The sequence below is a fragment of the Coprococcus sp. ART55/1 genome, from assembly GCF_000210595.1.
Taxonomy (GTDB): Bacteria; Bacillota; Clostridia; order Lachnospirales; family Lachnospiraceae; genus Coprococcus; species Coprococcus aceti.
Window position 1 is genome coordinate 608,136 of sequence record NC_021018.1, and the last position, 40,729, is coordinate 648,864.

At 44.9% G+C, this 40,729-nt stretch carries 33 protein-coding genes, 1 tRNA gene and 2 pseudogenes; 1 reads left to right on the forward strand and 35 read right to left on the reverse strand.

What is annotated here, in order from left to right; translation table 11 throughout:
• The 6 genes and pseudogenes from CCU_RS02995 to CCU_RS03020 all read right to left on the reverse strand — a co-directional run.
• A pseudogene (locus tag CCU_RS02995) lies at window positions 1-288 on the reverse strand (hypothetical protein); the annotation flags it as partial.
• Window positions 285-998, reverse strand: a complete 714-nt coding sequence (locus CCU_RS03000; protein WP_243440840.1) for a TetR/AcrR family transcriptional regulator — start codon at window positions 996-998, stop codon at window positions 285-287. The pseudogene CCU_RS02995 and the gene CCU_RS03000, both read right to left, overlap by 4 nt.
• A gap of 124 nt (window positions 999-1,122) precedes the next feature.
• Window positions 1,123-1,296, reverse strand: coding sequence for a TnpV protein (locus CCU_RS03005; RefSeq protein WP_330369936.1), 174 nt, complete (start codon window positions 1,294-1,296; stop codon window positions 1,123-1,125).
• Between the two features lie 440 nt (window positions 1,297-1,736).
• A complete protein-coding gene (gene metA, locus CCU_RS03010) occupies window positions 1,737-2,645 on the reverse strand; it encodes a homoserine O-acetyltransferase MetA (RefSeq protein ID WP_015533508.1) in 909 nt (302 codons plus the stop codon).
• A gap of 35 nt (window positions 2,646-2,680) precedes the next feature.
• Window positions 2,681-4,717 carry an NAD-dependent DNA ligase LigA gene (gene ligA, locus CCU_RS03015; protein ID WP_015533509.1) on the reverse strand — a complete coding sequence of 679 codons (2,037 nt, stop codon included), beginning with the start codon at window positions 4,715-4,717 and terminating at the stop codon, window positions 2,681-2,683.
• Window positions 4,718-4,751: 34 nt separating this feature from the next.
• Entirely contained in the window at window positions 4,752-5,456 is a 705-nt protein-coding gene (locus CCU_RS03020; RefSeq protein ID WP_015533510.1) for a pseudouridine synthase, read from the reverse strand.
• A gap of 314 nt (window positions 5,457-5,770) precedes the next feature.
• Between CCU_RS03020 and CCU_RS03025 the strand changes: the two genes are divergently transcribed.
• Entirely contained in the window at window positions 5,771-6,235 is a 465-nt protein-coding gene (locus CCU_RS03025) for an Lrp/AsnC family transcriptional regulator (protein WP_015533511.1), read from the forward strand.
• Window positions 6,236-6,284: 49 nt separating this feature from the next.
• Here CCU_RS03025 and CCU_RS03030 read toward each other — a convergent pair whose 3' ends face one another.
• The 29 genes and pseudogenes from CCU_RS03030 to CCU_RS03170 form a co-directional block, all read right to left on the reverse strand.
• On the reverse strand, window positions 6,285-7,337 hold the full coding sequence (locus CCU_RS03030) for a hypothetical protein (RefSeq protein WP_015533512.1): 1,053 nt from the start codon (window positions 7,335-7,337) through the stop codon (window positions 6,285-6,287).
• A gap of 47 nt (window positions 7,338-7,384) precedes the next feature.
• Window positions 7,385-7,456, reverse strand: a tRNA-Arg gene (locus tag CCU_RS03035).
• 101 nt (window positions 7,457-7,557) lie between these two features.
• On the reverse strand, window positions 7,558-9,015 hold the full coding sequence (locus CCU_RS03040; protein ID WP_015533513.1) for an NCS2 family permease: 1,458 nt from the start codon (window positions 9,013-9,015) through the stop codon (window positions 7,558-7,560).
• 198 nt (window positions 9,016-9,213) lie between these two features.
• Window positions 9,214-11,865, reverse strand: a complete 2,652-nt coding sequence (locus CCU_RS14325) for a glycosyl hydrolase 53 family protein (protein WP_305803635.1) — start codon at window positions 11,863-11,865, stop codon at window positions 9,214-9,216.
• 392 nt (window positions 11,866-12,257) lie between these two features.
• Window positions 12,258-12,440 (reverse strand): hypothetical protein, encoded by a 183-nt coding sequence (locus tag CCU_RS03050; RefSeq protein WP_015533514.1) that lies wholly within the window; start codon window positions 12,438-12,440, stop codon window positions 12,258-12,260.
• A 400-nt stretch (window positions 12,441-12,840) separates the two neighbouring features.
• Window positions 12,841-13,407, reverse strand: coding sequence for a sensor histidine kinase (locus tag CCU_RS03055; protein ID WP_015533515.1), 567 nt, complete (start codon window positions 13,405-13,407; stop codon window positions 12,841-12,843).
• Between the two features lie 32 nt (window positions 13,408-13,439).
• Window positions 13,440-14,099 (reverse strand): hypothetical protein, encoded by a 660-nt coding sequence (locus CCU_RS03060; protein WP_015533516.1) that lies wholly within the window; start codon window positions 14,097-14,099, stop codon window positions 13,440-13,442.
• A complete protein-coding gene (locus CCU_RS03065) occupies window positions 14,096-14,782 on the reverse strand; it encodes a response regulator transcription factor (RefSeq protein WP_015533517.1) in 687 nt (228 codons plus the stop codon). Before CCU_RS03065 ends, CCU_RS03060 begins: the two co-directional genes overlap by 4 nt.
• A 402-nt stretch (window positions 14,783-15,184) precedes the next feature.
• Window positions 15,185-16,210, reverse strand: coding sequence for a translation elongation factor Ts (tsf, locus tag CCU_RS03070; protein ID WP_015533519.1), 1,026 nt, complete (start codon window positions 16,208-16,210; stop codon window positions 15,185-15,187).
• Window positions 16,211-16,447: 237 nt separating this feature from the next.
• Window positions 16,448-17,182: a 30S ribosomal protein S2 gene (gene rpsB, locus CCU_RS03075; RefSeq protein WP_015533520.1), complete on the reverse strand. Its 735-nt coding sequence runs from the start codon at window positions 17,180-17,182 to the stop codon at window positions 16,448-16,450.
• Window positions 17,183-17,390: 208 nt separating this feature from the next.
• A complete protein-coding gene (locus CCU_RS03080) occupies window positions 17,391-18,206 on the reverse strand; it encodes a hypothetical protein (protein WP_015533521.1) in 816 nt (271 codons plus the stop codon).
• A 30-nt stretch (window positions 18,207-18,236) separates the two neighbouring features.
• A complete protein-coding gene (locus tag CCU_RS03085) occupies window positions 18,237-18,983 on the reverse strand; it encodes a hypothetical protein (RefSeq protein ID WP_015533522.1) in 747 nt (248 codons plus the stop codon).
• Between the two features lie 19 nt (window positions 18,984-19,002).
• A complete protein-coding gene (locus tag CCU_RS03090; RefSeq protein ID WP_015533523.1) occupies window positions 19,003-20,211 on the reverse strand; it encodes a hypothetical protein in 1,209 nt (402 codons plus the stop codon).
• 38 nt (window positions 20,212-20,249) lie between these two features.
• Window positions 20,250-21,013 (reverse strand): annotated as a pseudogene (gene codY / locus CCU_RS03095) (GTP-sensing pleiotropic transcriptional regulator CodY).
• A 321-nt stretch (window positions 21,014-21,334) separates the two neighbouring features.
• Window positions 21,335-23,419 (reverse strand): type I DNA topoisomerase, encoded by a 2,085-nt coding sequence (gene topA / locus CCU_RS03100; RefSeq protein ID WP_117549412.1) that lies wholly within the window; start codon window positions 23,417-23,419, stop codon window positions 21,335-21,337.
• A gap of 77 nt (window positions 23,420-23,496) precedes the next feature.
• Window positions 23,497-24,576: a DNA-processing protein DprA gene (gene dprA, locus CCU_RS03105; protein WP_015533526.1), complete on the reverse strand. Its 1,080-nt coding sequence runs from the start codon at window positions 24,574-24,576 to the stop codon at window positions 23,497-23,499.
• A 1-nt stretch (window position 24,577) separates the two neighbouring features.
• Window positions 24,578-25,423: a YifB family Mg chelatase-like AAA ATPase gene (locus tag CCU_RS14000; RefSeq protein ID WP_015533527.1), complete on the reverse strand. Its 846-nt coding sequence runs from the start codon at window positions 25,421-25,423 to the stop codon at window positions 24,578-24,580.
• The gene (locus CCU_RS14005; RefSeq protein WP_015533528.1) at window positions 25,377-26,111 is read right to left on the reverse strand and encodes a magnesium chelatase domain-containing protein; all 735 of its coding nucleotides are present in this window, start codon (window positions 26,109-26,111) and stop codon (window positions 25,377-25,379) included. Before CCU_RS14005 ends, CCU_RS14000 begins: the two co-directional genes overlap by 47 nt.
• An 88-nt stretch (window positions 26,112-26,199) precedes the next feature.
• On the reverse strand, window positions 26,200-27,123 hold the full coding sequence (locus CCU_RS03115) for an ABC transporter permease (protein WP_208895941.1): 924 nt from the start codon (window positions 27,121-27,123) through the stop codon (window positions 26,200-26,202).
• On the reverse strand, window positions 27,101-28,066 hold the full coding sequence (locus CCU_RS03120; RefSeq protein WP_015533529.1) for an ABC transporter ATP-binding protein: 966 nt from the start codon (window positions 28,064-28,066) through the stop codon (window positions 27,101-27,103). Before CCU_RS03120 ends, CCU_RS03115 begins: the two co-directional genes overlap by 23 nt.
• Complete coding sequence (locus tag CCU_RS03125) at window positions 28,066-30,375, reverse strand: hypothetical protein (RefSeq protein ID WP_015533530.1); 2,310 nt, start codon at window positions 30,373-30,375, stop codon at window positions 28,066-28,068. The genes CCU_RS03120 and CCU_RS03125 overlap by 1 nt, the downstream gene beginning before the upstream one ends.
• A gap of 180 nt (window positions 30,376-30,555) precedes the next feature.
• Window positions 30,556-31,515, reverse strand: a complete 960-nt coding sequence (locus CCU_RS03130) for a TIGR03943 family putative permease subunit (RefSeq protein WP_015533531.1) — start codon at window positions 31,513-31,515, stop codon at window positions 30,556-30,558.
• A gap of 31 nt (window positions 31,516-31,546) precedes the next feature.
• Window positions 31,547-32,701: a CobW family GTP-binding protein gene (locus CCU_RS03135; RefSeq protein WP_015533532.1), complete on the reverse strand. Its 1,155-nt coding sequence runs from the start codon at window positions 32,699-32,701 to the stop codon at window positions 31,547-31,549.
• A 139-nt stretch (window positions 32,702-32,840) separates the two neighbouring features.
• Window positions 32,841-33,749, reverse strand: coding sequence for a mechanosensitive ion channel family protein (locus tag CCU_RS03140; RefSeq protein WP_015533533.1), 909 nt, complete (start codon window positions 33,747-33,749; stop codon window positions 32,841-32,843).
• Window positions 33,750-33,764: 15 nt separating this feature from the next.
• Complete coding sequence (locus CCU_RS03145; protein WP_015533534.1) at window positions 33,765-35,648, reverse strand: GlgB N-terminal domain-containing protein; 1,884 nt, start codon at window positions 35,646-35,648, stop codon at window positions 33,765-33,767.
• A 19-nt stretch (window positions 35,649-35,667) separates the two neighbouring features.
• On the reverse strand, window positions 35,668-36,903 hold the full coding sequence (locus CCU_RS03150; RefSeq protein ID WP_015533535.1) for a DUF1015 domain-containing protein: 1,236 nt from the start codon (window positions 36,901-36,903) through the stop codon (window positions 35,668-35,670).
• Window positions 36,904-36,944: 41 nt separating this feature from the next.
• Window positions 36,945-37,511, reverse strand: coding sequence for an AAA family ATPase (locus CCU_RS03155; RefSeq protein WP_015533536.1), 567 nt, complete (start codon window positions 37,509-37,511; stop codon window positions 36,945-36,947).
• A 192-nt stretch (window positions 37,512-37,703) separates the two neighbouring features.
• Window positions 37,704-38,660: an Ig-like domain-containing protein gene (locus CCU_RS03160; RefSeq protein ID WP_442852322.1), complete on the reverse strand. Its 957-nt coding sequence runs from the start codon at window positions 38,658-38,660 to the stop codon at window positions 37,704-37,706.
• On the reverse strand, window positions 38,654-40,729 hold a 2,076-nt coding region (locus CCU_RS03170), incomplete at its 5' end, for an Ig-like domain-containing protein (RefSeq protein ID WP_208895943.1). The genes CCU_RS03160 and CCU_RS03170, both read right to left, overlap by 7 nt.

Genomic DNA, 40,729 nt, shown 5'->3' on the forward strand with positions numbered 1-40,729 from the left:
CCCAAGCGGTTCGGAAGATCCGCCGCAAAGCGTGCATGTCCTTCCGCTTGTGCAAGTCGCCGTTCCGCTCCATATGTGTGACTCCCAGTAATCCCATGTATTATCACACACCGTGCATGTAAGATCGCATCGATGCCATTTATCATTTGCGTATTGACGAGTCACCCTTACCGTTTGTCTCTGGCCGCATTTAGTACATAACGCAATATCCGCCGCATATGCCGTCATAGGCATAACAGCCAGCATCAGGCACAGTATGAGCACAACGCTCAAAATTTTCTTATTCATATAGTCTCCTCTCCTTTGCTGTCCTTTGACAGCTTAAAGTCATATTTCATTTCCAACATGGCGAACAGCTTATACATTACCTCGGTGGCGATTGCCTTGATATCCAGTGATTGAATAAAGGCAAGCACCTTTGCCTGCTCTGCCTCCGGTACCCGATACACCCGCATAGCCGCCGTCAAAAAGCGGCTGAGCTTGCGTTCCAACGGAAAATGAATATCACATTTTCTCGCCATATAGCTGCGCATCAGTCCCGCCGTGCCGATTTCCATCTCGTAAAAGTCGCTCTCGGTATCATCGGGAAATTTTTCACCAAAAATCTGTTTCAGCTCTGCTGTGGTATGCAGGTAAATATATTCCGATGTTTCGGGCAGGGAGTAGGCTTCGATGTAGATTTCCCGCAGGTTCTCGTTCAACTCGGTCAGTGTCAGTTGAATCGCCGTTTCCACCGCATAAGCGTAAACCGGCGGCAGCTTGCTGTCTGCAATGCTTCTTGCCACGCCGAACTGTCCGCCGAACATCGTTTCGGTCAATTCCAGCAAAATTCTGTCCTTGGTAGGATACAAATTCAAATAGCTTCCTCTTGCAACACCTGCTTCATCCACAATCTGACTGACAGAGGTGTTTTTATACCCCTGCTCCAAAAAGAGACGGACGCACACGGTCAGTATTTTCCTCTTTGTTTCACTGCTGTCTCTCCGCAAATATATCACCTCTATTTGAGCATCCTAGTACGCATACTAATAATATCATAACAAGTGCAAAAAGGCAAGTGGAATTTGAAACTTTACCTCCGTAAATTGTGACATTTCCGCAAACGCTGGCTTCTTCCATTACTCACGGAACTTTATGACTTATTGAATACTGCCTGAAAAGGAAAAGCCGCCATCTGTTGTTCATCCTCTGCACCCACAGCATTTGATTTTCCGCTTTGAGGGCTTCCGTTACGCCCTCTTTTTCGGAAAGCTGCTTTACCAGCCGAGAAAATATTGCTTCTCCGGCTTTCTGCACGGATTGCTTGCGGTGATAATAGAAGTTCTTTTCCAATTGTGCAAAGCACTTGACATTTCATTAAGGGATTTTTTTGATGATGATAATAAGGTTCCAATCAATGATCCACTGTCAACCAGAATATATAGACTCAACTCTGTACAAAGAGAGGCATTACTCGCCTTTCTAAATACTATAGATTAAGAAATTACAACGAAAAACACAGCACCATATAGATAACTCCCACTCATCTACATAGTGCTGTGTTTTAATTTTATATTTAATATCTTCTGCCTAGCGCCGTTTAAAAAAACACCATCTGCATTTTGAAAAAACACCAATTAATCGCCACAAAGTCATTAAATTATGGAAAATCACATCATTTTACATACATTTATGATTTTATTGCTATGTAACGCATTTGGCTTAAAACCTCAGTTTTTATGCGGTCTCAGCGGCTTCTAGTCCCACTTATAAGGTGTGAGCTGATAAACGTAATAATTGAGCCAATTCGCATACAAAGTATTCGCGTGGCATCTCCACTTCTTCACTGGTTTCTTTTCCGGGTCGTTGTCTGGATAATAGTTCACCGGAATCTGTGGATTCAGGCCCTTGCCAAGGTCTCTGTGGTACTCCTGGTCAAGGGTCAGCACGTCGTACTCAGGGTGTCCTGTGACAAATATGTTCTTGCCGCCGTCACCGATTATGAGGTACGGGCCAGCCACATCTGACTCGGCTACGATCTCAAGGTGATCATTGTTTACAATGTCCTCCTTGGACACACCGGTATATCTTGAATGTGGCACGTAAAATACATCGTCGAAACCGCGGACTAGCGGTGTTCTCTTGTGGAAGGTGTGATGTTCGTATATGCCTGACAGTTTCTGCGGAAGGTCGAACTTCTGCACACCGTATCTGTAGTAGAGTCCCGCCTGGGCGCCCCAGCAAATGTGCATGGTCGATGTGACATTTGTCTCGGACCAATCCATGATCTCGCGGAGTTCATCCCAGTAGTCAACATTCTCAAATTCCATCTTTTCAACAGGTGCTCCGGTTATGATGAAACCGTCCCATTTGCGGTTCTTTACGCTGTCAAAATCCTCGTAGAATCTGTCAAGGTGTCCCTTTGTCACGTTCTTGGACTCGTAGGACATGGTTCTAAGAAGCGTGATGTTCACCTGAAGTGGGGTGTTTGACAGGCTTCGCATGAGCTGCAGCTCTGTATCCTCCTTCAGCGGCATGAGGTTGAGTATCAGGATGTCAAGGGGTCTTATGTCCTGGCTGTGCGCCCTTCCTGTTCCCATGACAAATATGTTCTCGTCCTCCAATGTTTTCTTAACCGGCAGATCATCATCTATTCTTATCGGCATCTCTATTCATTCCTTTCCATTTACTACAGTTACTCCTACTGTCCAATCAATTCTAAGAAATCCTCCTCAGATATGATAGGCACATCAAGGCTTTTTGCCTTCTTGTTCTTGGATGATGTAGAATTCACATCGTTATTTATAAGATATGAGGTCTTGGCAGATACAGAACCTGTAACCTGACCTCCTCTGCTCTCTATCAGTTCCTTGAGCTGATTTCTGTTGTCAAAATGGGTGAGCGAACCGGTTATGACGAACACCTTGCCCGCCAGATCCTGCTCCGTATCAGAAACCTCATCCACAAACGTAAGCTCAGCCATCAACCTATCTATGATAGCACAATTCTTCTCATTTTCAAAGTATCTGACTATATCCTCTGCTATAACCTGACCGATTCCGTCTATCTCAACGTATGCTGACACATCTGCCTTCTTCATGGCATCCATATCATTTGCAAAATGCTTTGCCATGAGCTTGGCTGTCGCCTCTCCGACATTTGCAATGCCGAGACCATTGACAAGACGCCACATGTTCGTCTGTCTGGATGCGTCCACCGCAGCCACAAGCTTGTTGTACGACTTCTCGCCAAATCCCTCAAGTTCAACTATATGTTCTCTGTGAGCCGCAAGCTTATACAGATCAGGAAGCTCCTCGAGGATCTTCTCATCTATGAACTTCTCTATGGTCGCCTCTGAGAGTCCGTCTATATTCAACGCATTTCTGGACACATAGTGTGAAAATGACTTGAGTTTCTTCGCAGGGCAGAACTGGTTTGTGCAGTACAGAGTCTCAACTCCTGACGCTGCACCGCCTTCCTCCCTCACTATCTCAGTCTCTCCTCCGCATGCAGGACACGCAGCCGGTATGACCACGTTACCGCTCATGGTTAGATTCCTTGCAATCTGCGGAATGATCATATTCGCCTTGTATACTGCAATCTCATCACCTTCGCCAAGCGCCAATGACTTAAGTATGCTGACGTTGTGTATGCTGGCACGGCTGACTGTTGTTCCCTCGAGCTCCACCGGGTCAAATACAGCAACCGGGTTGATGAGTCCAGTTCTTGATGGACTCCACTCCACATAGCGGAGGTGGGTGATTGCCTCCTCATCCGCCCATTTGAACGCCATGGCATTTCGCGGGAACTTGGCTGTGGTTCCCAGGCTCCTTCCGTATGCCAAATCATCCAGCATGAGTACCAGACCATCCGATGGGAAGTCATTCTCCGTTATCTTCTCTGAAAATTCCCTCACCTTATCAGGAAGTGCCGCCGAGTCTGTCAGGTAGTGTTCTACCACGGTAAATCCCTGCTGCTCCAACCAGTCAAGCTGATATTTGAATGAATTGTGGAAGTCCACATCCTCACCGTCCACTAAATTAAAAGCGAAGAAATGTACATTTCTCTCTTTTGTTATCTTGTTATCGAGCTGTCTCACTGAGCCGCTGCACAGATTTCGCGGGTTCTTGTACTTAGATTCCGCATCCGTTATCTTCTCATTTATCGCATTGAAATCCGAGTATTTGATGACCGCCTCGCCTCTGATCGTCAGCTTGCCCTTGTACGGGATGTGATGAGGTACATTTGCAAATACCTTCGCATTGTTCGTGATGACCTCGCCTATCTCACCATTTCCACGGGTAACCGCTTTTATCATCTCTCCGTTCTCATATGTGAGAACAACTGTGAGTCCGTCCATCTTCCAGGATATTACGCCCTTCTGACCGCCAAGCCATGACGCAAGAGCACCTACATCCTTTGTCTTATCAAGTGAGAGCATTGGATGCTCGTGAGCCTCCTTTGGCAGCTCACTTACAACCTCATATCCTACCTTGACCGTCGGGCTGTTGCTCATGACCATCCCGGTCTCTTTCTCCAGAGCATTCAGTTCATCGTACAGAGCATCATACTCCAGATTGCTCATGATCTCTGTATCTTCCATATAATATTTCTTTGCAGCATCGTTGAGCTGCTTTACAAGTTCTTTAATTCTGGCTATCTTGCCATTATCGTTATTGCCACTGATGTCATTATTTTCTTTAATATTTTCACTGGTATTTCTACTAATATCTTCCATACACACCCCACAAAAATCCTATATACACTCTCTACTACATCCCCACTATCCGTCTCAGCTCTGCCTCTTCCTCGCGGCTGAGCTCCCTTAACTCTCCAGGTCTCATATTGCCAAGCTTCACGTTGCAGACCCTGACTCTCTTCAGGTTCACTACCCTGTAGCCCAATGCATCACACATTCGTCTGATCTGCCTGTTGAGACCCTGTGTCAGCACTATCATGAATGATCTGTCATCTATCTTTCGCACCTTACATTTCTTTGTCACTGTATCAAGTATAGGCACTCCATCCGACATCTTCCTGATGAAGTCCTCTGTTATCTCACGGTTCACCCGCACTCTGTATTCCTTCTCGTGGTTGTTCACCGACTTCTGGATGGCATTTGACAGGTCACCATCATTTGTCAGAAGAAGCAGACCCTGGGAGTCCTTGTCCAGCCTTCCCACGTACTGAAGTCTGATCGGATAATCTATGTGATCAAATATATTGTCTGGATCAGCCTTACTCGCTGTACAGGTAAGTCCTATCGGCTTATTATATGCCAGGATCACTGTCCTATCCTTCTGCTGAACCTTCCTGCCCATGAATGTCACCACATCCCCGGGCATGACCTTCTGACCCATGACTGCAGTCTCTCCGTTGATCGTAACCTTTCCATTCTCTATATGTGTATCCGCAGCGCGCCTTGAGCACACGCCCGCCTCACTGAGATATTTGTTAAGTCTTATTCCATCCGCCATAATCTTTCCTCTGTTATTATTTTCCTATATTGTTAATACATATCTCACATTCTAATTTCTGGTCAGCATACACCATGTATCAGCCAGACCAAGGCCAGTAAATTCTAACCAATATGCAGAACCATCATACCATTTATTTTTCATTTTGTGAACCATTCATCACACCATGTATAACCCACAGCAAAGATTCAGTTAAATTAATTTTGTAAAAGTCCTTGATTTTTTTTATCAATTAATGTATATTTAAACAAACGCAAAGGTGTGTTTCTTCGGAAACGCACCTTTTTTTATTTTAGGAAAAGGAAGTGCATATTATGGATAACATCGACAGAAAAATCATTCATCTTTTACAGGGCAACGCCAGAACGCCACTCAAGTATCTGGCCAGCAAAGTCTTCCTTTCTTCGCCGGCAGTTTCAGCAAGAATAGAGAGGCTTGAAAAAGCAGGAATACTGACCGGGTATCACGCAAGCATCAACCATGAGGCTCTCGGATATCACATCACAGCATTTATACACATGGCTCTTGATCCAAAACAGAAGCCAACCTTCTATCCATTTGTTGAAGCATGTCCAAATGTACTGGAATGCAACTGTGTGACCGGCGCGCACTCCATGCTCATGAAAGTCTGCTTTCCTAATACCATGGATCTCGACTCATTTATCGGACAGCTCCAGAGATTTGGCAGCACAGAGACACAGATAGTATTCTCCACACCGGTTCCTACCAGAGGGGTTTTGATCGACACAGATACTATAGACTCTTCAGAGGCTATGTAAATCTCATACAGTGATAATATAAAACGCAGGCATAAAGCCTGCGTTTTCTTTAATTATACATATTCTGGAACTTTCTAAATGTCTCATCCGTTCTAAGCAGATAATCATTGTTTTCTTTTACATGTTCATATATCGCCTGTATATCACCAGATGAGTTGATGGTGTTGATATACGAGCTCTCCTTGTCAGACAAAGCCGAATTGTTGATCTTGTAGCTTCCATCTGACTGTTTCGTCACATATAACGACCTTATATCGAGCGGTTCCGAGTTGACATCCTTTATCATCAGATTGGATAATTCGTACACGATATACGAATCTGCGGTATATCCGTTGGCTATATAACAGGTGGTCTTGTTGTACGCCGTTATATACTCCGCTGCTATCTCAATGCTCTTCATGTCGTCAAATTCCGACGGATCTGTGACCAGTCTCTGAAGTGTCGTCTGATCTGCCTTTGTTCTCGCCAAAAGATAATTGTTCACTAGCTGATTTATCTCATCGATCGTACACAGCCTGTAATTTGCTCCGTCTGGTATCTCCAGTCTCACCGTGTTATCTCTTCCGGTTATGTTCTCTGTGAACAGCTTATCGTTTATAAAAAATACATACACATAGACTCCGACAAGTATCAGAAATACCGCCCACAGCAAGGCAAGAACACCACCAGAGATCCCACCATGTCTGGATCTTCTTCGGCCTTTCCGCGTCTTTGCCTTCTCTTCGGCAAAATAATCGTCATCGCCATACAGCTCTTCATCATCGAACATATCTCCGGTATCCGGTGCATCATCCATATCCTCAGGATCTTCTATGACATAATCCTCATACGGCCTTTTCTGTCTCGCCGGGGTCTCCTCAACCTCTGAAGCTCCGCCGAGCTCTGAGTTATCAGCCAGCTCCGAATCTTCACTGTCATCTAAGTCATCATCTAATCCCGAGTCTCCACTGTCATCCGATTCATCGTCTGACTCCGGATCTTCACCGTCATCTAAGTCATCATCTGTCTCTGAATCTCCACCGATCTCTGATTTCCCATCCAACTCCGGCTCTTCATTTTCTATATTCTGTTCTTCCGCTTCCAAATTCTTTTTCTTCTTCATCACTGCATATCATCCTTTTACGAAATAAATATCAGAGTATAAAAAAGCGTACCAGGGCGGAGTCGAACCGCCCGTCATGGCTCCGGAGGCCATTGCCGTATCCGATTGGCTACTGGTACACAGTTGGTATGATACTACAAAAAACTCACTTTGGCAAATAAAAAAACGTCCCCGCACTTATATGCGGGAACGCTTTGAATTCTCTTGTGTCACTAAATAATTACATAGTTACCGAAACGAATTTTACTATAAATAAGAGTGCAATAATCGTCACTACGATATCCTGCTTCTTATACTTGCCTGTGAACAGTGTGATAAGAACATATGTGATAGCGCCAAGACCGATACCATTTGAAATAGAGTATGTCAGTGGCATCATAAGGAATGTCACGAATGCAGGAACTGCTGAGCGCATATCCTCCATATCAACCTTTGCAAAGTTCTTAGCCATAAGTACACCTACGAAGATAAGTGCTGGTGCTGTTGCACATGATGGAATGATGTTGGCAACAGGGCTGAGGAACAGACATACTGCAAAGCAGATTGCTGTAACCAAACTTGTAAGACCTGTTCTACCACCTGCAGCGATACCTGAAGCTGACTCTACAAATGTTGTACATGTTGATGTACCGAGAATAGCTCCTGATACAGTACCTATAGAGTCACATATCATACACTCGTCAAGCTTCATTGGGTCACCCTTCTCGTCAAGCATATTAGCCTGGGAAGCTGCACCATAGAGAGTTCCGATGGTATCAAACATATCTACCAGACAGAAGCTGACAACAAGCATGATTGCTGAGAACACACCGCCGATATACTCAGCAGAGAATGCATCCTTCCATGCCTGTCCCTGGAACACTCCGAGGAATCCGACTGAACCGAAATCCTTGAATGACTGTCCGATCGATGAGAAATCAAAGTTAGGTGCCTGAAGCATCATAACATAATATAATACTGTAGATGCAAGGATACCTATGATAATGTTACCCTTTACATTAAGCTTTGCAAGGATCGCAATTATTATAAATCCTACAAATGCTACTATAGGAGGTGCGATCTGTGCAATAGCCTCCTTTGTGCTACCAGCGCTTGTGATCACACCGTGGAAATCAAAGAACTGAACAAATGTATATGGGTTGTCCTGGATAAGTGTTGCATTCTTCAGTCCGATAAGAGCTATGAACAGACCAATACCTGCCGGAATTGACTTCTTAAGGCACTCAGGCATTGCAACTGCAATGTACTTTCTGAGTCCTGTCACTGAAAGGATCAGGAATACGAGACCTGATATCAATACTATTACCAGACCTGCCTGATAACCTCTGATAACACTCACACCTGCAAATGCTGCACCAGCTACGAAGATAGTACAGAAGAATGAGTTAAGTCCCATTCCGCAGGCCTGTGCAAATGGCATGTCCGCGAGGAACGCCATGAGAAGTGTTCCCACTATTGCAACAAGAATAGATGCGATGAATACAGCATTCCATACTGTACCAAGCTCACCAGCCATGTCTGGAACTGCCCCTGCCAGCCAGCCATTGCTGCCTTCTCCTGCAACCTGATTTGGATTGACCAGAACGATGTATGCCATGGCGAAGAATGTTGTAAGTCCTGCCATGATCTCGGTCTTGATTGTAGACCCACGCTCTGAGATTTTGAAGAATTTGTCCATGATTACTCTCCTTTTCTCGTTTTAGTATAATATAAACAAATACTTATCCATTCTATATCACTTAATGATACTTTTTCAACTACTTTTAAATAATTTCTTAATGTTCCTTACAAAAATTAAATAACATATAAACAAATAATAAAATAGTCCGGCCGGGTATTCCCCAATCGGACTATCGTATATATGTATTACTCTGTACTATTTTACTTTTTTGACAACAAGACCTCTCACTACTTTATATCTTGAACCTGATATCTTAACTATACCGGTAACTTCTGTGGCGATCTTGCCCTTCTTCACATAGTAGTTCTTGTGATTCTTAGGACTCTTTACTATTCCCGTCTTGCCTGACTGGAATACACCCTTGTAGATATAGCATTTAGCACCTGTTGTGGTACTCTTGAAGAAGCCTGTATAACCTGACTGGATTATACCTTTCTTTACATAGTAATACTTCTTATTCTTGGTGCTTCTGACAAGGGCTGTCTTGCTCTCTGCAAATTTGCCCTTTATTATGAGACACTGCTGTCCCTTTGAATTTCTGTAGAAACCTGTGTAAGCTGTATAAATCTTGCCATTCTTTACAAGATATGTTTTTCCCGTCTTAGGGCTCTTTACAAGTCCCTTGTATCCTGTCTTTACCACGCCATTTACAACATAGTAGTTGACTCCGGCACTCTTGACAAATCCTGTGTAATTCTCCTGAACCACGCCCTTCTTATAGAAGTAGGTCTTTCCATTCTCCTTCACAAGACCATTCTTGCTTGTATCAATAGATGGAGTTGGGTCTGGTGTCGGATCTGGATCCGGTGTTGGATCTGGATCCGGTGTTGGTATTGGATCTGGTGTTGGATCCGGGTCCGGTGTCGGATCTGGGTCTGGTGTTGGATCTGGGTCCGGTGTTGGATCCGGATCCGGTGTCGGTGTGATATCCGCATCCTTGTAGAGATATGCGTCATCCCATGTTCCCCATGCCTTACCTGATGCGGTTGCTCTCATTCCGACAACAACCTCTGTTGTCTCTTCCACTGTAAATCTGATCTCAGGATGCTGCCATATCTTCCATCCCTGTGGAACTGCTGAAGCTGATGCAAGCTCTGTGTCTCCTGCCTTCGCATATACCTCGTATACATCATTGTCTCCATTTGCACCGCCCTGGATATATGCGCTGAACACATACTCGCCCGACTCAAGTGTGATGGTCTGATACATGTCATATGTGAAATCTGAAGCATTGTAGTAATGTGCACAGTATGCTCCGTTTCTGTAGTCTTCCTTTGTCTTTATTGCAAGTCCCTTGCTGGTATCTGCGATCGTCCAGCCCTCATTTTCTGACTCAAATCCAGGATTTACAAGGATGTTCTCCTTTAATATTGTTACATTGCACTGAACCTCGACAGTCTCATCATTTACTGTCACAGTTCCCTTTACAGTACATGTTCCTGCACCGTAGTTCTTTACCTTCTCAAGTGCTCCATCCTCCCAAGTGATGTCTGCGCTCTCTGAATTGCCATCATTGTAAGCTACTGTTGCTGCAGTCGGCAGAGCTACATTTGCAATATCTGTTATCTCGATCTCAACATCATCAACTGTTATTGAGACTACCTCTCTCTTTGTCTTTGTTCCTGTGTGAACATAGGCAAATGTCTTGAGCGACTCAAGTGGGTGTCCTGTGAAGTCAAACAGTGCCTGGTTGTCAACCGCTGAACCGCCGTACCACTTGCCGGCGTCTGCTGCGTCGTACTCTCCTGCGTATGATGAAGCCCAGCCTGAACCGTACTTCTCCCATGCCTCCTTGTTGGCTGCAAGGACGTCTGCTGCATTCTCTGCAGATGAATCATACACATTTACAGGAAGCCATGCAGGCTCCCAGTAGAATACACCGATTCCTGAAGAACCTGTATTCTTTACTGCTTTTATAACGGAGCTTATCTCATTGGCCTGTCCCTGAACTGATAAATCATAAGTTGTAGAATCATCTTTACCTTTTCTGACAGTATTTTCATGTCCATCACCATCATCCAGTGTATATGCCCATGATGTCTCTGCCACCATGACAAGCTTGCCATATGTGTCTGCCACATTCTTGAGAACCGATGTGAGATTGTCTGTTGAGCCATGCCATACAGGATAGTATGATGATGCAAATACATCGTAGTCTACGTTGTATGTATTAAGTCTCTTTGCAAAATTTGCGTAATTGCCACTTCTCTCAGGATTGGTGAAATGGATGGCAACAAGGATATTCTTGTCGATGGCTCTCACTGCCTCACTTCCGGCGCTGAAGATCTTTGCCATGTTTTCCCAGTTCTTTGAAGTCTCACCACATATTCCGTTGGTCGTCTCGTTACCGATCTGAACCATGCCGACATCAACGCCAGCATCGAGCAGAGTCTTAAGGCTCTCTGATGTGTATGACTTAACTGCAGCTACCTTCTCGTCAAGAGTGAAGTCAGCCCAAGCCTTAGGCACCTGCTGTTTGCCAGGATCAGCCCAGAAATCCGAATAATGGAAATCCACAAGAAGCTTTATTCCGGCTGCTGTTGCATACTGTCCGATCTTCTTGGCTGTCTCCAAATCATTGTTACCGCCGCCGTAACCGTTTTTGTCTGCATCATATGGATCATTCCATACACGGACACGCACATAATTTATTCCACATGAAGCAAGGAACTTGAAGTATCCGATATCATCCAGCTCGTTGCCATCGAAATCATAATACTTAACTCCACTGTTCTTCAGTGACACATAGGATGATACGTCTACGCCCTCGATAAATGACTGCTTCTCTCCGTTCAGATCTGTGTATGTGAGATCACGCACGCGGTCCACATATATTCCAGCCTCCACAGGCTCAACTACATCTTCCTCGTCTGTAAGCTTGCAGAGCTTTACATTGTCTATCTTGCCCCAATATCCCTTGGCAAGACTGCCCTTGAATGAAATGCTGACATCAGTTGTATCCTCAAGAACGAACTCTTCTGTCTCATTTGTCGCCCATGCATCCCATCCGGTCGTGGCTCCAACAGCCTGTGACTTATCAGCGACAGATACTGTGAGCCCTGTATCCTGGGCATCGCCCTCGACATCATACTCTAGCTTGTATGTTCCTGCAGGAACAGCCTCTACAGTCTGTGTGATGCTGACATCAGCCGCATCTGAAGCCCAGATATTCAGATAATATGTGGAGTTTACATTACTTCCACCATTTTTTACAACAAGCTCAGCTCCCGATTCACTCTCTATAGTCCAGTTACTGCTGTCACCTGTTCAAAATCGCCATTTGCAACCTTGAGTGTGTCCACCCAGCTCTCCGCAGCCTTCGCTGTTATCAGTGAAGCTCCAGATCCAAAGATCTGCCCTACCATAAGCGCTCCTGCAAGAACTGCACAGCCAATCTGCTTTACAATTCTCTTTCTTCTCATATATGCCCTCCTAATAAGTATTATTACGCAGACGCATCCCAATGCGCTCCGCGCGGCGTCTGCATTATCACAAGGATTCCTCCTTGCAATAATAATGTTGATCAACAGTTGCGCAACCGTTTGTCCTCATACTGATATATTAACATATTTGAGTTCTGGTTACCATGTCGCTTGTAGACAATGTTTTTAAGAATTATTTGTGTATTTTGTATATGTCAAAGCGCAACTTAAGCGCAATTTGTGTGCAATTTTGTGCGCAACAGAATGATATTATGTTATGTATTTTCAAATATGCACAATAAATCCCAACGCTTACACAAAGAAAACGCCCTGTCCATGATATGTTATGTAAACTTCATATCATGAACAGAGCGTTTTAACGTATACACACTGTATTATTCTATAATGTAACCTGGAATGTGATGTATCCATCCCCGTCACATCTTGCTGTTATCCTGCCCTTGTGAGACTCAACTATCGATTTGGCGAGAGAAAGTCCTATTCCCGAACCTCCGGTCTCCGAATTTCTTGAGCTGTCAGGTCTATAGAATCTCTCAAACAATATATCCTGAGAGCCCTCTTCCATGCCATCTGTGAGGTTTTTGAGAACAAACTTCACCTTTCTGCCATCACGCTTCAAGGATATACTTATATCCGCTGATTCAACAGCATACTTCATAGCGTTATCCACCAGTATGCTTATGAGCTGCCTGATGGAATTCTCATCTCCGACATACTTTATTCCATCTTCGATATCCGCGCTGATCTTCTTGCCTCGAACCTCCGACAGAGACGAGAAATGATCTATCACCTCATACGCCACATCAGACAGATCAAACTTTGCCTTCTCCTTCGGTTCAGGATTCTCATCCAGTCTGGAGAGAGCCACCATCTGATTTGTGAGCGCTGTCAGTCTCTTGACCTGATCCCTGGTGTTCTTCGTCCATTCACTCTCACCGTTCACCATCTCTATGACCTCGGTATTTGCATCTATGATGGTTAGGGTGTCTTGATCTCATGGCTTGCATCGGTGATAAACCGCTTCTGCTTGGCATAACTCTCAGCCACCGGCTTGAATATCTTCTTTGACCAGAACAGCACCAGCATGAACACCGCAAGGAATCCCAGAAGTGACACTCCTACACTGTATACCAACGTATTTCTGAACGACTCCAGCTCCTGACGGCAGTCGACAAATATTATCCTGGTTCCATCCTCACAGTCCGCTACCCTGTATCTGTATATATCCGTAAATCCACTGTCTGAACCGTCCCCAAGTATCTTCAAAGCATACGACTCGGCTTCCGATTCATCAACAGCAGCTATATTGTCAAGGCTGTAGGACTCAACAGCCCCATCACTTACGACCACGGAGAAATATCTTGTCTGAAATGGTGTCTCCGGTGAGAACTTATCATTGCTCTTGCCATCAGGCTTATCAGGTGGCTGGGAATCCGCATTGGTCTTAACCTTCTCTTTCAGAAAATCCCTGCGGTCAAACTGTCCATTATTATCCACCAGTTCACTTAAGGTATCATCCGCCCTTGAAACCATGCGGGCATAATTTGCTATGTTGAGAATGCTCATTATGACAAACAGCACTCCAAATGTGGATACCATTGCCGCAAATATAAATCTTTTTCTCAGATTCTTTATCATGTTCTATCCTCTTCCTTATACTCAAGTATGTATCCCTGATTTCTTACTGCCTTAATGGACACCCCTGAGCCTATCTGACTGAGCTTCTTCCTGAGATACGAGATATTGACCCACACAACACTGATCTCCGTATCCGTGTCATAGCCCCATATCTTCTCCATCATAAGCTCTGCTGATATTATCGCATTCTGATTTGCCATCAGCAGTTCCATGATCTGATATTCCTTGTTCTGCAGCTTTACGCTTCCACCAGATGAACTGAGCTCATAATTCAGGCTGTTTAACGTGCAGTCGCCATACTTCATCTCCGTGCTGACCGCCTCACTCTTTCTTCTGGTTATCGCGCGTATCCTTGCCAGGAGTTCCTTTGTCTCAAATGGCTTTGCAAGATAATCGTCCGCCCCCAGATCAAGGCCGTTGATCTTGTCATCAGTCTCAGCCTTGGCCGTGAGCATAATGACCGGAACATCGCAGCCCTCAGCCCTGATCTTTGACAGCACGGTAAAGCCATCCATCTTTGGCATCATGACATCAAGTATGACTCCGTCATACACTCCTGCCATAATGTAATCATAGGCATCCTGTCCGTTATACACAGCGTCCACTGAGTAATTGTTGTGCTTCAATATAACCTGAAGCGCGCTTGAAAGCGCTTTCTCATCCTCCGCAAGAAGCAATCTCATAATCTTATCTCCGTCTCATATTATTATGGTCTCCACCAGATATGACGCAAACCATCTATAATTCGTATTTTACCCCTCAAGCTTAAATAAAGCTTAAACCTTCATGACATCAACAATTGTCTGGACAAGTCTGTCTGTATCTATAGGCTTGGCAAGATGGGCATTCATACCCGCTTCCCTGCCTCCACACCGTCAAGCATAAGGTCGACCAAAAGCCCGGATGCCGATTCTATGTGTCCCTGCTCGTTACTCAGCTCGTTTGCGATCATCTGAACCGCAATTACATAGATTATATTTTATACAGTGCTGGATATCAACAGAAACAGACAATAAAAAAGCCCCACGGCCAGCTCAAAAGCCAACCGCAAGGCAATTATTCATATATTCAGATACGGGATATGATTAAACGTTCATCTGCTTAGCAACCTCGGCTGCGAAGTCCTCGTTCTTCTTCTCCATTCCCTCTCCAACCTCGAAACGAACGAAGCTGGCGATCTTGAGATCCTTGTTAACTGACTCAAGGTACTTGGCAACTGTCTGCTTGCCATCCTCAGCCTTAACGTATACCTGATCAAGAAGGCTGATCTCCTTAACCTGCTTTGAGATACGTCCCTCAACAAGGCCATTGAAGATCTTATCTGCAACGATAACATCCTTATCAGCGATAGCAAGCTCTGCAAGCTGTGCCTTTGCCTCCTTTGAAAGGAAGTTGAATAAGAAGTTCATGTTGCTCTTCTTCTCTTCGTAGATAGCTACATCCTCTGCGCTCCATACGCCGTCAACAGCCTTTGCGATAAGCTTGTTAAGGATTGGCTTTGGAAGTGTATCAGGTGCATTAAGTGCACTGTCAACTGTGATCTCCTTAAGCTTAGCCATAGCGTCTGCTGAGATATCAGCTCTGCTGATGTACTGTGGGTTCATAGCTGCGATCTGCATAGCTACGTTCTTGAGTGCTTCCTTAGCAGCGTCATCGCTTGCGCCGTTACCGGCTACGATAACACCGATTCTTCCATTGCCGTGTAAGTAGTCAACTACTACATCGCCTGAAAGCTTCTGGAATCTACGGAATGATAACTTCTCTCCGATTGTTGCTGTCTTGTCAACAAGGGCTTCCTTAAGACCATTCTCTCCGAGAAGTGCCTCAACATCCTCGCCATCCTTGCCACCAACAAGTGATGAAGCAAGTGCCTGATCAGCGATCTGCTGAACAAATGTCTGGAATATCTCGTTCTTAGCAACGAAGTCTGTCTCTGAGTTAACCTCTACAACAACACCTGTTGTACCATTAACTGCTGCACGGCAGATACCCTCTGCTGCGATTCTGCTTGCCTTCTTCTCAGCCTTAACTGCACCGCTCTTACGAAGTACATCTACTGCTGCTTCCATATTACCATCAGTCTCTGCAAGTGCCTTCTTGCAATCCATCATACCGGCACCTGTGAGCTCTCCTTAACTCTTTAACCTGAGCTGCTGTGATTGCCATCTTATTTTACCTCCAAATTTGAATATTGACATATCATAATAATGGTTATGTCGTTTTATTAAAGCTTTTTCAGCCTGTATATGTCTCTTTAAAAGTCACGGGATAATACTTTTTATATTACCCCGTTACCTTTTATAATCATTTATTAATTATAATCAATGATGATCAATATCAACTACAGATTACTCCTCTGCAGCCTCCTCAGCCTCTGCCTCATCTACTGAATCAGCATCAACACCCTGCTGAGCCTCGATAACAGCGTCTGCCATCTTTGAAACGATAAGCTTTACAGCTCTGATAGCGTCGTCGTTACCAGGGATTACATAATCAAGCTCCTCTGGATCACAGTTTGTATCAGCGATACCAACAAGCTTAATTCCAAGTGACTGAGCCTCCTGGATACATATTCTCTCCTTCTTAGGATCAACAACGAAGATCATGTCTGGGATTCTCTTCATGTTCTTGATACCGCCAAGATTCTTCTCGAGCTTCTCCATCTCCTTCTTGATCTGGATAACTTCCTTCTTAGGAAGAACGTCAAATGTACCGTCCTGCTCCATCTCCTCGTACTTCTTAAGAGTAGCGATTCTTGTCTGGATTGTCTTGAAGTTTGTAAGCATACCTCCAAGCCATCTCTCATTTACATAGTACATACCGCAACGCTCTGCCTCGCTCTTGATTGAGTCCTGAGCCTGCTTCTTTGTACCAACGAAAAGGATTGTTCCACCGTTTGCAACACAATCACCGATTGCATTGTAAGCATCGTCAACCATTCCTACTGACTTCTGAAGATCGATGATGTAGATACCATTACGCTCTGTGTAGATGTATGGCTTCATCTTAGGGTTCCATCTTCTTGTCTGGTGTCCGAAATGTACACCTGCCTCTAATAACTGCTTCATTGAAATAACGCTCATTTTTTCTACCTCCATGGTTAAAATCTTCTGCCGGCATCAACTCTTTGGACCACCCGAGCACAGGCACCACGCCAACTATCAACCAGCATGTATATTTGTTATGCGCACTCACGCAATCGACATTGTAACACAAAAAAAAAGTGCATTCAAGCACTTTTTTCTGAAAATATATGTTTTATAAGAAGTATTCTGTCTGCCGGTCCGTGTTCTATTTTGCTCTTGTCCTGATGCTGTTTATTATATATGAAACACTGGCTACAACAAACAGAAGATAACCGACCGCAAGCTCACCCCAGAATGAACTCATAGTATCTGCAGCATCCAGCACATCATACATACTCTTATAACAGTCAAAGAAGCTCACATCATATCCATAATCACTAAATTCCTGATATAATTCCATGCTGACACTCAGTCTCTCTGAAATGTATATCATTCCTATACACAACACTACGCAGATTATTATGCCCTTCAGGTCAAGTTTCTTTCCAAACTTGTTGTACCCCATCATGGCACATATGACCATAACCGCTCCTGATATGCCTGCGATATAACCAAGCTTATACACAACAAGCCAGAGCACAACTCCGACCAGTGATCCAAGAAACGCTCCTACCAGTCCTGCCAGAACATTTGATCCGGAACTCTTTGCTTTTTTCCCCTGTGGATTCATAGTCTCCTGATCGTAGCCCTGGCCATATGGCTGACTCTGTCCATACATCTGGTTCTGTCCATACATCTGGTTCTGTCCATACATCTGGTTCTGGCCATACTGATGATTCTGACCGTACTGCTGTCCCGGATAATAGTTGTCCGTCTGTGAGGCAGCTCCACTATCCGGTTCAGCCGGATTGTTATACCGGTACATAGGACTGGTCTCACTGTGAGTTATTCCAAATTCATTCGGTACATACTGCAAGGCTGCCGGATTTGGCGCAAACGGATCCATACTACTACTACCACTACCCGCACTGAAACGCTGTCCCGGATATCCCATCTCCTCATTATTCATATTGTCTCCCATAATTGATTACTCCTCCCTTTTCTCGTATCTTTACTGATTACCTAATAGTATCCATACTATTCCGCCATTTGTCTCATTGCCGGTGAATGTATATGTTCCAGGCACAAGACTGCCTGAATATCCTGACCTGAGCAGCCAGTCATAATACTCATCCGCATCCCTTATCCCTATCTGTGCCAGGAGCTGACATATCTCGTATGCAGATGTTCCAGATCCAAATGTGATCTCTCCGCCGCCATTGTCATACTTGATGGCACTCGCTTTCACAGCCTCTGTCGCCGCCTCGGTAGTCTTATTTGTGCTGCTTCCTGAACCGGTCTGCGAATTCTTATCCTCTGTATAGCCGTTGTCCTTGGCAGATGGAACTCTCTCTGTCTTATCAGAAAGACCTCCGTTGTTATCTGTTGTGCCGGTTCCATTTGACTTGTCGGAGCTTCCGGTCGTACCACTGTTGCTTCCGCTGCCGCTCTCTGCATCGCTCTTGCCATTTTCTGACTTGCCTGTCTCTGTTGTAGTCTTATCAGCATTGGCATTCTTTTCCGTGGTTACTTTCTGTGTCGTTGTCTTTTCTGTCGTCTTATCCTCGGTCTTCTTCTCTGTTGTTGTCTCTGTGGAAGAATCCTCTGTGCTCTTATCCTGCTGCTGACTTACGACCGCCGTCTTGCCCTGACCTGAATCAGTTTTTCCGGCATTTCCAAAATTAAACGCAACAGTCATGGTAAGTGCTCCTATCACCAGCCCTGTACCAAGGCCTCTGAAATAACTTTTTTTATACATAGCTTACCTCCCGGACTGATTACTGTTTGTCAGCCTCATTGATCTTGTCTATCATAACCTTAGCCTCTCCAACTCCTATTCCAAGTTTGTTTGCGATCTCCATGATGCTGAGTCCCTTCTTGTGCAGATCTGCAACCTGTGACTCTACATCTGTGCCTTCATCCCATATATCAACAACCTTGTTCTGAGCGGCTTTCTTCTTTTTTCTCTTCTTTGAACGATTGTTTCTAGATCTGGCAGCATTGTTATTCTCAGCGATCGCTGCGGCTGCCTTCTCAGGATTTTCAGCCTCTACCACTGTAAATGCACTGTCTGTTACCGGTGCATCCTCCACACTGACTGCTTTCTCGGCAGCCTCTGCATCTGCAGCAGCCTCAGTGCTGCTCTCTGACTCGGTATTCTCTTTCTGCGCTTCACCCTCGGATGTCTCCGACTTATCATTGTCAGCGATACCGTCTGTCTTTACGTCATCTTCTGCTTCAGCATCAGCTTTAGTCTCAGCTCCATCTGCTGTCTCTGTCTTATCTGCTGCCTGAGAATCATTTTCTGACTGAGCTTTCTCTACATCCGGCTCAGTCTTCTCTGATCCGTTATCTGCCTCCGCAGGCTCTGACTCGGAAGTATCTACAGTCTCAGGCTCATCGTATGTCACAGGCTCTTTCTCGCTGGTATCATCCGGATCATATGCCTCGTATGCATCCTTAAGGCTCTGGTTGATGTAATCTATCATCTGCTTCTTGGCCTTCTCTGACAACTGTTTCTCACAAGCCTCAAGCTCTGTCTGCATCTTCTTCTTTGCAGCCTCTATACCCTCCTCGTATGCCTTGACTGCATCATCTATCTTCTTCTGGGTATCAGCCTGGGCTGTCTCATTTGCCTTGACTGTGCCGGCTCTGAACTCATCCAGCTCCTTCCTTGTGCTGTCCATGAGCTCACTCATTTCCTTCTTTGAACTCTCTCTCATCTCAGCAAGCTCTTTTTTCGATGACTCCCTGACCTCATCAAGGCCCTTTTTCATGTCTGATTTCACAGCTTCGCCCTGTTTCTTCAGCTCATTCTTCTTCTTCTCTACAAGGCTGTCACAATACTCATCAAGCTTCTTCTCCAGATTCTCCCTGCTCTCATCCATCACAGAATTCTCTGTATTCTCTTTTGGACCGTCAGTAAGGAAAAAGCTTACTATCACTATCGCTACACCTACTATCAATGTCACTATTGCCGGTATCATATACGTCTCTCCTTTTCGATGTATTTATAATTCTGTTCTCAGGCATTCTTCAGTTCATCAAACACCACATCATTCAGCACTTTTATGTACGTGCCCTTCATTCCCGATGATCTCGCCTCGATAACACCTGCGCTCTCAAACTTTCTGAGTGCGTTCACTATAACCGATCTTGTTATGCCTACCCTGTCTGCGACCTTGCTTGCAACCAGTATTCCCTCTTCGCCGTCAAGCTCGGAAAAAATGTGTTTGATCGCCTGCAGCTCTGAAAACGACAGAGTGTTGATCGCTGATCTCACTATGGCCAGCTTGCGGTTCTCCTCAGCATTCTCCTCATTGAGCGCCCGCATCATCTCAAGTCCCACAACGGTGGTTCCATATTCGCCAAGAATAATGTCATCTATATCGTACTCAGTCTGAAGTCTGTACAGAAACAGAGTTCCAAGTCTCTCTCCTGCTATATCAATAGGAAGGAGCAGACCATGATACTTGTCTATATCCTTTCCATCAAATCCAAGTGTCGTCAGATTAACATTCTCCTTAGTGGACAGGACGAGAAGAAGACGCTCGTTGAGCATGTTGTCTATGAGACTTCCTACCTTACCCTCAATGAGCTCATGGATCTCCGGAATATCCTCTCTGTTCTTGAGTCCGAGTATCTTGCCCTTCTTGCTATTACCATCACGTTTGAAGCAAGAATGTCGCTGAGCACATCACAAATGTCATTAAAAACAACCTTATGTGAATTGTTATTGTGCAATAACTTGTTGATTTTTCGTGTTTTATCTAACAATTGTACACTCATAAGTTATCCTCCATTTTTTTATGTAACAAAAAGTATCTTTTGCTCGAAATATTATGACTATTTGTGATTCTACCACAACAAGATTAACATAACAACCATATTTTATGTAAAGTTGTCCTAAAAACAAAGATTTAAGAAAGTGTTGATTTTACTGGATTTTTCAGCCACAACATATAGTGGTCAGTCTTTTTTTCGACACAATTTTAATAATTATGACAACCATACACTTCTTTTAATTTTTCTACAATTCAACAAAAAAACAGACAAATTCACTAATTGTCTCCAATTAGGAATCTGTCTGTCACATATCTTATATCTTAATTATTTATCAGCAGTCTCCGCCGCCTTGTTGTTGCAGGTATAACCACACTCCTGATCTGAGCATACCAGCTTATTGCCCTTTACTATCATGTACTTTCCACATTCAGGACATTTCTCATTGCTTGGCATTGCCCATGACATGAAATCACACTCAGGTGCATTGATACATCCATAGTATCTTCTACCCTTTCTCGTCGTCTTGATGACCACGTCTCCGCCACACTTAGGACAGGTAACACCTATCTTCTCGTAGAACGGCTTTGTAAATCTGCACTCAGGGAATCCAGGACACGCCAGGAATTTGCCGTGAGGACCATACTTGATGACCATGTTTCGTCCGCACACGTCACACACTTCCTCGGACACCTCATCCTCTATCTTGATGGACTCAAGTTCTGCCTCCGCCTTCTTCACCGCCTCGTCGAGATCCGGATAGAAATTGCGGACAACCACTTTCCAGTCCACGGTTCCCTCTCCTATCTTATCGAGAAGAGACTCCATGTTAGCCGTGAAATTCACATCTATGATAACCGGGAACGCCTGCTCCATGCTCTGGTTAACCGCATCACCTATGGCTGTCACATATAACTTCTTCTGTTCCTTCGTTATATATCTTCTCGCAAGTATGGTCGATATGGTTGGAGCATAGGTACTTGGTCTTCCAATTCCAAGCTCCTCCAATGTCTTGACAAGCAATGCCTCTGTATATCTTGCAGGCGGCTGTGTAAAATGCTGTTTCTCCTCAAAGCCGTCAAGCTCCAGCACATCGCCCTCAGCAAGATTGTTGATTCCCGCAACTGTCTCTCCTCTGTCATTGTCCAGATTGTATACAGCAAGGAATCCGTCAAATGCTATCTTTGATGCGGATGTCTGGAATGTCGCATCGCCGCAGCTTACCTTTACACTCTTGACAGAATATACCGCCCCCGCCATCTGGCTTGCAAGGAAACGATTATATATGAGCTGATACAGTCTGAACTGATCCCTTGAGAGCTGTTCCTTTACCATGACCGGTGACAGAGTCACATCTGTAGGTCTGATAGCCTCATGAGCATCCTGTATCTTCTTGTCTGTCTTGGCGCGTCCATTTGAATCGCCAATATATATCTCACCGAAATTGTCCGTTATATATTTGTCAGCAGCAGCAACTGCTTCCTCTGATATTCTAGTGGAATCTGTTCTCAGGTATGTTATGAGACCTATCGTTCCACGGCCCTTGATATCAACTCCCTCATAGAGCTGCTGTGCGATCCTCATCGTCTTGGATGTCGCAAAATTGAGCTTCGATGAAGCCTCCTGCTGCAGCGTACTTGTTGTAAATGGCAGCGGTGCCTTCTTGTTTCTCTCACTCTCTTTTATGGACTTTACAACGTACTCTCCATCTTGAAGACCGCTGAGTATCTCATCGAGTGCCGCTCTGCCTGATATCTCTTCCTTATTCTTACCATCTCCGGTAAACTTGAACGTGATAGGCTTCTTGAGCTTGCCGCCGGTCAGATTCGCGTCCAGTGTCCAGTATTCCTGCGGGATAAAATCATTTATCTCCTTCTCCCTGTCACACACGAGCTTGAGCGCAACAGACTGTACACGTCCGGCAGAAAGACCTCTCTTGATCTTTGCCCAGAGAACCGGGCTGATCTTGTAACCAACAAGTCTGTCGAGCACTCGTCTCGCCTGCTGGGCATCCACAAGGTTCATGTCTATGTCCCTTGCCTGCTTTATAGAATTCTTTACCGCATTCTTTGTAATCTCATTGAACGTAATTCTCTTGTAATCCTTATTCTCCAGCTTAAGTGCTTTCATCAAATGATAGGATATAGCCTCTCCCTCACGGTCCGGGTCAGTTGCGAGATAGATCTTGTCGGCCTTCTTAACCGCTTTTCTCAGAGCGGCAAGAATATCACCTTTACCCCTTATAGTGATATATTTGGGCTCGAAATCATTATCAACGTCTATTCCCATCTGACTCTTTGGCAGATCTCTCACATGGCCATTCGAAGCAATCACCTCATAGTTTGATCCAAGAAACTTTTTTATTGTCTTAGCTTTAGCTGGAGACTCAACAATAACAAGATTTTTTGCCATAGCTATCTGTCCTTTCTGTAGGTTTCCTGTAATTCTTATCATCCCAGAGCATCTTCCGGCAGTGTTCATTTTCATGGTCAGGCTCTGACATAATAATTTCTTACCAACTGTTTTATCAATCTTTTCTGTTCTAATTCATACAATATCTGAGTCACCTCAGACACTGAAATCCCAGTCTCGAAGCATATATCATCTATATGCCTTGATTCCAAACGTACACAACTATACACTTTTTTCTCTGCAGGCGCAAGTAAATTTTTGTTAAACGCCTTTGATTCAGCTCGGTTTATGCCCATTTCATCAAGTATATCCTCCACCTGTGTGACACACACCGCCCCCATTCTGATAAGTCCGTTACAGCCTCTGCTGCCCGAATCCGTGATCCTCCCGGGAACAGCATACACTTCCCGCCCCTGCTCCAGCGCCTGGTCCGCAGTGATCAGAGAACCGCTTTTTTCCCTCGCCTCAACGATGAGCACACCGGACGAAAGTCCACTGATTATCCTGTTCCTGTACGGGAATCTGAAAGCATCCGGTCTTATGTCAAGCCCACATTCCGACAGCACTACTCCGCCGCCATTTCTTATGTCGTGATATATATCATAGTTCTCCCTCGGATACGGAACATTTATACCACTTCCGAGCACAGCCACAGTCTTTCCTCCGGCCTTCATGGCAGCTCTGTGCGCAGTGCCATCTATTCCCAGTGCCATTCCACTGACTATAGTAACCCCTGATGCTGCAAGCTCCCCCGACAGCCTGTTGGCAGCTTCCCTTCCGTACACAGAGGCCTTTCTTGCCCCTACCACCGCAACCGCAGGGTCCAGATCCGCCAGCACATCCACATCCCCTGCTGCAAACAGAAGCATTGGGGGATCCGGTATATCATACAGCTTCCCGGGATACAGCTTATGTCCCGGATAAATATATGTAATGTCATTTCTTCTAAGCTCCTCTGCATATGCCGCAACTTTCCCGGCATCTCTGTGTTCAAGGAATCCGTCAGCCTGAGCCTGTGTGAGTTCATCCCGAAGCTGTTCCTCAGAAGTGTTCCACAGTCCTCTTATACCTCCGTATTTCATGGCAACGTTCATCTTCACAGTGTGAGTCATCCTGCTTATCATCCCAAACCAGAGATAAAGTAATTCCTCCGTCATGTCACACACCTCCCTGAATGTCCGCATTTCTGAAGAACACCGCTTCTCTCAGGTGTTTTATCCCGACCTCAGGATCTCCATCGAGATCCGCAATAGTCCTGGCTATCTTGAGTACCCTGTATGCTCCTCTCGCAGTCATATCCATATCGGCAAAACAGTCCTCCATGAAATTCTTTGCCTCGCCATCAAGCACTACATATTTACTGCATAATGCCGAATCCATCTGGGAATTGAACCGTATATTTTCACCGCTGAACCTTTCACTCTGTATCCTCTGGGTCCTCAGCACACTCTCCCTCATTTCTGCTGAATTCTTCCCTGTCCGGCCACCAAATAACTGTCTGCAGTCCACCTTCCTAACATCCACATTTATATCTATCCTGTCAAGCAGAGGCTTGCTTATCCTGGCATTATAATTCCTGATCTGCCTGACCGTGCATGTACACCTGTTCATATCCGGGTACTGTCCGCAGGGGCATGGATTTCTCGCCGCAACCAGCATGAAGTCCGCAGGAAATCTGTATATTCCACCAAGCCTTGATATACTGACCTCACCGTCCTCAAGGGGCTGTCTCATGACCTCGAGCACGTTCCGGTTAAACTCCGGCAGCTCATCGAGAAACAGCACACCACCGTGTGCAAGACTTATCTCTCCTGGTCTCGGATTATGCCCGCCGCCGGACAGGGCATGCAGGGATATCGTATGATGAGGTGCCCGGAATGGACGGCGGTTTATTATATGACAGGATTCATCCAGAAGCCCCGCCACACTGTACACCTTCGTTATCTCTATACTCTCCTCAAGGCTGAGTCTCGGAAGTATCGTTGGGATACGTCTGGCTATCATGGATTTGCCTGCCCCGGCGGGGGCCTGTCATGAGTATGTTGTGCATTCCCGCCGCGGCTATCTCCACTCCACGTTTAAGGGATTCATGCCCCATTACCTCAGAGAAATCCACTTCAGCTTCATCCCCTGACGTATCCAGCATGGCTTCTACATCAACATATTCAGGCTCTATGGTCTGTATACCACTCAAGTGATCGACCAGCTCTCCTATACTTGTGACCGGTATAACAGTCATCCCACGTATAATGGCGGCCTCCCTGGAATTCCCCGCCGGCACTATACAGCTCCTCACACCTTCGCTGTACGCAGAGTGAACTATGGACAGCACACCGCTCACCGTATTCACATGTCCGTCAAGCCCCAGCTCTCCAAGGATAAGTATGTTCTTTATATTGTCTGTTGGAATAACGCCCATGGACGCCAGCATACCCGCTGCGATGGGCAGATCGAAGGCAGTGCCTTCCTTTCTGATATCCGCCGGAAAGAGATTGATCGTTATTCTCTTCGGAGGAATGTTGAAACCGGAATTGCGCAGTGCAGTCCGGACCCGTTCTCCTGCTTCCTTCACGCAGGAGGACAGGTATCCGACCATATTCATAACGGGAAGCCCATCGTGTATATCCGTCTCCACTGATATGAGCGTCCCGTCGATTCCCTGTACAAGTCCACTTAATACTTTACTATACATAAGCAAGTGCTCCTTCCCGCTCTGCCGAGCAGCCTCTCCATCGGAGCACATATTACACTAAAAAGGATATCCCATAATCAAACACAAGTCAAACTCCATTTTGTATACCTGTTTGGAATATCATATCCTTGACTTTTTCCTTTTTCTTGCTGCCCTTAATCAGCTTCACCGAAGCCACCTTAAGCAGCACAAATGATGCTGCTAGATTCACACACACTGAGATCACGGCCATATGATCCACCACGAAATTCGTGTATTTACCGTATCCCGTCATGGTTTCCACCACAGATTCATTCTCGAGCAATCTGACGAAATTTTCTGCTATCCATATGGCAGGATTGACTGCATAGCAAACTGCCTTTCCCATCATATAAGCAGCATAACTGCTTCTTGAACCGTCCGACATATACATCATGGATTCAAAAACTTTTCCTATCGCACATGATAAAAACACAACAGTGGCTATAGTCACTATGGTTGATATGGCTGCCGACACAGAAGTTCTCTTCACGCAGGAGTAAAATATTCCGATACTACCAACGTATATATCTATAAAGAGAACCATTCCAAGGTATTTGAACAGTTCGTCCCAGCCCATTCCTCCAACTATGAATGCAACCGCCATAAACGGAAGAGTTGCTATGACATACATTGCCGTGGTGGCAACTGCCGACAGGAGCTTTCCGGCAACTATCGATATAGGTCTTACCGGAGTCGTCAGCAGGATCTCAAGCGTCTGTCTCTCCCTCTCACCGGATATCGAGGTGGATGTGATTATCGGAACTATGAGTCCTATTATGCACAGCTCACACACCGCAAGCACAGGAAACATCTGTGCAATATTTGAATAATATACCTGATATGCTGAGCCTCTGCTCGTCATGAAGAGCATTCCGACAACCAGCGCAAACAGGCAGTTGATGAGTGTTATCGTCACGACCATTCTGGCACTTCTCGCATTTACCAGAATATCCTTCTTCAATATGGGATTAATAATTGTTCTTCGCGCCACGATTCTCACCTCCCGTAATCTTAAGGAACAGGGATTCCAGATCTTCCTTCTCCCTGAAAAACTGATGAACGTGCACACCGTTGTCCACAAGACTTCTGAGAAGCTCGGCGTCAGACTCCCTCGTGCCTGAATAATAGACAAGAATTTCTCCATCTTGTATACTTATGCGATCCACATTGAATCTTTCCTTCACAATGACAGATATCCTGTTGGCTGAGGCCTCCGCATCAAGTCCCAACATATATCCCTTTATCCTTACAGGAGGCATGTTCTTATCACCATTTACAATCTCATCCACGCTTCCACTGGCCACTATCTTTCCGTGGTCTATGACACCTATACTCGTACACATCTCTGAAAGCTCCGGCAGAATATGCGAGCTTATCACAATGGTCTTGCCCATCTCCTTCAGATCACGCAGTATATTCTTCATATCATGTCTTGACCTTGGATCCAGACCCGAACTCGGCTCATCGAGCACCAGAAGCTCGGGATCATGTATGAGCGCTCTTGCTACACAGAGTCTCTGCTTCATACCTCTTGAAAGGCTGTCGACGAACTCGTCCTTTTTATCCTGAAGGGCGACAAGCTCCAGATATTTATCTGCGACATTCTCCACTTCCCGCTTGCTCATGCCGTACATGGAGCCATAAAAATCCATGTACTCCATGACCTTCAGATTGTCGTACACACCGAAAAAGTCAGGAACATATCCTATCTTCCGTTTCACATCCGCAGGTCTGCCAAGTGCGTCTACACCGTCTATGGTGACCTTTCCCGATGTGGCTTTAAGGAGTCCGCACATGATCCTCATGGTTGTCGTCTTACCGGCACCATTTGGTCCGACAAATCCGAATATCTCGCCCTTATCAATATGAAGGTTCATATGATCGAGCGCAACAAACTTTCCATATCTCTTGGTGAGTTCTTCTATATCAACCATTACCGGACACCTCCCCTCGCACTGATATGTGGAAGGTAACTGTCCACATAATAATCTCCCTGCTGAGGAGATATAAATCTCATAGCCAGGCATCCGTCCGACATATATTTGTCAAGTTCCTGCCCCTTTATGATCGTCTGTCCATCGGCAAATACCGTGTCATATTCACCGGTCTCTCTGTTGAGCATCTGCACTACGACCTTGTTCTTGCCGCTTCCCGCCTGGGTCTTATCGTATATCAGTTCCGTTATATCATCATTCTTGCCAAATCTGATGTTAACGTCCACGGTTTCAGAATACATCAACAGATCGTCATCACCATAATCTGATCCGCCGATTCCATTCTCATCCCTGTCATAAATGCTGTAATAATAAACTCCATCCACATCCTCATATTTAAGGGTATCTATGTCGTATACCATATAGCTGCCATAATTTTCCGTATCGGCATCACTCATCATATCCGGATCCCGCTGTATGGTTCCCCACACAGCCACAACGCCGTCATCTGCAGCGAGTCTACTGTACTGGGCAAGCCGGAGCTGCATGTAATAATTTCTGGACCATTCCGCCGACGATTCATCATCTCCGAAATAATCCTCACCATACTTCTTCGTGTAATATGATCTCATTCCGTCAAGTATGGAGCCACCGTCAAATTTGTGGGTATTCTTCCTGCTTATCCGTATGGTATCTCCCGCTCTCAGGACATCAGCAACGTAATAATATCCCTCGGACATGACCACAAGATTCTCCACATCGTACGAGGTGTCATTTGTCAATGTTCCCTCAAAGCCATCTGTATATAATGTCAAATTCTTCCGAATCCTTCCAATATCGTTGCTTCCAGCAAAGCTTGCATTAGCTGATATAGTGCCAAATGAACGATTGCTGTAATAATTCAGTGTAACGCCATCTTTTCCATCATTTTTTACCGCATTGAGATTGTCATAAAAGCTGGATTCCATGGAATCATCCATCTCGATGTTGGAATATTTGCTGTTGATGTCTATCTTGTATTGGCCTGATCTGCCGCCTATTATATATGAATATGCATCCTCCCGCTTGGTATCACCGCTTATATCCGCAGCCACAAATGTAAGTCCGATAGGCTTTGTAACTCTGTACTTGAGGCTTACCATATATATGGCACCTGTACCGATAATTGCACATACCGGGATAACTCCCCATATGAGCTCCTTCTTTTTGAGCCTGCTGAGGACGATGTACGCCACAGGACCACACACAATGATATATATGATCAGCACGAGCATAATGACAACAGGTGACGGGGTGCTTCTCTTGTTGGCTGCATTTGCCACATCATATCCATAATATGTGCCACCATAATACCAGCCCCCATCGATCCAGTTCTGTGTCATATCCGTAAAGCCTGCCTCCAGAGCAGCCTGCGCCTGGGCAGTCTTATCCTTCTCATCCGTCTGTGCAAGCGAATACGGGAGCACCACGATCCTGCCATATCCCATATTCAGATAGTACCCATCTGAGCCGTCCAGCTCATGTACCTTCTGTGTGTCATTCACAGCGGAGACAAAATCGCCGTCAAAGCTGCTGAGTTCATTTTCATCTGACGACTTGGCCAGTATCATAGCTCCACCACTGTACACCCATTGTTTTATGGCAGCACTCTGCTTCTCTGACAATCCCGACAGATCATAATCATCCACCAACAGATACTCTATAGCCTCCAGTCCCTCCTCGGACTCAGGAATGTCTGAGGGTGATAATGCAACAGTCTCTACCTTTGCATTATCATACACATTGTCCATGGAGACATCCTCTATATAAGACATGGCATCCTGTCTGTCACTCATCACGCCCACCGCAACTACCATATCATTGCCCTCTATACTCAGTGAATCCCGCTCTGAGTACACCAGCTCTCCGTCACTGTCCTTGATCTCAACCTTTGCTATACCGGAGCCCATATTATCGACACAGAATTCCAGCTTTGTATTTTCTCCTGCCTTTAATTCCACATCTCTGGCATATGTCATATTCTTCGTGCCAAAGCCTTCTGAATAGCTCGTCTGTACAGACACATTTCCCGCAAAATCTGTGTCGCACACAATATCCAGCCTGATAACACTGCCTCTGTCATTTACCGCATATCCATTGAGTCCATACTTTAGCTGTATATCAAAATCAGGGTTATTTTCAATTATCCTCTGTTCAACCCGTCCATATGCACTATCTGTGTTCGTTTCCGCCATAGCTGGACAGATCATACCTCCAAGCAGCATAAGTGCAACCGCACCGCCACACGCAAGTTTCGCCGATCTGATCATAAGTCTTTCCTTCCAATTTGACTTTATTTTTTACACTAAACTTATAATAAATTCTGCCGGTAAATAACGCAACTTACACTTTCGTAAGGACACGTCAAAGCTCTTCCGGCATTCCCCGTCCGCGCAAAAAAAGCTCCCCGGATACATCAAATATCATGTATTCAGGGAGCTGCTCAACTCTTAACTGAAATATACTACCTCTTCATCAGGTGCACTTGTGAGTGTGACCTTCTCTGCTGTGAGAACAGGTCCTTCACCTTCAAAATCTGGGTAATACTCGTAGCCTATCTTGGCTGTGACATCAACCCACTGTCTGTCCACAAGATTCTTAGCACCCTGATAATAGCACTTGAATCCGACAAACTGGATATCCTCAACACAGCATGTCATGGCGAATCTTCCAGGAACAAATGCATTGCTGCCGTACTGCTTTGGTCTAAATACCATGGCCTTGAAGTGGATCTTCTTGCCGTCGTATCTCTCTTTCATGTCAGATGCATCCACATACCAGATACCGAAATCGTCATCCGGCAGTTCTATCACATCTGCGCTCACATCGTATGGCAGATCCTCAGGTTCATTTGTCTCAGGTGCAATGGAGCCATCTTTCATCTCAAAGATGATCTGTGCTCTTCTGTTCACCGCCTTGATGGATCTTCTCCACTCAGGGATCTTGGAATTCTCATCACATCTGTTGAAGATGACCATGTCCGCACTGTTGAACTGCTCAACCATGGTTGCCTTCATGTTCTGTGAGTACACATCGTATGTCTCCGCATTCACAAATGAGATAACCTGGACAACCGTCCATCCCTTTGGAACCCTTATCTCAAATATCTTATCGAGCTTCCACATACCATTGTACTCGATCATGACCTGTTCCGGATTGTATTTGTCCTGAAGGTCAAGGAGATGGTCTGTGGTGAGCTGATCTTCCTCTATGAACTCTGTATATATATTAGCCTTCTTCAGAGCCTCAAGATCATACTCCTCCTCTCCGTCCTCACAGACGAGAAGAAGTGTCTTGGCTCCACCTGTAAAGCCTCTGTCCATCAGGGTCTCCTTGGCAAATGTTGTCTTACCGCTCTCAAGGAATCCCATGAACACATATACAGGTATCTCTTTATTCTGACGTCCCATCATATTAACTCCTTATCATAGAACAACCTTCTTAAACCTCGAACAGTTCTGCAAGGTCGTCCTCCTTAAGCTTGCTTCCTATTACGCAAAGCTTACCAGTGATGTCAGCCTTGCCCTTTCTGACCTCAAACTCGCCTGGTACAAGATCAAAGTACAGCCACTCACCTGCATCGCTAGGTACGATACCCTTTGCTCTGAGGATAACACCGTACTTCTCTGTGTCAGCCAGAGTGTCAAGGATCTCTCTGAGTTTGTCCTCATTGTACTTGTGTGGTGTCTCCTTGCCCCAGCTTGTAAATACCTCATCTGCATGATGATGGTGGTGATCATGGTCATGGCAGCCACATGTACACTCATCGCCATGGTCGTGATCATGATGATGATCGTGGTCATCGTGGTCGTGGTGATGCTCGTGCTCGTCGTGATCGTGGTGATGCTCGTGCTCATCGTGGTCGTGATGATGCTCATGGTCGTCATCATGGTCGTGATGATGGTCATGGTCGTGACAGCCACATGTGCACTCATCGCCGTGGTCGTGGTCATGATCATGTCCCTTCTTAGCCTCATCCATCATTGTCTCCTCAAGAGACTTGTAGTTCTGCATAGCCTCTCTGATGGCTGCTCCATCGATCTCATCCCATGGAGTTGTAATGATGGTTGCATGATCGTTCTTCTCTCTGATCATGGCTACAGCCTTCTCTATCTTGTCCTGTGTAGTAGTCTGTGTTCTGCTCAGGATGATAGTGTTAGCACTCTCGATCTGGTTGTTGAAGAACTCGCCAAAGTTCTTCATATAAATCTTAACCTTTGACACATCGGCAACTGTTGTGTAGCTGTCGAGCTCTACATCAAGATCTCCTGATACATCCTTTACTGCCTTGATAACGTCAGACAGCTTGCCAACTCCTGATGGCTCAATGATGATCCTGTCAGGTGTGTAATCTGTGATAACCTGCTTAAGTGCAGTACCGAAATCTCCGACCAGTGAACAACAGATACAACCTGAGTTCATCTCTGTGATCTGAACGCCGGCATCCTTCAGGAAACCGCCATCGATTCCTATCTCACCAAACTCGTTCTCTATAAGAACCAGCTTCTCTCCCTTAAATGCCTGCTCAATAAGTTTCTTGATCAACGTTGTCTTGCCAGCTCCAAGGAAGCCTGAGATAATATCAATCTTTGTCATATCAATCACTCCTTAAACAAATTTATATTAAGACCATGTATACTAAATACACGGTCTTTGATATCTACATCCACATGATTATACTCGATTGCTTTTATTTTTGCAAGAAATCAGACATCATATGTGGATTATTGAGTATTTATTTCATGTGTACATCCATCTGATTAAATGGAATCTCTATGTCATTCTCGTCAAATGCCTTTTTCAGCTTCCACATGGCATCCCACTTGGCATCAAAGAACTTCTCTATCGTCGCATAGAACTTCACATACATATTGATCCCACTGTCTGCAAATTCATCTATATAGAACAGAATCTGCTCATCCGGAAGATAACCATCCACATCCTTAATGGTCTCAATGGTAACCCTCTTGACCTTCTCCATATCAGAATCATACGCAACAGAAAATGGTATATCCACCCTCCTCATATCATGCTCTGTCACATTCACAAGGGATGTGTTGGATATGTTGCCATTCGGTATGACGACTGATTTGTTGTCGAAAGTTATCAGCCTTGTATAGAATATGTCTATGGACACGACTGTTCCTTCGCAGTGGGTATTGTTCTCCACAATATAGTCACCGACCCTGAATGGTTTTAATATGAGAATCAACAAGCCGCCCGCAAGATTCGACAGACTTCCCTGAAGTGCAAGTCCGAGGGTAACCCCCGCTGTGCCTAGTATAGTTATAAATGAAGTGATCTGAAATCCCACAATGCTCGCCGCAGTGAGCACGATCAACACATTCAGAACAATCTTGACCGCAGATATGAAAAAACCAGCAACGCTTGGATCCAGCTTTGACCTCTCAAAACTCTTCCTGAGTATCCTGAGCAGCAACTTCACCAGCTTGAAGCAGACGACCATGAATATGACAGCCACAACTATACTGCCAAGCTTGGACATACACCAGTCTGTAAGCTTCTGGATATACTGCCCTACGATACTTACCTGATCCGTGGCCTCCTTCACCGCATCCCCGACCACACTCTCTGTGGTCGCAGTATCAGCCGCCATGTTATACAGATCACCAATCAATAGCATAAATGTCTATTCCTCCTATTTTACATGGGCAAACACTGCAAATGACAGTGCAGGAGCACTCACTTCTATCACGCCATCCGCAGCAGTCTTATATCCTTTGTTATTGTTGCCCTCGCCTCCGTATTTCAGGTTATCACTTGAGAAGATCTCTCTGTACTTTCCATCCGTCTCAACCGGAAGCTTATATCCTGTCACATTTTTAAGTCCGAAGTTGCAGACAATATACACATCATCTGCGACATCCAAACCATGTCTTACAAATGATATTACCTGTCCCTTCTCCTGTATATCAAGTGCACTGCCGGCAAGGTCCCTGCCATCACCGCACAGAGCATTCTTTGTATCGTATAATTTGTTGAGTTCCTTTATATATTTCTGAAAATAGCTGTTTGCATCGAACTCAAGAACCGACCAGTCGATCTGGGTTCTTCCGTCAAACCCGGCAAATCCGCCTAATTCCTGTCCCATAAACGTCAGCTTTCTTCCCGGTAGTGACATGATGAGACCAAACAGAAGTCTGAGATCAGCATACTTGTCCTCATAGCCACCCGACATCTTGGATGCGTAACTTCCACGCTCATATGCAACCTCATCATGGCTGAGCGCCCATACGGTATCATCCTTCTCGTCAAATGGTATACCACATGTATAATCCATAAAGCTTCCTCTGTTCACTGGAGGTATCATCATGAAATCTGTCACTCTGGACACAGCTTCATTATTCCACCTGAGATCTGTCATGACAGCATCGCCTGCAGTGCCGAGGGTTGTTCTCAATGCTCTGATAAGTTCCTCGTCCTCCAGCCTTACTCCGTCCAGATGATATGTGTCTATCCAATATGCGATGCAATCCACATCCCTCACAGATACCATATCCATGATAACGCCTATTCCCTTGCTGTGGAAATGGTCGACCATAGCCATGAACTCCGTAGGTTTTCCAAATCTCGATGTCGGAGCGAACATTCCCACGGTATCATAGCCCCAGCCATTGTCATCTCTATATTCCATAAGTGGCATAAACTGTATGTAGTTGTATCCCATATTCTTCACGTACATGGCAGCCTCTTTGCCAAATTCGAGATAGTTAAGAGGATATCCATCTGAGTTTCTCTTCCATGTCGGCATGTGGACCTCATATATATTTACCGGGGCAGATACACTGCCTCTCTTCTTCATATATGAAGAGTCTAACCAGCTATACTCAAGCTTTGCAAGTACCGATGCATTTCCCGGTGCCACCTCATAAACCTCAGCGTAAGGGTCTGCAAATATATCTGTATTTCCATCTCTGTATAATGCCTCGAATTTGTATCTGGTATTCATGAGATCGCCCGGAATGAACAGCTCAAACATATCAGTGTAGTCAATCCTTCTCATAGGATTCACGCGTCCATCCCATCCGTTGAAATCTCCGACCACACTGACCCTGGTTGCCCCCGGCATATTCATGCAGAACGATACACCCTGTACACCATCGAGCGTGATCTGTCTTGCTCCAAACAGATCCTTTACATGGAAATCCGACAATATTCCATCGTCTCCATTTACCACCTTCATGACATTGACCGGATCCACGCTGTATCCGAATGAATACGGATCATAGAATTCAGCCGCCTGCTCGCCTTCTGTTATGAGCTTATATGCAAATGCCCCGCTATCCTCGATCTTCACTGTAAAAAATCCCTGTGAACCTATCTCGGTCATAGGATATTTAAATATCGGCTCGCCCGTTTCTTCATTTATCCTGAGAACAAACGCAGCCGTAGCCCTCGGAAGGTATGCATTTACATAGCAGTCATTAAGACACTGGTGCATACCAAGAATATGATGAGGGTTGCCATGCGTACCCCTTGTTATCGCTGCAACCTCATCTGATTTCAATACAAATATCTCCATAAAACCCCTTCTCCTAATGTTAGTCTATCTTGTGTATAAATATTCCGCTTCTGAGCTTTGGCTCAAACCACGTTGACTTTGGAGGCATGAGAAGTCCCGCATCTGCAATGTCGAACAGTTCAGTGATGGATGTCGGATACATCGAGAATGCAACCGCCATTCCTCCATCCACCAGACGCTCAAGCTCTGCAAGTCCTCTGATTCCACCTACGAACATGATCCTCTGATCAGTTCTCGGATCATGTATTCCAAGTATCGGTGCAAGCACATTGTCCTGAAGTACCGATACGTCAAGTCTGCCCACGACATCATCCGGAACAATACCTTCTCTGACATCCAGTCTGTACCAGCTTCCATCCATGTACATTCCCACCTGTCCTTTGACCTGTGGTTCCACCGGAACATCACTGGCTGTCACATCAAATATCTTTGAAACCTCATCCATGAATTCCTGCTTGTCATGTCCGTTGAGATCCTTTACCACTCTGTTGTACGGCATGATCATAAGCTGGTCATGAGGGAAAAGTACAGAGAGGAAATAATTGAATTCCTCATCCCCGGTATATCCCGGATTCTTCTCTCTCATATGGATTCCCGCCTTGACGGCCGATGCCGCCCTGTGGTGTCCATCCGCTATATAGATATCGTCCACTCCTTCAAATGCAGCTCTGATGGTGTCTATATCTTCCTGGCCATCTATTATCCATACGTTGTGAGTGATCCCGTCAGGTGATGTGAAGCCGTACAACTTATCACCCTTCTTCACTCTATCGATGATCTCGTCAACCTTATCTATCGCTCTGTACGCAAGGAATATAGGTCCCGTCTGCGCTCCGCATGCCTCGACATGCTTTATTCTGTCTATCTCCTTGTCCTCTCTGGTATTCTCATGCTTCTTGATGACTCCATTCATATAGTCATCTATAGAAGAACATGCCACGAGTCCTGTCTGATGCCGGCCATCCATGATAAGCTCATAAATATAATAGACTGGTCTGCGCTCCATGATATATGTTCCATCATCTATCATGCCCTGAAGCAGCTGACCAGCCTTATCATATACACATGGAGCATATGTATCCACATCTGGTCCAAAGGATGTCTCTGCTCTGTCCACTTTCAAAAATGATAATGGTTCGCGCTTGACCTCTATCTCTGCTTCCTGACGGTTATACACATCGTATGGCAAGGCAGCTACTCTGCCTGCAACATCTGGTCTCGGTCTATAGGCTCTAAAACTTCTGATTGTTGCCATATTCTCTACTCCTGTCATAAATATTTTATTGTATGTGCCAATTAACCTCTTACAGCCTTGACAACCTTCTTGATCGAATCCTCATATTCCTCCTCTGATGAGTTCTCGAATATGAAGAGATCCTTGATGTTTGTAGGCGGATTGAAGTTCTGGCTGTTGATGTACTCATCCCAGTGCTCAAGCTTCCATGTATCCCTGTCTGAAGCTCTCTTGATCATTCTCTCATGACATACATCTTTTCTTGTATTTACCCAGATAACGAAGAGCTCTGCATCTTTCTCTGCAAGCTTAGCGCGAAGATTGTCAAGATACTCATCATCTCTGATCTCCTCTGTAAACGGAGCATTGATGAGAACTGTATCATTGTAATCCAATGCCTCAAATGCAAGATCCAGCACACAGTAATACTCGTAATCTCTGATCTCCTTCTGGAAGAAGTCTGATGAACGGTTGTACTCCTGTCCGGCAACCACAAATATCTGCTTTGAAAGCACGATAAGTGTATCCTTGTCAAGGTATACACAATTGTGAAGTGCCTTTGCAACCTGCTTTGAAATAAATGTCTTTCCACATGCTGGTGGTGATGTAACTAAAATAAGCTTCTTCATATCTATAAATGCCTCCATGTAAATGAAATCAATTTTTCTAATAGTTTATCACAATTGCTATTTGCTTACAACATTTTTTAACGTTAAATAAAAATAAAGAACAGCAAAGAACAATATACGTAAAAAACCGTCAGACCTGTTTTGCAGGCCTGACGATTAAGATCATATATTCCAACTATATGTTGTTATATTTTATTTTACTATGATTGTACACTTTGCGTACTTACCACTGCCATCCTTAGCCTTACATTTAATTACCGCACGGCCCTTCTTCTTACCTACTACTGTTCCACTTGTTGTTACGGTAGCTATCTTCTTATTTGAGGAAACCCAGGTAACTGCCTTGTTGTTTGCAGTTGCAGGACCTACTGTTGCCCTGAGTGTTATCTTTCCCTTTCTCTTTATGGTTGCTGTCTTCTTGTTTAACTTGATCGAAGAAACCATAATAACTGAATTGATTGTACACTTGGCAGTAATATTGCTTCCGTCCTTTGATTTACATGTGATAACTGCCGAACCCTTTCTAACAGCCTTGACAACTCCTGTTGACGAAACTGTTGCAACCTTGGTGTTCGATGATGACCATGTAACCGCCTTATTGTTTGCCGCTGCAGGACCTACAGTTGCCTTGAGTGTGAATGTCGCACCCTTCTTGATAGTCTTGTTTGTTGCATTGAGCTTGATGGATGTTACAGGCTGTGAAACCGTAACAGTACACTTTGCAAGCTTGCCGCTTCCATCCTTAGCCTTACATGTGATAACTGCTGTTCCCTTTGATACTGCTGTGATAGTACCATTGTTTACAGTTGCTACCTTGCTGTTAGAAGTTGTCCACTCAACATTTCTGTTATTTGCGTTAGCAGGAGCTACAGTCGATGTTATTCTGCCCTGTTTACCCACAAACAGATTCAGTTTTGTCTGATTAAGTTTTATTCCTGTAACCGGCTGGTTAACTGTAAGTCTGAGAGCTGCCTTGGCCTTTCTTCCTTCAATGCCTTCGACAGCCTCGCATGTGATTGTCGCTGTACCACGGCCCTTAGCTACTATCTCACCGTTCTCATTTACTGTTGCAACTGCATCACTTGATGATGTCCACTTCAGTGCTGCACTGGCTGCATCCTCTGGATTGATAGTTGTATTTACTACAATTTATCGCCAACATTTACTGTCTTGTTAGTCTCAGCAAGAACTATGGATGAAATCTGCTGAATAACAGTGACCTCACATGTCTTTGATATGTTACTTCCATCTCTTGCAGTACATGTTATTGTTGTTGTTCCGGCTTTAACACCTGTTATTGTTCCGTTTGATACTGTTGCAACACCCGGATCACTTGACTGCCATATAACATTTCTGTCATTTGCATCTTCTGGAAGTACGGTCTGCTTAACAGTTCCTCGTTCACCCACATACAGAGTGAGCTTCTCCTTGTCAAGTGTTATAGCACTTACATACTTCTTTACTGTAAGAGTGAATGATGTTGTTTTCTCACTTCCATCAACTGCTGTAGCTGTGATAACTGTGGTTCCTCTGTCGAGGGCTGTTATCAAACCATCCTTGTCAATGCTTGCAACACTCTCGTCTGATGATGCCCAGATGACTTCCTGATTCGATGCAGTTGCAGGGGATGCAGTGCTTGTTACCTGCAGTGTATCACCAGCATATATTGTTGTCTTGTCTCTGTTTATTCTAAGGCTTGTAACTCTCTGCTTTACTGTAATGTTGCAATCCACATACTCATCATCTGAAATTGAAAATCTGATAACAGCAGTTCCTGCTGATCTGGCAGTAACTGTAGCCTTTGTCTTATCTGTTGAACTATATGACACCGAAGCAACGTTTGTATCTGACGATGTCCACTTCAAATTCTTGTAAATACTTGCATCATCCGCATCGATAACAGCCTCAAGTGATACTGTTCTGCTTTCCGTATCTGCTCCGAGCAGCAATTCTGCACTGTTCATATTGAGAGTCAAACCTTTTACAGGCGGCTGTACAGTCACATGACACTTGCCGTACACCTGCTCAGTATCAACAGATGTACATATGATATCAGCTTCTCCCGGATTGACTGCCTTCACATTTCCCTCGGCATCGACCGTAGCAATGCTCTCATTTGATGATGACCATACAACGCTCTGCTCCACTGCAGTATTTGGAGAAACCGTAGCAACGAGATTACTGCTTCCACCTGCAATGATCGTCATTCTAGACTGTGAAAGTGTCACGCTGTTTACTCTCTGTTCAACATTTACCTGAATTACTGTCTCTACATCAGGATTATCAGTTGATGTAAAATGAAGGAATGCGATTCCTGCACCTCTTGTTGTTATAGTCTTACTTGATGTATTAAACGACAAAACCTTATTGTTTTCTTTGCCATCCGCATCAGTCACCTTACAAGTGAATCCTGATATCTCTTTGGATGCAAGACCATCCTCGGTAACACACTTTACATCCAGCTTCTTAGAGCCATTTCTTGGATATGTTCCACAGTCCATGTTGATGACTGCGCCATTCTCGTATGTTATCTGGTTGCCTGCATCATCCTTCTCGTTCTGATCTACAAGATAAAGTCCGGTAACAGGCTTGTGACACTCCATATTCACATATCCTATAGCACGATCATTCAGCAGAATGTTAATCTGAGCTGTTCCCGCCGAAACACAGGTCAGTTCTCCTGTCTCCCTGTCTATCTGTGCAACTCTTTCATTTGACGAACTCCATGTTATGTTCTTGTGTGGATTCTTTTCGTCATCCGTAGCTGTAAGTGTAGTCGTATCACCAACTCTGAAGCTGAGTGTAGAACTGTCTGACTTTACAACATTTCCATCAGTTGTATACCATACTGTGACCTTGAGCGGGTTAAGAATGTTGAGTGTGAACTTGACCTTCCCCATTCCTGCTCCTGTATAGTAATTGTATGTAATCTTCTCCGCATCCGGCTCCGCTGTAAATATATATCCATCAAGCTGTCCTCCAGTCACGGATGACGCCTCATTGCTGGCATCTATGCCCTGTATTCCTGCGTATCCTGTAGTATTCCTGTTTCGTTTATGAATTTCAACCCCATTATCATCCGTTAAAGGCTTGCCGTTGTTATCTACAGCAACAGGAAGTTCATAGTCATACCACGCCTTATGCAAACCATAGACTTTTGAAAAATCGCTAAAATCATAATCATAGTTCGTAGTATCAAGTGTTATATCCCTGCTATT

Excerpts from the sequence above, each read along its gene's own strand:
- CCU_RS03040 (WP_015533513.1), bottom strand. The coding sequence starts at position 9,015 with ATGGACAAATTCTTCAAAATCTCAGAGCGTGGGTCTACAATCAAGACC.
- CCU_RS03090 (WP_015533523.1), bottom strand. The coding sequence starts at position 20,211 with ATGATACCGGCAATAGTGACATTGATAGTAGGTGTAGCGATAGTGATA.
- CCU_RS03120 (WP_015533529.1), bottom strand. The coding sequence starts at position 28,066 with ATGGTTGATATAGAAGAACTCACCAAGAGATATGGAAAGTTTGTTGCG.
- CCU_RS03125 (WP_015533530.1), bottom strand. The coding sequence starts at position 30,375 with ATGATCAGATCGGCGAAACTTGCGTGTGGCGGTGCGGTTGCACTTATG.
- CCU_RS03140 (WP_015533533.1), bottom strand. The coding sequence starts at position 33,749 with ATGCTATTGATTGGTGATCTGTATAACATGGCGGCTGATACTGCGACC.
- rpsB (WP_015533520.1), bottom strand. The coding sequence starts at position 17,182 with ATGAGCGTTATTTCAATGAAGCAGTTATTAGAGGCAGGTGTACATTTC.
- CCU_RS03055 (WP_015533515.1), bottom strand. The coding sequence starts at position 13,407 with ATGGTGAACGGTGAGAGTGAATGGACGAAGAACACCAGGGATCAGGTC.
- ligA (WP_015533509.1), bottom strand. The coding sequence starts at position 4,717 with ATGGAAGATATTAGTAGAAATACCAGTGAAAATATTAAAGAAAATAAT.
- dprA (WP_015533526.1), bottom strand. The coding sequence starts at position 24,576 with ATGACGGAGGAATTACTTTATCTCTGGTTTGGGATGATAAGCAGGATG.
- CCU_RS03130 (WP_015533531.1), bottom strand. The coding sequence starts at position 31,515 with ATGGGACGTCAGAATAAAGAGATACCTGTATATGTGTTCATGGGATTC.
- CCU_RS03060 (WP_015533516.1), bottom strand. The coding sequence starts at position 14,099 with ATGATAAAGAATCTGAGAAAAAGATTTATATTTGCGGCAATGGTATCC.
- CCU_RS03025 (WP_015533511.1), top strand. The coding sequence starts at position 5,771 with ATGGATAACATCGACAGAAAAATCATTCATCTTTTACAGGGCAACGCC.
- topA (WP_117549412.1), bottom strand. The coding sequence starts at position 23,419 with ATGGCAAAAAATCTTGTTATTGTTGAGTCTCCAGCTAAAGCTAAGACA.
- CCU_RS03085 (WP_015533522.1), bottom strand. The coding sequence starts at position 18,983 with ATGTATAAAAAAAGTTATTTCAGAGGCCTTGGTACAGGGCTGGTGATA.
- CCU_RS03030 (WP_015533512.1), bottom strand. The coding sequence starts at position 7,337 with ATGAAGAAGAAAAAGAATTTGGAAGCGGAAGAACAGAATATAGAAAAT.
- CCU_RS03020 (WP_015533510.1), bottom strand. The coding sequence starts at position 5,456 with ATGGCGGATGGAATAAGACTTAACAAATATCTCAGTGAGGCGGGCGTG.
- CCU_RS14000 (WP_015533527.1), bottom strand. The coding sequence starts at position 25,423 with ATGATAGCCAGACGTATCCCAACGATACTTCCGAGACTCAGCCTTGAG.
- CCU_RS03080 (WP_015533521.1), bottom strand. The coding sequence starts at position 18,206 with ATGGGAGACAATATGAATAATGAGGAGATGGGATATCCGGGACAGCGT.
- CCU_RS14005 (WP_015533528.1), bottom strand. The coding sequence starts at position 26,111 with ATGTATAGTAAAGTATTAAGTGGACTTGTACAGGGAATCGACGGGACG.
- metA (WP_015533508.1), bottom strand. The coding sequence starts at position 2,645 with ATGCCGATAAGAATAGATGATGATCTGCCGGTTAAGAAAACATTGGAG.
- tsf (WP_015533519.1), bottom strand. The coding sequence starts at position 16,210 with ATGATGGATTGCAAGAAGGCACTTGCAGAGACTGATGGTAATATGGAA.
- CCU_RS03065 (WP_015533517.1), bottom strand. The coding sequence starts at position 14,782 with ATGAGATTGCTTCTTGCGGAGGATGAGAAAGCGCTTTCAAGCGCGCTT.
- CCU_RS03150 (WP_015533535.1), bottom strand. The coding sequence starts at position 36,903 with ATGGCAACAATCAGAAGTTTTAGAGCCTATAGACCGAGACCAGATGTT.
- CCU_RS03145 (WP_015533534.1), bottom strand. The coding sequence starts at position 35,648 with ATGGAGATATTTGTATTGAAATCAGATGAGGTTGCAGCGATAACAAGG.
- CCU_RS03155 (WP_015533536.1), bottom strand. The coding sequence starts at position 37,511 with ATGAAGAAGCTTATTTTAGTTACATCACCACCAGCATGTGGAAAGACA.
- CCU_RS03050 (WP_015533514.1), bottom strand. The coding sequence starts at position 12,440 with ATGAGAAGAAAGAGAATTGTAAAGCAGATTGGCTGTGCAGTTCTTGCA.
- CCU_RS03135 (WP_015533532.1), bottom strand. The coding sequence starts at position 32,701 with ATGACAAAGATTGATATTATCTCAGGCTTCCTTGGAGCTGGCAAGACA.